This is a genomic window from Azospirillum sp. BE72, from assembly GCF_031455875.1.
GTDB lineage: Bacteria > Pseudomonadota > Alphaproteobacteria > Azospirillales > Azospirillaceae > Azospirillum.
Genome location: NZ_JAVDTO010000003.1, coordinates 560,003 through 605,242 on the forward strand (window position 1 = coordinate 560,003; position 45,240 = coordinate 605,242).

40 protein-coding genes and 1 pseudogene (1 of these 41 running past the window's edge) are annotated in these 45,240 nt (G+C 68.7%); 24 read left to right on the plus strand and 17 right to left on the minus strand.

Features of this window, described 5'->3' with window-relative positions:
• A protein-coding gene (gene cobM, locus J2Y49_RS14175) for a precorrin-4 C(11)-methyltransferase (RefSeq protein WP_310115484.1) crosses the window boundary here: on the plus strand, nt 1-291 show its final stretch. Its footprint begins 471 nt before the window's first position; 291 of the gene's 762 nt are visible here — the last part of the coding sequence; the start codon falls outside the window, past its left edge; the stop codon is at nt 289-291.
• A gap of 149 nt (nt 292-440) precedes the next feature.
• On the opposite strand, the gene J2Y49_RS14180 is transcribed toward cobM, so the two are convergent.
• A complete protein-coding gene (locus tag J2Y49_RS14180) occupies nt 441-1,604 on the minus strand; it encodes a cobalt-precorrin-5B (C(1))-methyltransferase (RefSeq protein WP_310115485.1) in 1,164 nt (387 codons plus the stop codon).
• Here J2Y49_RS14180 and cobA point away from each other — a divergent pair.
• The 3 genes from cobA to bluB are packed head-to-tail and all read left to right on the plus strand — an operon-like array spanning nt 1,603 to nt 4,365.
• Nucleotides 1,603-2,403: a uroporphyrinogen-III C-methyltransferase gene (cobA, locus tag J2Y49_RS14185; RefSeq protein ID WP_310115486.1), complete on the plus strand. Its 801-nt coding sequence runs from the start codon at nt 1,603-1,605 to the stop codon at nt 2,401-2,403. The two genes, J2Y49_RS14180 and cobA, sit on opposite strands and share 2 nt — an antisense overlap.
• On the plus strand, nt 2,396-3,709 hold the full coding sequence (locus J2Y49_RS14190) for a cobyrinate a,c-diamide synthase (RefSeq protein ID WP_310115487.1): 1,314 nt from the start codon (nt 2,396-2,398) through the stop codon (nt 3,707-3,709). The genes cobA and J2Y49_RS14190 overlap by 8 nt, the downstream gene beginning before the upstream one ends.
• Nucleotides 3,710-3,711: 2 nt before the next feature.
• Nucleotides 3,712-4,365 carry a 5,6-dimethylbenzimidazole synthase gene (gene bluB / locus J2Y49_RS14195; RefSeq protein WP_310115488.1) on the plus strand — a complete coding sequence of 218 codons (654 nt, stop codon included), beginning with the start codon at nt 3,712-3,714 and terminating at the stop codon, nt 4,363-4,365.
• Between the two features lie 45 nt (nt 4,366-4,410).
• Here bluB and J2Y49_RS14200 read toward each other — a convergent pair whose 3' ends face one another.
• The gene (locus tag J2Y49_RS14200) at nt 4,411-7,002 is read right to left on the minus strand and encodes a DUF4347 domain-containing protein (RefSeq protein ID WP_310115489.1); all 2,592 of its coding nucleotides are present in this window, start codon (nt 7,000-7,002) and stop codon (nt 4,411-4,413) included.
• 363 nt (nt 7,003-7,365) lie between these two features.
• Between J2Y49_RS14200 and J2Y49_RS14205 the strand changes: the two genes are divergently transcribed.
• Nucleotides 7,366-8,367: an MDR family oxidoreductase gene (locus J2Y49_RS14205; protein ID WP_310115490.1), complete on the plus strand. Its 1,002-nt coding sequence runs from the start codon at nt 7,366-7,368 to the stop codon at nt 8,365-8,367.
• Nucleotides 8,368-8,487: 120 nt separating this feature from the next.
• On the opposite strand, the gene J2Y49_RS14210 is transcribed toward J2Y49_RS14205, so the two are convergent.
• From J2Y49_RS14210 to J2Y49_RS14240, 7 genes are all read right to left on the minus strand, one after another.
• Nucleotides 8,488-9,771 carry a TRAP transporter large permease gene (locus J2Y49_RS14210; RefSeq protein WP_310115491.1) on the minus strand — a complete coding sequence of 428 codons (1,284 nt, stop codon included), beginning with the start codon at nt 9,769-9,771 and terminating at the stop codon, nt 8,488-8,490.
• Nucleotides 9,762-10,301, minus strand: a complete 540-nt coding sequence (locus J2Y49_RS14215) for a TRAP transporter small permease (RefSeq protein WP_310115492.1) — start codon at nt 10,299-10,301, stop codon at nt 9,762-9,764. Before J2Y49_RS14215 ends, J2Y49_RS14210 begins: the two co-directional genes overlap by 10 nt.
• A 64-nt stretch (nt 10,302-10,365) precedes the next feature.
• Nucleotides 10,366-11,370 (minus strand): TRAP transporter substrate-binding protein, encoded by a 1,005-nt coding sequence (locus J2Y49_RS14220; RefSeq protein ID WP_310115493.1) that lies wholly within the window; start codon nt 11,368-11,370, stop codon nt 10,366-10,368.
• A 531-nt stretch (nt 11,371-11,901) separates the two neighbouring features.
• Nucleotides 11,902-12,543, minus strand: coding sequence for a TerC family protein (locus tag J2Y49_RS14225; protein ID WP_310115494.1), 642 nt, complete (start codon nt 12,541-12,543; stop codon nt 11,902-11,904).
• 267 nt (nt 12,544-12,810) lie between these two features.
• Nucleotides 12,811-13,872: a Gfo/Idh/MocA family oxidoreductase gene (locus J2Y49_RS14230; protein ID WP_310115495.1), complete on the minus strand. Its 1,062-nt coding sequence runs from the start codon at nt 13,870-13,872 to the stop codon at nt 12,811-12,813.
• Nucleotides 13,872-14,678 (minus strand): GntR family transcriptional regulator, encoded by an 807-nt coding sequence (locus J2Y49_RS14235; RefSeq protein WP_310115496.1) that lies wholly within the window; start codon nt 14,676-14,678, stop codon nt 13,872-13,874. The genes J2Y49_RS14230 and J2Y49_RS14235 overlap by 1 nt, the downstream gene beginning before the upstream one ends.
• 153 nt (nt 14,679-14,831) lie before the next feature.
• A complete protein-coding gene (locus tag J2Y49_RS14240; protein ID WP_310115497.1) occupies nt 14,832-16,895 on the minus strand; it encodes an NADPH-dependent 2,4-dienoyl-CoA reductase in 2,064 nt (687 codons plus the stop codon).
• 276 nt (nt 16,896-17,171) lie between these two features.
• Between J2Y49_RS14240 and hyi the strand changes: the two genes are divergently transcribed.
• The 5 genes from hyi (at nt 17,172) to J2Y49_RS14265 (ending at nt 22,121) form a co-directional block, all read left to right on the plus strand.
• Nucleotides 17,172-17,966, plus strand: a complete 795-nt coding sequence (hyi, locus tag J2Y49_RS14245) for a hydroxypyruvate isomerase (RefSeq protein WP_310115498.1) — start codon at nt 17,172-17,174, stop codon at nt 17,964-17,966.
• A gap of 36 nt (nt 17,967-18,002) precedes the next feature.
• The gene (gene glxR / locus J2Y49_RS14250; protein WP_310115499.1) at nt 18,003-18,887 is read left to right on the plus strand and encodes a 2-hydroxy-3-oxopropionate reductase; all 885 of its coding nucleotides are present in this window, start codon (nt 18,003-18,005) and stop codon (nt 18,885-18,887) included.
• Nucleotides 18,888-19,130: 243 nt separating this feature from the next.
• The gene (locus tag J2Y49_RS14255; RefSeq protein ID WP_310115500.1) at nt 19,131-20,393 is read left to right on the plus strand and encodes a glycerate kinase; all 1,263 of its coding nucleotides are present in this window, start codon (nt 19,131-19,133) and stop codon (nt 20,391-20,393) included.
• Nucleotides 20,394-20,478: 85 nt separating this feature from the next.
• A complete protein-coding gene (locus tag J2Y49_RS14260; protein WP_310115501.1) occupies nt 20,479-21,489 on the plus strand; it encodes an aldo/keto reductase in 1,011 nt (336 codons plus the stop codon).
• Between the two features lie 11 nt (nt 21,490-21,500).
• Nucleotides 21,501-22,121, plus strand: coding sequence for a TetR family transcriptional regulator (locus J2Y49_RS14265; protein WP_310115502.1), 621 nt, complete (start codon nt 21,501-21,503; stop codon nt 22,119-22,121).
• Between the two features lie 133 nt (nt 22,122-22,254).
• Here J2Y49_RS14265 and J2Y49_RS14270 read toward each other — a convergent pair whose 3' ends face one another.
• Together J2Y49_RS14270 and J2Y49_RS14275 are read right to left on the minus strand one after the other, a co-directional pair.
• Nucleotides 22,255-23,013: a cyclic nucleotide-binding domain-containing protein gene (locus J2Y49_RS14270; RefSeq protein WP_310115503.1), complete on the minus strand. Its 759-nt coding sequence runs from the start codon at nt 23,011-23,013 to the stop codon at nt 22,255-22,257.
• Nucleotides 23,014-23,088: 75 nt separating this feature from the next.
• Nucleotides 23,089-23,709, minus strand: a complete 621-nt coding sequence (locus J2Y49_RS14275; RefSeq protein ID WP_310115504.1) for a TlpA disulfide reductase family protein — start codon at nt 23,707-23,709, stop codon at nt 23,089-23,091.
• Between the two features lie 89 nt (nt 23,710-23,798).
• On the opposite strand from J2Y49_RS14275, the gene argH reads away from it, so the two are divergent.
• The 3 genes from argH to lysA are packed head-to-tail and all read left to right on the plus strand — an operon-like array spanning nt 23,799 to nt 26,748.
• Complete coding sequence (gene argH, locus J2Y49_RS14280) at nt 23,799-25,235, plus strand: argininosuccinate lyase (protein ID WP_310115505.1); 1,437 nt, start codon at nt 23,799-23,801, stop codon at nt 25,233-25,235.
• On the plus strand, nt 25,232-25,438 hold the full coding sequence (locus tag J2Y49_RS14285) for a hypothetical protein (protein WP_310115506.1): 207 nt from the start codon (nt 25,232-25,234) through the stop codon (nt 25,436-25,438). Before argH ends, J2Y49_RS14285 begins: the two co-directional genes overlap by 4 nt.
• Nucleotides 25,439-25,488: 50 nt before the next feature.
• Entirely contained in the window at nt 25,489-26,748 is a 1,260-nt protein-coding gene (gene lysA, locus J2Y49_RS14290) for a diaminopimelate decarboxylase (RefSeq protein WP_310115530.1), read from the plus strand.
• A gap of 242 nt (nt 26,749-26,990) precedes the next feature.
• On the opposite strand, the gene J2Y49_RS14295 is transcribed toward lysA, so the two are convergent.
• Nucleotides 26,991-27,500 (minus strand): hypothetical protein, encoded by a 510-nt coding sequence (locus J2Y49_RS14295; protein ID WP_310115507.1) that lies wholly within the window; start codon nt 27,498-27,500, stop codon nt 26,991-26,993.
• 264 nt (nt 27,501-27,764) lie between these two features.
• On the opposite strand from J2Y49_RS14295, the gene J2Y49_RS14300 reads away from it, so the two are divergent.
• The 3 genes from J2Y49_RS14300 (at nt 27,765) to J2Y49_RS14310 (ending at nt 29,891) form a co-directional block, all read left to right on the plus strand.
• Nucleotides 27,765-28,409 carry a DUF47 domain-containing protein gene (locus J2Y49_RS14300; RefSeq protein ID WP_108548800.1) on the plus strand — a complete coding sequence of 215 codons (645 nt, stop codon included), beginning with the start codon at nt 27,765-27,767 and terminating at the stop codon, nt 28,407-28,409.
• A gap of 10 nt (nt 28,410-28,419) precedes the next feature.
• Nucleotides 28,420-29,433: an inorganic phosphate transporter gene (locus J2Y49_RS14305; RefSeq protein ID WP_310115508.1), complete on the plus strand. Its 1,014-nt coding sequence runs from the start codon at nt 28,420-28,422 to the stop codon at nt 29,431-29,433.
• A 143-nt stretch (nt 29,434-29,576) separates the two neighbouring features.
• The gene (locus tag J2Y49_RS14310; protein WP_310115509.1) at nt 29,577-29,891 is read left to right on the plus strand and encodes a hypothetical protein; all 315 of its coding nucleotides are present in this window, start codon (nt 29,577-29,579) and stop codon (nt 29,889-29,891) included.
• A 17-nt stretch (nt 29,892-29,908) separates the two neighbouring features.
• Here the strand turns inward: J2Y49_RS14310 and J2Y49_RS14315 are convergent, their stop codons facing one another.
• Nucleotides 29,909-32,638 carry a response regulator gene (locus tag J2Y49_RS14315; RefSeq protein ID WP_310115510.1) on the minus strand — a complete coding sequence of 910 codons (2,730 nt, stop codon included), beginning with the start codon at nt 32,636-32,638 and terminating at the stop codon, nt 29,909-29,911.
• Between the two features lie 278 nt (nt 32,639-32,916).
• On the opposite strand from J2Y49_RS14315, the gene J2Y49_RS14320 reads away from it, so the two are divergent.
• The 3 genes from J2Y49_RS14320 to J2Y49_RS14330 all read left to right on the plus strand — a co-directional run bounded on the left by J2Y49_RS14320 (nt 32,917) and on the right by J2Y49_RS14330 (nt 34,323).
• Nucleotides 32,917-33,342: a TerB family tellurite resistance protein gene (locus J2Y49_RS14320; RefSeq protein WP_310115511.1), complete on the plus strand. Its 426-nt coding sequence runs from the start codon at nt 32,917-32,919 to the stop codon at nt 33,340-33,342.
• A gap of 348 nt (nt 33,343-33,690) precedes the next feature.
• Nucleotides 33,691-33,939, plus strand: coding sequence for a hypothetical protein (locus J2Y49_RS14325; RefSeq protein WP_014189456.1), 249 nt, complete (start codon nt 33,691-33,693; stop codon nt 33,937-33,939).
• A 93-nt stretch (nt 33,940-34,032) separates the two neighbouring features.
• The gene (locus J2Y49_RS14330; protein WP_194914648.1) at nt 34,033-34,323 is read left to right on the plus strand and encodes a hypothetical protein; all 291 of its coding nucleotides are present in this window, start codon (nt 34,033-34,035) and stop codon (nt 34,321-34,323) included.
• Between the two features lie 106 nt (nt 34,324-34,429).
• On the opposite strand, the gene J2Y49_RS14335 is transcribed toward J2Y49_RS14330, so the two are convergent.
• Nucleotides 34,430-34,678: a hypothetical protein gene (locus tag J2Y49_RS14335; protein WP_111070105.1), complete on the minus strand. Its 249-nt coding sequence runs from the start codon at nt 34,676-34,678 to the stop codon at nt 34,430-34,432.
• 270 nt (nt 34,679-34,948) lie between these two features.
• On the opposite strand from J2Y49_RS14335, the gene J2Y49_RS14340 reads away from it, so the two are divergent.
• Both J2Y49_RS14340 and J2Y49_RS14345 read left to right on the plus strand, forming a co-directional pair.
• Nucleotides 34,949-38,509, plus strand: coding sequence for a PAS domain-containing hybrid sensor histidine kinase/response regulator (locus tag J2Y49_RS14340; RefSeq protein WP_310115512.1), 3,561 nt, complete (start codon nt 34,949-34,951; stop codon nt 38,507-38,509).
• Between the two features lie 53 nt (nt 38,510-38,562).
• The gene (locus J2Y49_RS14345; protein ID WP_310115513.1) at nt 38,563-39,258 is read left to right on the plus strand and encodes a response regulator transcription factor; all 696 of its coding nucleotides are present in this window, start codon (nt 38,563-38,565) and stop codon (nt 39,256-39,258) included.
• Nucleotides 39,259-39,267: 9 nt separating this feature from the next.
• Here J2Y49_RS14345 and J2Y49_RS14350 read toward each other — a convergent pair whose 3' ends face one another.
• Nucleotides 39,268-40,107, minus strand: coding sequence for a hypothetical protein (locus tag J2Y49_RS14350; RefSeq protein ID WP_310115514.1), 840 nt, complete (start codon nt 40,105-40,107; stop codon nt 39,268-39,270).
• Between the two features lie 236 nt (nt 40,108-40,343).
• On the opposite strand from J2Y49_RS14350, the gene J2Y49_RS14355 reads away from it, so the two are divergent.
• On the plus strand, nt 40,344-41,564 hold the full coding sequence (locus J2Y49_RS14355; protein WP_310115515.1) for a DNA polymerase IV: 1,221 nt from the start codon (nt 40,344-40,346) through the stop codon (nt 41,562-41,564).
• Nucleotides 41,565-41,684: 120 nt separating this feature from the next.
• On the opposite strand, the gene rnk is transcribed toward J2Y49_RS14355, so the two are convergent.
• Together rnk and J2Y49_RS14365 are read right to left on the minus strand one after the other, a co-directional pair.
• Nucleotides 41,685-42,107 (minus strand): nucleoside diphosphate kinase regulator, encoded by a 423-nt coding sequence (gene rnk / locus J2Y49_RS14360; protein WP_310115516.1) that lies wholly within the window; start codon nt 42,105-42,107, stop codon nt 41,685-41,687.
• 410 nt (nt 42,108-42,517) lie between these two features.
• Nucleotides 42,518-42,997 carry an Lrp/AsnC family transcriptional regulator gene (locus J2Y49_RS14365; RefSeq protein ID WP_310115517.1) on the minus strand — a complete coding sequence of 160 codons (480 nt, stop codon included), beginning with the start codon at nt 42,995-42,997 and terminating at the stop codon, nt 42,518-42,520.
• A gap of 220 nt (nt 42,998-43,217) precedes the next feature.
• Here J2Y49_RS14365 and ald point away from each other — a divergent pair, with 220 nt between their 5' ends.
• Both ald and J2Y49_RS14375 read left to right on the plus strand, forming a co-directional pair.
• Entirely contained in the window at nt 43,218-44,339 is a 1,122-nt protein-coding gene (gene ald / locus J2Y49_RS14370) for an alanine dehydrogenase (RefSeq protein WP_310115531.1), read from the plus strand.
• Between the two features lie 791 nt (nt 44,340-45,130).
• Nucleotides 45,131-45,240: pseudogene (locus tag J2Y49_RS14375) on the plus strand (branched-chain amino acid ABC transporter permease LivH); the annotation flags it as partial.

Below are 45,240 nucleotides of genomic sequence, written 5' to 3' on the forward strand. Positions count from 1 at the left end.
GGCGCCACGCTGGCGATCCACCTGTCGATCCACGTCATCGACCGTGTGGTGGAGCGGTTGACCCCGCTCTACGGCGCCGACTGCCCGGCGGCTGTGGTCTATCGGGCGACATGGCCGGACGAGCGGGTGCTGCGCGGCACCCTGGCCGATATCGCGGCGCAGGTCGCGGCGTCACCGATGGAGCGCACGGCGCTGATCCTGGTCGGCCCGGCGCTGGGCCATGAGGAGTTCCGCTGCAGCGCGCTCTATGACGGCAGCCATGTGCGGCGCTATCGGGGGCTGGGGGAGTGAGGTTTTCCTCAGCCAGCACCAATCTCCTTCTCCCCCCCGGGGAGAAGGTCGGGATGAGGGGGTTCGGCGCAGCCGAAGAGATCCTCGAAGCGCATCCCCCTCACCCTAACCCTCTCCCCGGGGGGGAGAGGGAACAATATCTGATCGGATCAGGTGCTGCGGTTGAACGGCGCACTCCCCACGATGCGCCCCTGCCGGTCGGTGACGAGCACCTCGACGGCGACCGGCGCATCCTCCAGCACCTCCTGAGCGGCGCGGCGGGCCAGTTCCGCCACATGGTCGGCCAGGGCCAAGCCGGCGGCATCCGCCATGCCCAGCACCTGCGCCGCCGTGTTGGCGCCGCGCGCTTGCGTGATCAGGTCCGGCCCGGCCCCGAGGTCCGCCAACCGCTCGGCCAGCCAGTCGAAATCGACAGCATGGCGCTTGCTGTGCAGGTCCATCAGTCCGCGCGCCAGCTTGCCGAACTTGGCGAAGCCACCGCACAGGGTCAGGCGCGGAATAGGGTGCCGGCGCAGATATTTCAGCGTGCCGCCGACGAAATCGCCCATATCGAGCAGCGCCTGCTCGGACAGGCCATAGCGGGCCACCACCGCCTTTTCCGACAGGTCGCCGGTGCAGGCCGCGACATGGGTCAGCCCGGCGGCGCGCGCCACGTCGATGCCGCGCTGGATCGAGGCGATCCAGGCCGCGCAGGAATAGGGCACGACGATCCCGGTCGTCCCGAGAATCGACAGCCCGCCCAGAATGCCGAGCCGCCCGTTCATGGTGCGCTTGGCGAGTTGCTCACCATTCTCCACCCCGACCTCGACCACCAGATCGGCCGGCTGGCCGGCCGCGGCGGCTGCCTCCCCCACGGCCTGCGCGATCATGCTGCGCGGCACCGGGTTGATGGCAGGCTCGCCGACCGGCAGCGGCAGGCCGGGCAGGGTCACGGTGCCGACGCCGGGACCGGCACGGAAACTCACGCCGCTGCCGGGCGCGCCGCGCCAGACCCGCGCCCGCACCAGCGCGCCATGGGTCACGTCGGGATCGTCGCCAGCATCCTTGACCACGCCGGCCGCGGTCCAGGGTCCATCCGGCCCCTCCCCCCGCTCCGTCACCGCCAGCGCGAAGGCCGGGGTCTGGCCGCCGGGCAGGGCCACGGTCACCGGATCGGGAAACTCCCGGCCGAACAGCGCTTCTGCCGCCGCCCGCGCCGCCGCGGTGGCGCAGGTTCCCGTCGTCCAGCCGCGGCGCAAGGGTGTAGCATGCTCCGGCACGCCAGCCCCTTCCGCACCGCCTTCCGTCTTCTCCGAGCCCGAGTCCGCGTTCATGTCGTTTGAGTCGTCCATTCCCGAAAGCGTCCTGGTCCCCTTCGCCCCCGGCAGCGTCTGGCTGGCCGGCTCCGGCCCCGGCGACCCCGGCCTGCTGACCCTGCTGGCGCTGCAAGGTCTAAGGCAAGCCGACGTCATCGTCCATGACGCGCTGGTCGGCGAACGGATCATGGCGCTCGCCAGCCCGTCGGCAAGGCTGGAATTCGCCGGAAAGCGCGGCGGCCGCCCCTCCGCCCATCAGGACGACATCACCAACCGCCTGATCGAGCTGGCGAAGGAGGGACACCGCGTCCTGCGCCTGAAGGGCGGCGATCCCTTCGTCTTCGGCCGCGGCGGCGAGGAGGCGCAGGCGCTGGCGGCAGAGGGCATTCCCTTCCGCATCGTTCCGGGCATCACGTCGGGCATCGCCGGCCCGGCCTATGCCGGCATTCCGGCGACACACCGCGACACCAACCAGGCGGTGATCCTGGCGACCGGCCACTCGCTGGGCGGCGGGCCGGACTGGCGGGCGCTGGCCGCCACCAAGGCGCCGCTGATCCTCTATATGGGCTGGAAGGCGCTGCCGACCATCGCGGCGGAGCTGATGGCCGGCGGCCTGTCCGCCGACACCCCCGTCGGCGTGGTGACGGAGGCGACGACCGCCAACCAGAAGACCCTCGTCACCAGCCTCGGCACCTGCGTCGCCGATCTGGCGGCGAGCGAACTGGAACCGCCCGCCATCATCGTGATCGGCGAGGTGGTGCGGCTGCGCCCGGCGCTGGAGTGGCTGCCGGGCCAGATGGCGCTGCAAAATGGCTAATGGCATCATCATCGCCGCCCCGGCCTCGGGCACCGGCAAGACGACGCTGACGCTGGGCCTGCTGGCGGCGTTGCGCGCCCGCGGCGTGGCGGTTGGGGCGGTGAAGTCGGGGCCGGACTATATCGACCCGGCCTTCCACCGCGCCGCCACCGGCCGGCCGAGCGTGAACCTCGACACTTGGGCAATGGGGCCGAACCTGCTGGACGGGCTGGCCGCCCGCGCCGCCGAGGGCGCCGACCTGCTGGTCTGCGAAGCGCTGATGGGCCTGTTCGACGGCGTGGCCGGCGTCGGCGCCACCGGCACCGGATCGACGGCGGAGATCGCGGCGCGCACCGGCTGGCCGGTGCTGCTGGTGGTGAACGCCAAGGGTCAGTCGCAGTCGGCCGCGGCATTGGTGAAGGGCTTCGCCACCTACCGCGACGACGTGACCATCGGCGGCGTCGTGCTGAACAATGTCGGCAGCCCGCGCCACACCGCGCTGGCCGGCAATGCCATCGAGGCGCTGGGCATCCCCCTGCTGGGCGCCCTGCCCCGCGCGCCGGATCTCAGCCTGCCCGAACGCCATCTCGGCCTCGTCCAGGCCGACGAGACGGAAGGGCTGGCCGACCGGCTGGCGGCACTCGGCCGCTTCATCGCCGAGCATGTCGACCTCGACCGCGTCGTCGCGCTGGCGAAACCGTCGAAGGCCGGGCGCGGCAGCGATGCCCCCGCCCTGCCGCCGCTGGGCCAGCGCATCGCCATCGCGCGGGATGCCGCCTTCACCTTCGTCTATCCGCACCTGACCGCCGGCTGGCAGGCGGCGGGCGCGGAGTTGCGTTTCTTCTCCCCCCTGGCGGACGAGGCGCCCTCGGGGGATGCGGACGCCGTCTATCTGCCCGGCGGCTATCCGGAACTGCATGCCGGCCGCCTCGCCGCCAACCACACCTTCCGCGACGGGCTGCGCGCGGCGGCGGAGCGGGTGCCGGTCTATGGCGAGTGCGGCGGCTACATGGTGATGGGGGAGACGCTGGAGGATGCCGATGGCGTCACCCACCCGATGACCGGGCTGCTGGGCGTGCGCACCTCCTTCGCCAAGCGGCGGCTGCATCTCGGCTATCGCCGGGCGGCCCTGCTGGCCGACGGGCCGCTGGGACCGGCCGACACGCCGCTGATGGGGCACGAGTTCCACTATGCCTCGACCCTTGCCCGCGGCGATGACGCGCCGCTGCTGCATGCGACGGCGGCGGACGGCAGCGACCTGGGCGCGCTGGGCAGCCGGCGCGGGCTGGCGCTGGGATCTTTCGTCCACCTGATCGCTCGGGGGTAACAATGGAGGAGGATTTCACGCCGGCTGAGCGCGACGCCCTCTACAAGGCGATCTTCTCCCGCCGCGACGTGCGCGGGCAGTTCCGGCCCGATCCGGTGCCGGACGAGGTGCTGACCCGCATCCTGCTGGCCGCCCACCATGCGCCGTCTGTGGGCTTCATGCAGCCCTGGAACTTCATCGTCGTCACCGACAAGGATGTGAAGTCACGCATCCACGCCGACTTCACCCACGCGACCGAGGAAGCGGCGGCGATGTTCGAGGGGGAGCGCCGCAGCCTCTACAGCCGGCTGAAGCTGGAAGGCATCCGCGAGGCGCCGATCAATCTCTGCATCACCTGCGACCGCGAACGCTCGGGCCCGGTGGTGCTGGGCCGCACCCACATGCCGGCGATGGACCTCTACAGCTGCGTCTGCGCCGTGCAGAATCTGTGGCTGGCGGCGCGGGCGGAAGGGCTGGGGGTCGGCTGGGTCAGCATCCTGCACGAGGACGCACTGCGGGACGCGCTGGGCATCCCGGAGCGGATCGTGCCGATCGCCTATCTGTGCCTCGGCCACGTCACCCATTTCGAGGCAACGCCGGAACTGGAAACCAAGGGCTGGCGCAAGCGCCTGCCGTTGGAGGATCTGGTGTTCCGCGACCGCTGGCAGGGGGAGTGAAGGGACGGGCGCCACCCCCGTGCAGGGACGGCGCCCGCCGCCGGGTCAGCCGATCGGGTTGGCGAACAGGAAGTTCTCCGCCGTCAGCGTGCCACGGTCGACGCTCATCAGCTTGACGGTGCTGGTGCTGCCGATGTCGATCGACAGGTCGGCCCCGCTCTGGACGGAGTGGGTCAGCACGTCGTTCAGGCTGGTGAAGCCGGCGACGCTGCGCAGGTCGATGACGTCGCCGCCGGTGCCGGCCTGGAAGTCGCCGATGCAATCCCAGCCGTCGGCCGCACCCTGCACGAAGGTATCCCGCCCGGCGCCGCCGACCATGTAGTCGTTGCCGCCATTGCCGGTGATGGTGTCATTGCCGCTGCCGCCGGCCAGATACTCCCCTGCCAAGGTCCCGGTGACGGTCTGTCCGGTGCCGCCCCCAGTGGAACCCCCGCCGGTGGAACCGCCACCCGTGCTCCCGCCCGGAGAGGCGTTGAGGAAGGAGAAGTTGGCGGCGGTCAGGCTGCTGCGGGTGACGTTGGCCAGAGTGACGCTGTTGTTGTCGTCGAAGCGGACGATGGTGTTGGCGCCCTCCTGGGTGGTGGCGGCCATCACCGCGGTGTAGTCGGTCAGCCCGGCCCAGCCCGCGACATTCAGTACGTCGCCGCTGCCGCCGGCCTGGAAGTCGGCGACATAGTCCCAGCCGTCGCCGGGCTTGAAGACGAAGCTGTCGCTGCCGGCACCGCCGACCATGTAGTCGTTGCCGCCGTTGCCGGTGATGACGTCGTTGCCGGCGCCGCCGGCCAGATAGTCGCGGGCATCGGTGCCGGTCAGCGTCAGGCCGCCAGAGGAGCCCCCAGTGGAGCCGCCAGTGGAGCCGCCGGGATTGCTTCCTCCGGGAGTGCCGCCCCCCGTATCGCCGCCGCCGGTGTTGCCGCCGGACCCGGCCTGCCCCAGCGTGATGGTGTTGCCGGACAGGCTGATGTTGGACGCGGCGAAGCTGCCGGCGATGCGCAGGGTCACGTCGGCCCCGGCGGCGGCATCCAGCCCGACATGGACAAGGGTGACGCCGTTCACCGTCTCCGCCTGGACCTGACCGGCCTGGAGCGTGCCGCCGCTGCCGGTGCCCACGCTGCCCGACAGCGCCGCCCCGGCGATGGCGAAAGCGTCGCCGGTGACCGCGCCGGTGATGCCGGTGAAGCCGTTGGCCTGGGCCGCCGTCATCGTCACGGTGTGGCGCTGGCTGCCGGTCAGGGCCAGCGTCTCGACGCTGGTCAGCGTCATGCCGCTGATGTCGATCTTCGGCGAGGCGACATCGTTGTGGTATTCCAGATTGTAGCCGTTGAAGCTGGTCAGGTTGTCGGAGCGTACCTCCAGCGTATCGGTGCCGGTGCCGCCGTCGAAGCCGACGGTGCCCGCGTCATACTGGCTGACGACGATGTAGCGGTCGTTGCCGGCCTCGCCGAAGATCGTGTCGGCCTGGGTCTGGGCATAGCTGCCGGCGGTGACGATGCCGGCCAGGATGGTGTCGTCGCCGTCGCCGCCATGGATGGTGTCGCGTTCCCAGTCGCCCTTCAGCAGGTCGTTGCCGGCATCGCCATGGATCAGGTCGGCACCGCCGCCGCCAGCCACCGTGTCGTCGCCGAGTTCACCATGCAGTTCGTCATTGTCGGCGCGGCCATACATCAGGTCGGTGCCGCCGCCGCCGAAGATGGTGTCGTTGCCGTCGCCGGCCTCCAGCGTGTCGTTCCCGGCCCCGCCACGTTCGACGTCGTTGCCGCCATGGCCCCAGAACCACACCGCCGTGTCGCCCGCCGTCAGGCTGTCGGCATATTCCGAGCCGATCCAGCGCTGGATGTTGACGAAGGTATCGCCGGCGGCCTCGCCGGTGTTGTTGGCGCCGTTGGTCAGGTCCAGCGTGAGGCCGGCGGTGGCGTCCTCGTAGGTGACGATGTTGAAGCCGCTGCCGCCGACATAATGGTCGGCGCCCAGCCCGCCATTCATGGTGTCGCCGGCCGCGACGCCAGTGTTGCCGCCGCCGACCAGCGTGTCGTTGCCGATCCCGCCGACCAAGCTGTCGTTGCCGGTGCCCCCGGTGATGCTGTCGTTGCCGGCGAGCCCGTTGATCGTGTTGCCGCCATTGTCGCCAACCAGCGTGTCGTTGCCCGCTGTCGGCGTGCCGCTGTAGGCCAGCCGGTGCGGCCAGGCATCGGCGCCCGCGAAGGGACGCGCCGCCAGGATCGGGCCGGTCACCACGTCGAGGTCCCAGGAACCGCCCTGGTCCGCATGGCCGACCGGATGGCTGGCGGCGGCGACGCGCGCGCCGGTGACGGCGGCCAGACGCTCCACGAAGCGGCGGCCATTGCCGCCGGCGCCGACGTCGCAGGCATGGATCAGGATCTCGGTGCCGGTCGCATCGGGCCAGCGGCGGTCGAACAGGGCGCTGGTGTCGAGCGGCATCGCCCCCAGCTTCACCACGCCCGGCGCGCCGTGGGCGATCAGGTGGACCGCGGCCGGACCCGTCTCCAGGGCGTCGGCGAGCAGGCCGAGGGCGTCCTCGTCGGCGGCTACCCGGATCACCGTCACATCCGGCGCGTGCCGGCCGATCAACGCGTCGATATCGGCCAGCCCGGCGTCGGCAAGAATGATCCCGTGCATGAAAACCCCTTTCTGGGGAGTTGTTGGAAATTGTTTTGCGCGTTCCGTGATGTACGGGATCCTGCCCAGGCCACAATGCCCAATAAGCCGATCATTCCTTGGGAAGCATCGCGCCCGGCCGGGCGAGCTGATTTCTCCGGAACGGCGAAAGAGTACGGTCACAATCGATTTCGACGCCCTCCGGCTACTCCGCTCCAGGGCGCCGTCTTTCCGCTCTTTTGTCAAAGCGGGGTAGATGCGGTCTCATCTACCCCCAATTCGGAGGCATTCGGCGCGCCGACTGGCTGAGGCCAATTTGTTTGACCTATATCGGAATGCGGCGCATCGTTCCGGTCAGACCTGCAGCGCAACGGAGTGCGCCCGATGTCCCTTCCCGATTCCTTCACCGCCTTCGTCATCGCCGACGACCACGGCAAGCCCAAAGGCTCCTTCACCACGCTTTCGCCGTCCGATCTGCCGGACCACGAGGTGCTGGTCGAGGTCTCCCATTCCACGGTCAACTACAAGGACGGCCTCGCCGTCACCGGTAAGGCGAAGATCGCCCGCAAGCTGCCGATGGTGGCGGGGATCGATCTCGCCGGCACGGTGGTCGAGTCGCGCTCGCCCGATTGGAAGGCTGGCGACCGGGTGGTGGTCAACGGCTGGGGCCTGTCGGAGACGCAATGGGGCGGCTACAGCCGCTATCAGCGGGTGAAGCCGGACTGGCTGACCCGGCTGCCCGACGCCTTCACGCCGGAACAGGCGATGGGGATCGGCACCGCCGGCTATACCGCGGCGCTGTGCGTCGACGCGCTGGAACGGTGGGGCACGATCCAGCCCGGCGGCCGGGAGGTGCTGGTCACCGGTGCGGCCGGCGGCGTCGGGTCGGTGGCGGTCGCCCTGCTGGCCAAGCGCGGCTATGCCGTCACCGCCTCCACCGGGCGGCCGGAGACGCACGAGTATCTGCGCGGCCTTGGCGCCGGCGGCTTCATCGACCGCGCCACCCTGCTGGAGAAGGGAGCACCCCTGCAGAAGGAGCGCTGGGCCGGCGGCGTCGATTCGGTGGGCGGCGTGACGCTGGTCAACGCCCTGGCGCAGACGGTGTGGGGCGGGGCCGTCGCCGCCTGCGGGCTGGCCGGCTCGTCCGACCTGCCCGGCACGGTGCTTCCGCACATTCTGCGCAGCGTGACGCTGATCGGCATCGATTCGGTGATGGCCCCGGCCGACCGCCGTGCGTCGGCCTGGGCAAGGCTGGCCCGCGACCTCGACTCCGGCCACCTGTCCTCGATGTACGAGGTCCATCCCTTCGCCGACCTGCCGGCGCTGGGCGAACGCATCCTGGCCGGCCAGATCCGCGGCCGGGTGGTTCTGGACCTGACGGCCTGATACCGGCGGCCTGAATCCGGCGCATAAAAAATGGGCCATCGGCGAGAAGTCGATGGCCCAGTCCAGGAGAGAAATCGTTCAGGGGAGAATTCGTTCACGAGAACCGGGGCCCGCCCCGGATCAGTTCATCAGCAGGCGCGGCAGCCACAGCGAGAAGGCCGGAACGTAGGTGACCAGCAGCAGCGCCAGGAACAGCGCCCCGTAGAAGGGCGTGATGGAGCGCATCACCTCGCCCACCGACACGCCGCCGATGGCGCAGCCGATGAACTGGGTGGTGCCGACCGGCGGGGTGTTCAGGCCGAGCGCGCAGTTGATCAGCATCACGATGCCGAACTGCACCGGGTCCATGCCGTAGGTCATGGCGATCGGCAGGAAGATCGGCGTGCAGATCAGGATCGTGCTGGCCATGTCCATGAAGGTGCCCAGCAGGAACAGGATGATGTTGATCAGCAGGAAGATGACGATCGGGTTGGACGAAATGCCGGCCAGCAGCTCGCCGGTCATGTCCGCCACCTCGTAGAGCCCCATGAGGTACTGGAACATCGTCGACACGCCGATCAGCAGCAGCACCACGCCGGTGGTCTTCACCGTCTTGGCGGCGGCGGCCAGGAACTTCTCCAGCGTCAGCGTGCGGTAGACCAGCGTGGTCAGCAGCAGCGCATAGATCACGGCCACGGAGGCCGATTCGGTCGCGGTGAACACGCCGCTGGTGATGCCGGCCAGGATGATGACGACGATCAGCATGCCAGGCAGGGCGGCGGCGAAGCTGTGCAGCAGGATGTCCCAGCCGGGGAAGGACCCCTTCGGGTAGCCGCGGCGGACCGCGACGTAATAGGCGGCGCCCAGGTTGCAGACCATCAGCAGCAGCGCCGGCATCAGGCCCGCGGCGATCAGCGCGCCGATGGACGCCTTACCGCCGGCGGCCAGCGCGTAGATGATCATGTTGTGGCTGGTCGGCATCAGCGCGCCGACCAGCGCGGCGTGGGTGGTGACGTTGACCGCGTAGTCGGCGTGGTAGCCCTCCCGCTTCATCATCGGGATCATCACGGCGCCCATGGCCGACACGTCGGCGACCGGGGAGCCGGCGACGCCGCCGAACAGGGTGCAGGCCACCACGTTGGACATGCCCAGCCCGCCGCGGATGTGGCCGACCATGCTCTTCGCCGCGGCGACGATCTTGTCGGCGACGCCGCCGTGCAGCATCAGCTCGCCCGAGAAGACGAAGAAGGGAATGGCCAGGAACGAGAAGACGTTCATCCCCGACATCATCTGCTGGAAGACCACCGCGACGGGCAGGCCTTCATAGAGGATGGTGCAGAGCGCCGACAGGCCGATGGCGAAGGCGACCGGAATGCCGAGGATGAGAAAGCCGAAGAAGGTGATGCTGAGGATCATCAGTTCCATGACGGCTTTACCTCCTCGCCGCGCAGGATGGCGACGATATGCTCGATGGAGAACAGGACGATCAGCACACCCGACAGGACCAGCGGCACGTAGCGTACGGCTTCGGAGATGTGGAGGTTCGGGATCGTGTAGGACATGACGGAACTGCCGAGAACCCAGCCGTTGTAGGCCATGCAGCCGCCGAAGATTCCGACCAGCGCGTAGATGAAGATGTCCATCTTGCGCCGCGCACTGTCAGACAGCATCACCAGCAGGGATTCGAGCCCGATGTGGCCGGCGTCGCGGACGCCGACGGCGGCACCGATCAGGGTGACGTACAGCACCAGCACGATGGCCAGGCTTTCCGCCCATGTCGGCGAGTTGTTCAGCACGTAGCGGCCGAACACCTGATAAAAGACGACCCCGACGATCGCCATCAGACCGATGATGGCGACATACATGCCGGCCTTGGCCAGCGCCGCGTTCATCCGCGTCAGCCAGCCGGCGGAATGCGGCGGGCTGACATCCATTGCTTGCAGCTCGATATCCATGCTGCGGCTCCCCTTGGGTGGCGGCACCGTCCCGCCGGGGACGGCGCCGCGCCTCACCCCTTGCTTACTTGGTTTCCTGGACGCGCTGCACGAGGCTCTGGAGCTTCGGCGTGTTGGCGAACTTGTCGTAGACGGGCTTCATCGCATCGATGAATTCCTGCTTGTTGGTGACCTCGACGATCTGGGCGCCGGCCTTGGTCACGACGTCCTTCGACTTCTGCTCGCGCTCTTCCCACAGCTTGCGCATGTAGGGCACCGACTCCTTGGCGGCCTGGCGGACCAGGGCCTGGTCGTCCTTGGACAGGCGGTCCCAGGCGACCTTGGAGAAGACCAGCACTTCCGGCGCCATCGCGTGTTCGGTCAGCGTGAAGTACTTGGCGGCCTCGAAGTGGCGCGAGGACTCATACGACGGGTAGTTGTTCTCGGCCGCATCGACGATGCCGGTCTTGAGCGCGGTGTAGACCTCGCCGAAGGGCATCGGCGTGGCGTTGGCGCCCAGCGCCTGGATCATGGCGACGAACAGGTCGGACTGCTGGACGCGGATCTTGGCGCCCTTCATGTCGGCCAGCGTCTTGTAGGGCTTGGCGGCCGAATACATGCTGCGCGAGCCGCTGTCGTAGAAGGCGAGGCCGACCATGCCCTGGCTTTCCATCGCCGCCAGGATTTCGTCGCCGATCGCACCGTCCAGGACACGGCGCATGTGGCCGGTGTCGCGGAAGATGAAGGGCAGCGCGGTGACCATCGTCTCCGGCACCACGTTGTTCAGCGGCGCCACGTTGATGCGCATCATCTCGAGCGCGCCGATCTTCAGCTGCTCGATGGTGTCCTTTTCGTTGCCGAGAGCGCCGTTCGGGAACACCTTGATGCCGAGACGGCCGTTGGTGCGTTCCGCCAGCAGCTTGCCGACATAGCGCGCCGCCTCGACGGTCGGGTAGTCGGTCGGGTGGATGTCGGCCGACCGGAAGTCGCGCGCGGCGGCCGGAGCCGACAGCATCGGCGCGGCCATCATGCTGCAGACGGCACAGGCGGCCAGCAGCGCGGTGCGGACCGAAGTCAGAGCAAACTTCATAGGTTCTCCTCCTGTGTGCGGGGCCGGAGCCTGAACGGGCCGGCCTCTCTTGTTCTGGTGTTTCCGAATTGCCTGGTGGCCGGTGGGCCGCCCGTGTGTGACTGGATGAACCGTGGACCGGTGGCAGACGAAGCGTGGATGAGGCCCCTTTGCCGAGACCGGCTTTCGCAGCGCTGCGACCGCGCCACGCGCGGCCGGAAATTGCGCATGGCCGACACAGGCCCTGCCCTTGCCCCCATCCTCATTCCGCTCCGCTTGGCAACGGTGCCGCCCCCCGGCGGCGCCCTGTTCACGTCACTTAGGATATTAGTATATCACTCTGCGTGCAAGTCTGAAAGTTCAAGCCGGAAACTACCGTTTGGACTTTAAACTGAATCAGATTGGCGGGGAGAGAGACAAAGTGGCTGCGGATGCGGGTTTCAGCCAGTACACGGATCGCCGCAGGGGGTTGGGTGCGACATTCGGCCCCAGCTCTCGCCGCAGCCCTTCCCCCATTCGCTCAAACGCGGCGGCCGGTCATCTTACGGCCGGTCAGCCGTGACCGTTCACCAGGGGCCACACCTCCATGGCGCCGCGGTAGATCATGTCCAGGGCGACGTAGAAGATGATGGCGAGGCCGACATAGGCCAGCCAGCGGTGCTTCTGCAGGACGCGGGCGATGACGCTGGCGGCAAGGCCCATCAGGGCGATCGACAGGGTCAGGCCGATGACCAGCACCCCCAGATGCTCGCGCGCGGCGCCGGCCACGGCCAGAACGTTGTCCAGCGACATCGACACGTCGGCGACGACGATCTGCCAGACCGCCTGGCTCAGGGTCTTGCGCGGACCTGCCGTATCGGCTCCGCCGTCGTCCTCCAGCACCTCGACCGCCTCGTCCTCCTCATGGGACTGGCGCAGTTCGCGCCACATCTTCCACGAGACCCACAGCAGCAGCACACCGCCGGCCAGCAGAAGCCCGATGATCTGGAGAAGCTGGGTGGTGACCGCCGCGAAGGCGATGCGCAGCACAGTGGCGGCCAGGATGCCGATCAGGATGGCCTTGCCGCGCTGTTCCCGCGGCAGTCCGGCGGCGGCGAGACCAATGACGATGGCGTTGTCGCCGGCCAGCACCAGGTCGATCATGATGACCTGAAGCAGCGCGAAAAGCGCCTCAGTTGTGAATAGCTCCGTCATTTGAGCGGATGTCCTCGCATCACGAAAAATGTGGGCGGAGAGACCGCGCGAGGGCTGTTCGGACCGGCCGGGTCATGCCGAAGCATCGACGGAAGGCGTCGGTCGGGGGCACGGGGCGCGGGCCGCTCCTTGGTGTTCCCAGTCCGACATCGCAACCGGTGAGGTTGCCAGAGGGGCCCGGCCTGGTGCTGGCGCTTTACGCCAAAGTGGTGGTTTCCGCAAGGCCGCACACCGCGCGGCCCGGCGGAGGGAGTTCGGGTTGCGGGGTCAGGGTTCGGCCACCTCCACGGTTGTGCCGCCGGCGGCGGCGTCCAGGATCGCGTCGATCAGGCGGTGCACCTTCAGCGCCTCCCGCCCGTCCACCCGCGGCCGGCGCCCCTCGTCGAGCGCATCCAGGAAGTCGGACAGCACGGCCCGGTGATGCTGGTGCGAGAAAGCCATCGGGTCGGCGCCGCCGCCCAGCGTGGCGCCGTCCTGGCCGGCGGAGATGCGCTCGCCGCCGACCAGCCGCACCTCCAGCCGGTCGCCGGACAGCACGGCCGACCCGCCGGTTCCGGCGATCTCGATCCGCTCCGGATAGCCGGGGTAAGCGGCGGTGGTGGCGTCGATGGTGGCCAGCATCCCATTGCCGTAGCTGAGGGCGGCGGCGACCACGTCTTCCGTATCCATCCGGCGAAGCACGCTGGTGGCAGCGAAGCCGGCGACCCGCTCAGGCAGGCCGAGCAGGCCGACGAAGGCGTCCAGCGTATGGATCGCCTGGGTCAGCAGCACCCCGCCGCCGTCGCGCGCCTTCATGCCGCGGCCGGGCTGGGCGTAATAGGCGGCGTCGCGCCACCAGCGCACCGACACAGCCGCCGACAGCGGCCGGCCCAGCGTGCCGTCGCGCATCAGCCCGGCCAGCCGCTCCACCGAGGCGCGGAACCGGTGCTGCAGGACGACGCCCAGCGTCAGCCCGGCCGCCTCCATCGCCGAAACCACGGCGCGCGCGCCCTCCGGCGTGGCGTCCAGCGGCTTTTCCAGCAGCACATGCTTGCCGGCGGCGGCACAGCGGGCGACCAGTTCGGCATGGCTGTCGGGCGGGGTCAGCAGCAGGACGGCCGACAGCGTCGGATCCTCAAGCAAGGCCTCCATCCGGTCGACCGTTGGCAGGCCGTGACGGGCGGCGAAGGCGGCGCGGCGCTCGGCCGACGGGCTGAAGCAGCCCGCCACCTCCACCCGGTCCCGAAGGTCGATCAGGCTCTGCGCATGGGGCGCCGAGGCCATGCCGAGGCCGATCACGCCGATGCGGCGGCGGCCGGGTGCAACCGAAGGGGTGATCGGGGCGGCCATCAGTGCGCTCCTTCCATGACTGCGTCGGTCAGGTTGCCGGAGAAATAGAGCGGTGCGGCATTGCGCACGTCGTCCACCGTGATCTGCAGGTTGTCCAGATGCAGGATCAGGCTCCGTTCGGCCCGGTCCGGGTCGTGGGCGGCAATGGCCTCGACGATGGCCTCATGTTCGGCGATCACCGTGCGCATCCGGCCGGGAACCGGCAGGGTCAGCCGCCGGCAGCGGTCGAGCTGGACCTTGGCCTGCTGGATGATCGTCCAGAATCCGGGATAGCCCGCCATTTCGGTGATCAGGGCGTGGAAGGTTTCGTCGGCCTGATGGAAGCCGTTGGCGTCGCCGGCCGCGTCGACCTCGCGCTGCTGTTCCAGGCAGGCGCGCAGGGCCGCGATCTGGCTGCGGCTGGCACGCTCCGCGGCGAAACGCACGGTGGCGCGCTCCAGCACCTTGCGGATCACGCCGGCTTCCGGCAGCGCCTCCAGCGGGATGCGGGCGACGAAAGTGCCGGATTGCGGGAAGATCTCGATCAGCCCCTCGTCCGCCAACCTCAGCACTGCCTCGCGCACCGGCGTGCGGCTGACGCCATAGGCTTCGGCGATCTGCTTCTCGGCGATCGGGTCGCCCGGCTTGCGCCTCAGCGACACGATCTCCGCCCGCAAATCGCGATGGATGGCGTCGGCAGCCGTCGGGCCGCGCCGCACGTCGCGCCGGGCCGGCGGGCGGATCTGCAGGGGGGCGGCCTTGCCCGGCTTGGCCGAACGGGTGGCAGCGGTGGAACCGGTTTTGGCCGGCGGGTTGCCCGATGGCATGGCGTCCAGCCTCCTCAGGAACGACTGCCACCAGAATACTAATATATCAGCTAGGGCGGCAAGCAATTTCGCTCATCCCCCGTCGCGCACGGGTGTGACAAAGGCGCCCGCACTCCCGTCATGGCTGTGGAGGAAAGGGCGAGGACCGGCCCCCTATAGTTCAGCCGCCAGCTTGGTTCCCTGGGCGATGGCGCGCTTGGCGTCCAGTTCCGCCGCGACGTCGGCGCCGCCGATCAGGTGGACGGCAAGGCCGGCGGCCGCCAACGGCGCCTGCAACTCGCGCAGCGGCTCCTGGCCCGTGCACAGCACGATGCTGTCGACGGCCAGTGTCTGCACCCGCTCGCGCTTCTCACCGAAGCTGATGGTCAGCCCCTCGTCGTCGATACGTTCGTAATTCACCCCGGACAACGCCTGGATGTTCTTCATCTTCAACTGGGCGCGGTGGATCCAGCCGGTGGTCTTGCCGAGACCGGCGCCGGGCTTGCTCGCCTTGCGCTGGAGCAGGACGATCTCCCGCGCCGGGGGCGTCAGGTGCGGGCGGATGCCGGCGACGCCGCCGCGCGCCTCGGCCGGATCGGCAACGCCCCATTCGACACGCCACAGCGCCGGCTCCAGACTGGGCGACGGCCCCTCATGCGCCAGGAATTCGCTGACGTCGAAGCCGATGCCGCCCGCTCCGACCACGGCGACCCGCCGGCCCACCGGCTTCGCGCCGCGCAGCACGTCGACATAGGTCAGCACCTTCGGATGGTCCTGGCCGGGGATCTTCGGGTCGCGCGGCACCACCCCGGTCGCCAGAACCACCGCGTCGAAGCCGGCGCCCGTCAGGTCGTCGGCGCTCACCCGCCGGCCCAGATGCAGCGCCACCCCGGTCTCCGCCAGCCGGTTGCGGAAATAGCGCACCGTCTCGTGGAATTCCTCCTTGCCGGGGATCAGCTTGGCCAAGTTGAACTGGCCGCCGATCTCGTCCGCTCCGTCGAACAGATGGACCTCGTGCCCGCGCTCCGCCGCCGTCGTGGCGCAGGCCAGCCCGGCCGGGCCGGCGCCGACCACGGCGACGCGCTTGCGCTGCTTGGCAGGGGCGATCACCAGTTCCGTCTCGTGGCAGGCGCGCGGGTTGACCAGACAGCTGGCCGTCTTGCCGGAGAAGATGTGGTCCAGGCAGGCCTGGTTGCAGGCGATGCAGGTGTTGATCGCCTCCGGCCTGCCCGCCGCCGCCTTGGCGACGAAGTTCGGATCGGCCAGGAACGGCCGCGCCATCGACACCATGTCGGCCAGCCGCTCGCCGATCACCGCGTCGCCGACCTCGGGCGTGTTGATGCGGTTGGTGGTGCAGAGCGGGATCGACACCGCCTGCTTCAGCATTCCCGTCACCCAGGCGAAATTGGCGCGCGGTACGCTGGTGGCGATGGTCGGCACCCGCGCCTCGTGCCAGCCGATGCCGGTGTTGATGATGGTGGCACCGGCCTGCTCGATGGCCTGGGCAAGCTGCACCACCTCCTCCCAGGTGCTGCCGTCGGGGATCAGGTCGAGCATCGACAGGCGGTAGATGATGATGAAGTCGCGCCCGACCGCCTCGCGCATGCGCGACACGATCTCCACCGGGAAACGCATGCGGTTCTCGTAGGAACCGCCCCATTTGTCGGTGCGCTGGTTGGTGTGGGTCACCAGGAACTGGTTGATGAGGTAGCCTTCCGACCCCATCACCTCCACCCCGTCATAGCCGGCCTCGCGCGCCAGCTCGGCGCAACGGACATAGGCGCGGATCTGGCGCTCCACCCCCCGCGCGGTCAGGGCGCGCGGGGTGAAGGGCGTGATCGGCGACTTGATGCGCGACGGCGCCACCGACAGCGGGCTGTAGGCATAGCGGCCGGCATGCAGGATCTGCAGCGCGATCTTGCCGCCTTCGGCATGGACCGCGTCGGTGATGACCCGGTGCGACCGCGCCGCCCCATGCCGCGCCAGTGTGGAGCCGAAGGGCGACAGCCACCCCTCCACATTCGGCGAGAAGCCGCCGGTCACCATCAGCCCAACCCCGCCGCGCGCCCGCTCGGCGAAATAGGCGGCCAGCCGCGGGAAATGGCGGCGCCGGTCCTCCAGCCCGGTGTGCATCGACCCCATCAGCACCCGGTTCTTCAGCACCGTGAAGCCGAGGTCGAGCGGGGCCAGCAGATGGGGGTAGGGCTGGGAGCCGGGCATGGTCACGGGCTGGCTCACTGGGTGGTTCCTCCGGCTTTTGAAGACGGCGCTTCTGGTGGCGCTGGGGATACGGATGATCCGTGCTGCGGAGCCTAGTTCAGGGTGACGTATGCGTCAACATGGTTCCGCAACGACCCATGCGCGCTCTTCCGCATTGTTCGCCCACCCCGCTTTCCGCTGGATGAAAAAGCCGTCCGACGAACTGGCTCAAGGCGCTGCGCGGCGGTCAAGCTCCCGACCCATGGGCCGCCCCTCCATCCGCGGCGGCCAATTCGCGCAACCGGGAGTTCGGCCATGGTGCAGTTCGCCGCCAACCTGACGATGCTCTACAACGAGCATCCCTTCCTCGACCGATTCGCCGCGGCGGCCGATGCCGGCTTCCGTGGCGTGGAGTATCTGTTCCCCTACGATTTCCCCGCCGACGCGCTGGCCGAGAAGCTGCGCCAACATGGCCTGACCCAGGTCCTGCACAATCTGCCCGCCGGCAATTGGGGCGGCGGCGAGCGCGGCATCGCCATCATGCCCGACCGCGTGCAGGAGTTCCGCGACGGCGTCGCCCGCGCCATCGACTATGCCGGCACGCTGGGCTGCAAACAGGTCAACTGCCTCGTCGGCATCCTGCCGCAGGACGGCGACGCCGCCGCGGCGGAAAGCACGCTGACCGGCAACCTCGCCTATGCCGCCGACGCGCTGGCCGGCACGGGCATCAAGCTGCTGATCGAGCCGATCAACACCCGCGACATCCCCGGCTTCTACCTGAACCGCACCAAACAGGCGCTGGACCTGATCGCCAAGGTCGGCTCCGGCAATCTTTACGTGCAGTACGACATCTACCACATGCAGATCATGGAAGGCGATCTGGCCCGCACCATCGAGGCCAACCTCGCCCGCATCGCCCATGTCCAGCTGGCCGACAACCCCGGCCGCTTCGAACCGGGCACCGGCGAGATCAATTATCCCTTCCTGTTCAAGCATCTGGACGCCATCGGCTACAGCGGCTGGGTCGGCTGCGAATACAAGCCGAAGACGACGACGGACGAGGGGCTCGGCTGGTTCGCGCCCTACAAGACGGAACCGGCGCACGCCTGAGGCGTCCCCACCATCACGCGAGAAAGGACCAGTACAATGAAGGTCGGATTCATCGGTCTCGGCATCATGGGCACCCCGATGGCGGGGCATCTGCTGGACGCCGGTCACACGCTCTACGTCCATGACATCAAGCCGGTGCCGGCCGACCTGACGTCCAAGGGCGCCATTCCCTGCCCCAGCGGGCGGGAGGTGGCGGCGGCGGCCGAGGTCATCATCACCATGGTGCCCGACACGCCCCATGTCGGCGCCGCCCTGTTCGGCGAGAACGGCGTCGCCGCCGGCCTGTCGTCGGGCAAGATCGTGGTGGACATGTCCTCGATCTCTCCCATCGAGACCAAGGAATACGCCAAGCGCATCAACGATCTCGGCTGCTCCTACCTCGACGCACCGGTGTCCGGCGGCGAGGTCGGGGCCAAGGCCGCCTCGCTGACCATCATGGTCGGCGGCCCGCAGGAGGCCTTCGACACGGTCAAGCCGCTGTTCGACAAGATGGGCAAGAACGTCACGCTGGTCGGCGGCAACGGCGACGGCCAGACCACCAAGGTCGCCAACCAGATCATCGTCGCGCTCACCATCGAGGCGGTGGCCGAGGCCCTGCTGTTCGCCTCCAAGGCCGGCGCCGATCCGGCCAAGGTCCGTCAGGCGCTGATGGGCGGCTTCGCCTCCTCCCGCATCCTGGAGGTCCATGGCGAGCGGATGATCAACCGCAACTTCACCCCCGGCTTCCGCATCGAGCTGCACCAGAAGGACCTGAACCTGGCGCTGAGCGGCGCGAAGGCGCTGAACCTGTCGCTGCCGCACACTGCCAGCTGTCAGCAGCTGTTCAACGCCTGCGCCGCGCAGGGTGGGGCCGCCTGGGATCACTCCGGCATGCTGCGCGCGCTGGAGCTTCTGGCCGGGCATGAGGTTGGGTCGAAGTGAGGTGAGCTTCGTATAGGTGTCGGCTTCGATTGCCCCCACCTAACCTCCCCCGCTGGGCGGGGGAGGGACTGCCGCTGAACGCCGACAAGCGTCCAATCCCCTCCCCCGCCCAGCGGGGGAGGGTCAGGGTGGGGGCATCGTCAGCCGATACCTAACCACCCCCACCCCACCCGCCCCATTTCCCCATCCCGCATTCCCGTGCATTCTACCCGCCCCGCTCCCGACGCGACCATGAGCACCGCCATGACCACAGACGCCCTGCTCCACGACCTGTTCCAGGCGGCCCTCACCGCGGTGACCGCCGAGACCCGGCTGCCGGCGGCCCTGCCGCAGCCGCCGAAGGGCCGCACGGTTGTCATCGGTGCCGGCAAGGCGGCGGCGGCCATGGCGAAGACGGTGGAAGACCACTGGCCGGGGCCGCTGACCGGCCTCGTCGTCACCCGCTACGGCCATGACCTGCCGACCGAGCGGATCGAGGTGGTGCAGGCCAGCCACCCGGTGCCGGACGCCGCCGGGCAGCAGGCGGCGCGCCGCATCGTCGAGATGGTGCGGGGGCTGACCGCCGACGACCTCGTGCTCTGCCTGATCTCCGGCGGCGGCTCCGCCCTGCTGGCCCTGCCGGCGCCCGGCATCACGCTGGACGACAAGCGCGCCGTCGCCAAGGCGCTGCTGAAGAGCGGCGCCGACATCGGCGAGATGAACTGCGTGCGCAAGCATCTGTCGGCGGTGAAGGGCGGCCGTCTGGCGGCTATGGCCCATCCCGCGCGCGTCGTCTCGCTGCTGGTCTCCGACGTGCCGGGCGACGACCCTTCGGTGATCGCCAGCGGCCCGACCGTGCCCGATCCCACCAGCTTCGCCGACGCCCGCGCCATCCTGGCGAAATACGGCATCACCCCGCCGCCCGCCGTGGCCGCCTTCCTGGAGGCCGCCGAGGACGAAACGCCCAAGCCCGGCGACCCGCGGCTGTCGGGCGCCGAGACCACCATCATCGCAACCCCGCAGGACGCGCTGAAGGCCGCGGCGGATCTTGCCCGCGACCGCGGCTATACCCCCGTCATCCTGGGCGACGCCATCGAGGGTGAGGCGCGCGAGGTCGCCAAGGTCCATGCCGGCATCGCCCGTCAGGCCGCCCGCCACGGCCAGCCGGCGCCGGTCCCGGCGGTGATCCTGTCCGGCGGCGAGACCACGGTGACGGTGCGCGGCCAGGGCCGCGGCGGCCGCAACGTCGAATTCCTGCTGGCGCTGGCGGTGGCGCTGGACGGCCATCCCGGCATTTGGGCCGCCGCCTTCGACACCGACGGCATCGACGGGACGGAGGACAATGCCGGCGCCATCCTGCGCCCCGACACGCTGAAACGGGCGGAAGCCATGGGCCTGGACGCCAAGGCATTCCTCGCCGACAACGACGGCTACAGCTTCTTCAAGGCGCTGGGCGATCTGGTCGTCACCGGCCCGACGCGGACCAACGTCAACGACTTCCGGGTGATCGTCATCGACCGCAGATGATCTCTGTCAAAGTTCGACTGACAGATATTGACATCTGTCAGTCGATAGCCGATAACCCCTCCATCACGCATCGATGGAGGGACACATGGACACGCGCACACTCGGCACATCCGGCCCCACCGTTTCCGCCCTCGGCCTCGGCTGCATGGGCATGTCCGACATGTACGGCCCCGCCGACCGGGCGGAAGGGATCGCCACCATCCATGCGGCGCTCGACGCCGGGGTGACGCTGCTCGACACCGGCGACTTCTACGGCATGGGCCACAACGAGATGCTGATCGGCGAGGCGCTGCGCGGCATCCCCCGCGACCGCTTCCAGGTCAGCGTGAAGTTCGGCGCCCTGCGCGCGCCGGACGGCAGCTGGCTCGGCTACGATGCGCGGCCGGCGGCGGTGAAGAACTTCCTGGCCCACACGCTGCGCCGGCTTGGGCTGGATCACATCGACATCTACCGCCCGTCGCGCCTCGACCCGAACGTGCCGATCGAGGACACCATCGGCGCCGTCGCCGACATGGTGAAGGCCGGCTATGTCCGCCACATTGGCCTGTCGGAGATGGGGGCCGACACCATCCGCCGCGCCGCCGCCGTCCACCCGATCTGCGACCTGCAGATCGAATATGCGCTGATCTCCCGCGGGATCGAGGACGCCATCCTGCCGGCCTGCCGCGAGCTCGGCATCGGCATCACCGCCTATGGGGTGCTGTCGCGCGGCCTGATCAGCGGCCATTGGAGCAAGGACAGAGCCGGGGACAGCGCCAACACCGGCAGCGACTTCCGCGCCCACAGCCCGCGCTTCCAGGGGGAGAACCTGGACCACAATCTGGCTCTGGTCGAGGAACTGCGCCGGGTCGCCGCGGCAAAGGGTGTCAGCGTTGCGCAGATCGCGATTGCTTGGGTGCTGTCGCGCGGTTCGGATATTGTGCCGCTGGTCGGCGCGCGGCGGCGCGACCGGCTGACCGAAGCGCTGGGAGCCCTGGAATTTGACCTCACCCCCGATGACCTCGCCGCGATCGAACGGGCGGTGCCGCCCGGTGCGGCGGCCGGCGACCGCTACGCCCCGCAACAGATGGCGATGCTCGACAGCGAGCGGCGCTGAGGCACAGTCCAATGGCTGAGGCGGCGCTGACCCCGGACCGCATCCTGGAGGCGGCGGAGGAGGTCTTGCGCCGCTACGGTCCCGCCAAGGCCACGGTGGTGGACGTCGCCCGCGCGCTGGGCGTCAGCCACGGCAGCGTCTACCGCCATTTCCCCAGCAAGGCGGCGCTCCGCGACACGGTGACGGAGCGCTGGCTCGCCCGCGTCTCCGACCCGCTGGCGGTCATCGCCGGGGAGAGCGGACCGGCGCCCGCCCGCCTGCGCCGCTGGTTCGACGCGCTGATCCGGGCCAAGCACCGCAAGGCCGGCGACGATCCTGAACTGTTCGCCACCTACATGACGCTTGCCGCCGAAGCCCGCGAGGTGGTGGCGGAGCATGTGGCGCATCTCTGCGGCCAGATCGCCCGCATCGTCGCCGACGGCATGGCCGACGGCAGCTTCGCCCCCGGCGACGCCGCCACGGTCGCCCGCGCCCTGCTCGACGCGACCGCCCGCTTCCACAACCCCGCCCACGCCGCCGAATGGGCCTCCCCCGACACCGCCGCGGCGTTCGAGGCGGTTTGGACACTGGTCATGCGCGGGCTGGAGGTGCGGGAGATTCCCTCTCCCCCCCCGGGGAGAGGGTTAGGGTGAGGGGGATGCGCGGGGTGGATTTTATGAGAAATCGGGAGTGCGCGATGCTTGATGATCCTCGCTGCGCGTCCCCCTCACCCAGCCCTCTCCCCGGGGGGGAGAGGGTTACCGCTCCGGGGACATGCGATCAAACTTATCCCGCCTTCGCCTTGGTCAGCTGCGCGATGTAGATCCGCGTCAGCGACTTCAAAATCGGCGGCATCGCCGTCACCGCATCCTCGAAGCTGCGCTTGTCGATCACCTCGCAGATGCCGCCGGCGACCGCCACCGCGGTGACGTCGGGCTGACGGGCGGTCAGCAGATAGATCTCGCCGAACAGGCTGCCCGGCCCGAAGGTCGTGATGTCCTCGCCCAGCGTGCCGCGACCGGGGCGGAGCGCCACGCGGCCGGACTGGATCAGGTAGGCGGCGTTCACCGGCTCGTTGGGGCCGAAGAAGACATGCCCCTCGCGGATCATCCGGCGGTCGACCACCTTCTGGAACGAATTGGTGGAGCGGAAATCCACCGCGTTGCCGAACCGCTCGGTCGGCGGCAGGCCATAGTCGCGGCGGATGGCGGCGATCAGGCTCTGCAGCAGGTACGACGCCAGCGGCGGGCTGCGCTTCAGCAGGCCGCGGAAGGCGTCCCGCGTCACTTCGACGCAAACGACCTCGGTCAGCGAGCGCACGGTGGCGCTGCGCTCGCCGTCGTCGATCAGCGCCATCTCGCCGACCACGGCGCCCTTGCCGACCACCCCCAGCCGCCGGGTGCCGCCGTCCGGTGTGGTCAGCAGCACTTCCAGCTCGCCTGATTCGATCAGCCACGCCCGGTCGGCGCGTTCGCCCTGCCGCATCATCACGATGCCGGCACCGATGGTGAAGCGCTTGGGGCCAGAAGCGGCGGATTGCGTCATGGGGGAGGCTCGGGAGAGGCGAAAGGTTATCGCGGCACTCTACCCCATGGCGCCAAGGCCGTCAGCCGCCAGCTGTCAGCCGCCGGTCTTCATGACCCCGCTGCGGTCGCGCGCCGGCCCGCCGCCGCGGCCCAGGAATTGGCGCAGGAAGGTGACGACTTCCGGGGCATCCCATTCCACCGCCCCCTCGACGCGGCCAAGCTCGCGGCCTTCCGGATCGACCAGGATGGTGGTGGGCAGGCCGCGCAGGGACAGCGCCTTCATCGAATCCGACGCCGGGTCAAGGAACACCGTCAGGTTCTGCACCCCCGTCTTCTTGTAGAAGGGCTCCACCGCCGCCCGCCCGCCGCGGTCGAGCGACAGCGCCACCACTTGGAAGGCGTCGCCGCCCAGCTGGGCCTGCAGCCGGTCGAGCGATGGCATCTCCTTCACGCAAGGCCCGCACCAGGTCGCCCACAGGTTCAGCAGGATCACCCGGTCCTTGAAGTCGGCGAGATCGACCCGCCTCCCCTCCGCGTCGATGAAGGACAGCGGCGGCATCGGCTTGGGCTCGGCCCCCTTGAACTTCTCCAACTTGTCGACCCCGGTGGAGGCAACCGGAGTGGCGCCTGACGGGGCGTCCGCCGCGCCCAGCCGCAGCACCTCCGGTGGAGTGGGCGCAGCACCGGCGCTCCACCACAGGCCGGCCCCGGCCATGCACACACAAACCGTTGCGACAACCGCCAAAGTCCGCATACTCACGCTTCCTCGCTCCCCTTCACCCGAATGCCCCGGTATCCGTCCCCATGAGCGCCGATCAGACCCCGCCGAACTCCGCCGCCCCCACGGGCTCTGCCGCACCCGCCGCCAGCCAGATGTGGGGCGGGCGATTCGCGCGCGGTCCCGCCGCCATCATGGAGAAGATCAACGCCTCCATCGGCTTCGACAAGCGGCTCGCCGACCAGGACATCGCCGGGTCGAAGGCCCATGCCGCGATGCTGGCCAAGCAGGGCATCATATCCCAGGCCGACGCCGACGCCATCATCGACGGCCTCGACCGCGTAAAGGCAGAGATTGACGCCGGCAGCTTCACCTTCAAGGTGGAGCTGGAGGACATCCACATGAATGTGGAGGCCCGGCTGGCCGAGCTGATCGGCGAACCGGCCAAGCGCCTTCACACCGGCCGCTCGCGCAACGATCAGGTGGCGACCGACTTCAAGCTGTGGGTGCGCGACGCCATCGACCGGACCATCGCCGGCCTGACCGCTCTGCAGGCCGCCCTGATCGACCTGGCGGAGCAGCACACCGGCACGGTGATGCCCGGCTTCACCCACCTGCAGGCGGCGCAGCCCATCAGCTTCGCCCACCATCTGCTGGCCTATGTCGAGATGTTCGGGCGCGACCGCAGCCGCTTCCGCGACGCCCGCTGCCGGCTGAACGAATGCCCACTGGGCTCGGCGGCGCTGGCCGGCACCCCCTATCCCATCGACCGCTTCATGACGGCGGAGGCGCTGGGCTTCAACCGGCCGACCGCCAATTCGCTGGACGCGGTGTCCGATCGCGACTTCGCCCTGGAATACCTGTCGGCGGCGTCGATCTGCGCCATGCACCTGTCGCGCTTCGCCGAAGAGATCGTGATCTGGTGCTCGGCCCAGTTCCGCTTCATCAAGCTGTCGGACGCCTTCACCACCGGCTCGTCCATCATGCCGCAGAAGAAGAACCCCGACGCGGCGGAGCTGGTGCGCGCCAAGGCCGGCCGGGTGATCGGCAGCCTGAACAGCCTGCTGATCGCCATGAAGGGCCTGCCGCTGGCCTATTCCAAGGACATGCAGGAAGACAAGGAACCGGTGTTCGAGGCCGACGACACGCTGGCGCTCTGCATCGCCGCCATGGAAGGCATGGTGCGCGACATGCAGCCCAACGTCCCGGCGATGCGCGAGGCGGCCGACCGCGGCTTCCTGAACGCCACCGACCTCGCCGACTGGCTGGTGCGGGAACTGGACATGCCCTTCCGCGAGGCGCACCACGTCACCGGCCGCGCCGTGAAGGCGGCGGAGGACCGCCGCGTCGGCCTGACCGACCTGACGCTTGAAGAGCTTCAAGCCATCGAGCCGCGCATCACCGAGGCGGTCTATCCGGCGCTGAGCATCGAGGCGTCGCTGAACAGCCGCACCAGCTTCGGCGGCCCGGCCCCGGTCCGCGTGCAGGAGGCGGTGAAGGCCGCCCGGGAGCGTTTCCTGTGAACCGCCATCTTCCCCGGCCCGTCACCCTGACCGTCCTCGCCCTGGCCGGCGTGCTGGCTCTGTCCGGCTGCGGCAAGAAGCCCAGCATCGTCGACAGCCCGCGTCCGGAAGGTCAGGTCGATCCCTTCCCGCGCACCTATCCCAACCCCTCGCTGGACCCGAAGCCCGGTAAGCCGGCCGGTTCCGGAGTCCAGTTCCCATGAACGCCGCCCGCCCCGGTTCGCCCGCCTACAGTTCCCCCAACGGTTCTCCCATGAGTGTCTTCGCCTACCGCAACGGCGTGCTGCACGCCGAGTCCGTGTCGCTGGAGGATGTGGCGCGGGAGGTGTGGACGCCCTTCTACCTCTATTCCACCGCGGCGCTGGAATCGCACTACAACGCCTATGCCGGCGCCTTCGCCGGCCAGGATGCCGGCGTCTGCTATGCGCTGAAGGCCAACTCCAACCTCGCCGTCATCCGCACCCTGTCCCGGCTCGGAGCCGGCGGCGACGTGGTGTCGGTGGGCGAGATGAAGCGGGCGCTGGCCGGCGGCATTCCGGCCGAGCGCATCGTCTTCTCCGGCGTCGGCAAGACCCGCGACGACCTGCGCGCCGCGCTGGAGGCCGGCATCCACCAGATCAACGTCGAATCGGTGCCGGAGCTGGAGGCGCTGAGCGAGGTTGCCTCATCCATGGGCGTGGAGGCCCCCATCGCCTTCCGCGTCAACCCGGACGTCGACGCCAAGACCCACGCCAAGATCGCCACCGGCAAGAAAGAGAACAAGTTCGGCATCGACTACGACCACGCGCGCGAGATTTATCAGCGCGCGGCGACCCTGCCGGGCATCAAGCCGGTCGCCATCGCGGTCCATATCGGCTCGCAGCTGACCGACCTCGCCCCATTCCGGGCGGCCTACGAGCGGGTGGCGGCCCTGCTGCACCAGCTGCGCGAGGACGGCCACGACATCCAGCGCCTCGACCTCGGCGGCGGGCTGGGCATCACCTACAGGAACGAGGCGCCGCCCGATCTGGCCGACTATGCCGCGATGGTGCGCTCCATCACCGGCAATCTCGGCTGCCGCATCACGCTGGAGCCGGGCCGCTCGCTGGTCGGCAACGCCGGCATCCTGGTCAGCCGCGTCATCTATGTGAAGCAGGGTCTGCACCGCCGCTTCGCCATCGTCGACGCGGCGATGAACGACCTGATCCGCCCGTCGCTGTACGACGCCTATCACGGCATCGTCCCGGTCGCCGAGCCGGCCGACGGCGTCGCGGCGGAGCCCTACGACGTGGTCGGCCCGGTGTGCGAGAGCGGCGACACCTTCGCCGTGCAACGCCCGCTGCCGCCGCTGGCCGACGACGACCTCGTCGCCTTCCTGTCGGCCGGCGCCTATGGCGCGGTGATGGCATCGACCTACAACACCCGGCCGCTGGTGCCGGAGGTTCTGGTCAACGGCGACCGCTTCTCCGTCATCCGCCCCCGCCCGACGGTGGAGGAGATGCTGGCGGCCGAGCGGGTGCCCGACTGGCTGTAAGGGCTGACGTATCTTGAAAGCCCCTCTCCCCTTGCGGGGCGGGATCGGCCAAACGCCAACGGCGTTTTGCCGACCCGCGGGTTGGGGTGAGGGGTCGCAAATCCAGACTTCCACCGGCCTTGCGGCCGCCGCACCCCTCATCCCAACCCTTCTCCCGCAAGGGGAGAAGGGCTTTACACGACGAACAAAGCCCAAATACGATTTCTCTGCGGAAAGAGGGACTCCAGCCTCTTCCCATCCCCTCAGGTGCGGATCAGCCCGTCCGTTTTTGACGGCTCCGCCGGCGGATTGACCGGGCCCGGCGACAGCTGCCAGCCGTCGAGCGCGCGTCTCAGCGCGTCCAGCCCGGCACCGGCGGAGGATTTGGCCTCGTCGGCGGCGCGGGTGATGGCGGCGCAGAGTTCGGCGCGCCGCTTGGGATCGTCGCGGCTTTCCTCCAGCGCGCGGCCGACATCGTCAGTCGTCCCGCCGTTCCTGGCGTCGGGCGGCGCCGTCTTCGGGTCGATGCCCAGGAGCGGCAGCAGATACTCCCGCCCCTTCTCGCGCGCCAGCGCCACCGCCTTGTCCCCGAACCGCTCCGCCGTCGCCAGACCGGCATCCCAGGTGCTGAGCGCGGCCGAGACGGTCGGGCTGCAGCGGCCGGCGGGGTCCTCCGGCGACGCCGTCTGCGCCTGCAGCGGGGCGGCCGAAAGCAGCAGGACCGCCAGGGCCGGCACGGCAAGGCGGCGGATGGAACTGGATGGGCACGTCATGCGGGCAAACCTGCGGTCTTGAAGGGGCGTGACGGTCATTTGGGGAGGCGGCATGCGCCTTTCCATAGCCCCGCCCGATCCGGCACGGCCGACCCGGATCATTCCGTCCAGCGCCTGGAAAGTACGCAGAGGCCGCAACCTGTGGCGATTTTGCTACCAAATGACTGTTTCATGACTGTTACATGACATGCCGCCGCTGCACTGGGCGGCGAAGCGTGCTAAGAGCAGCGCAAAATCACTCCAGTTACCGCGAGTCACCGTCCCATGCTGCTGCGCGCTTTCCGTTCGCTGATGCCGAAGGAGGAACGCTTCGTCGACCAGTTCGTCGAGCAGGCCCGCCACATCGTGGCCGCAGCCGCCGCGCTGGAAGCGGTGATGGACGCGGGTCCGGAGGAGCGGGCACAGAAGATCGCGGCGCTGAAGCGGGTGGAAAAGGACGCCGACCGCATCGCCAAGGATGCCGGGCGCGACCTGCACCGCGCCTTCATCACCCCCTTCGACCGCTCGGACATCCTGTCGCTGATCAACGCGCTGGACGACGCCATCGACCTGATGGACGAGGTTCCGCGCCATGCCGGCCTCTACGGCATCGAGACGTTCGACGAGCCGATGCGCCGCTTCGTCGTCCTGATCCGCCAGCAGGCCGACGTGATGGTGGAGCTGATGCCGCTGCTGGGCGCCATCGCCCGCAACGCGGAACGCATCGACCATCTCTGCGGCCGCATGTCCGACCTGGAGGACGAGGCCGACGACGTGCTGCGCAGCGCCCTGCAGTCGCTGATCGCGGAGAAGCCGGACATGATCGCCTTCCTCGGCCGGCGCGAGCTGTACGAGATGCTGGAGGCGGTGACCGACCGGTGCGACGACGTCGGCGACCTGGTCGCGGGCATCACGCTCGATCAGGTCTGAGGCGGCGGCAATGGAGGCCCTCCAGCTCGCACTGCCGGCGATCATCTTCATCGTCTTCGTGGCGCTCGCCTTCGACTTCATCAACGGCCTGCACGACGCGGCGAACTCCATCGCCACCGTGGTGTCGACCCGCGTGCTGTCGCCCAAGCTGGCCGTGCTGTGGGCGGCTTTCTTCAACTTCATCGCCTTCCTGTTCTTCGGCCTGCATGTCGCCACCACCATCGGCACCGGTCTGGTCGATCCGCTGGTGATGGACCCGGCGGTGATCCTGGCGGCGCTGATCGGCGCTATCGGCTGGAACCTGATCACCTGGTATCTCGGGCTGCCGTCCTCGTCGTCCCATGCGCTGGTCGGCGGCATCGCCGGGGCCGGCATCGCCAAGGCCGGGTTCAGCGCCATCATCGCCAGCGGCTTCACCAAGACGGCGGTCGCCATCGTGCTGTCGCCGGGCATCGGCCTGCTGCTGGCGCTGCTGCTGATGCTGGTGGTGTCCTGGGTGCTGCGCCGCTCCGCCCCCTTCACGGTCGACCGGCAGTTCCGCCACCTCCAGCTCGTCTCCGCCGCCCTCTACAGCCTGGGCCACGGCGGCAACGACGCGCAGAAGACGATGGGCATCATCGCCGTCCTGCTGTTCAGCCAGGGCATGCTGGGCGATACCTTCTACGTCCCCTTCTGGGTCATCATCACCTGCCAGGCGGCGATGGGGCTGGGCACGATGATGGGCGGCTGGCGCATCGTCCGCACCATGGGCTCGCGCATCACCGACCTGAAGCCCTATCAGGGCTTCTGCGCCGAGACCGCGGGCGCCATCACGCTGTTCGGCGCGACGTGGCTGGGCATTCCGGTTTCGACCACCCACACCATCACCGGCGCCATCGTCGGCGTCGGCTCCGCCCGCCGCACCTCGGCGGTGCGCTGGGGCTTGGCGGGCCGAATCGTCTGGGCCTGGGTGCTGACGATTCCCGCCTCCGGCATCGTCGCCGCCCTGTCCTACCTGCTGGTGGCCGGCCTGCTGACCCCGTAAGCGGGCCGCCGGCCCGTTCGACCGGGCGGAGAATCGGGGGCAGGAACACGACGCGAACGGATAAACCCTTCGTTCAGCAGCGCGGCCTTGACCCGGAAGGGCGGGAACGGCAGGATCGGTGCGGTGGAGACAGGATACCGGTCATGCCGCATATCGAACGCACCGACCAAGGCGAGCAGTATGTGCTTCCCGGCACCGAACGCCGGACGGCTCCCGGCTTGCCCTATGCGGCGGAAGCCGACGGCCAGCTGACCCTTCATTTCTACGCCCCGCCCGAGAAGTCCGAACGCCGGTCCCGCCCGACCTCCGCGCGCGCCCTGCCCGCCACCCCGGCGATGCCCGCGGTGATGCCTGCCGCGATGACCCAGGTCCAGACCTCCACGTCGGGAGAGGCCACGCCGCAAAGCCTGTTCGGCCGCCGCCTCGCCCATTTCCCGCGGGTGTTCGAGCAGCCCTGAGGGCTGTCCACGACCGTTTACGCGACGCCCGTGCGGCTGCGGCCGGATGCAAGGGTGCGGGCGACCTGACGCAGCAGGATCTCGCGGTCATAGGGCTTGCCGATGTGCCCGTTCATGCCGGCCTCGCGGCACTGGCGCCGTTCCTCTTCTGATGAGCCGGCGGTCAGCGCCAGGATCGGCACATCGCCGCGGGACGGCGGCATCGCGCGGATGGCCCGGCTGGCCGCCAGCCCGTCCATGCCCGGCATCTGCACGTCCATCAGCACCAGATCATAGTCGCCGGCCCGCACCGCCTCCACCGCCTCGGCACCGTCGGCAACCAGATCGATGCCATAGCCGCTGTCGCGGAACAGGGCCGCCAGCAGTTCGCGGTTGATCGACAGATCCTCGGCGATCAGCAGGCGCGGCGGCCCGGCCGGCCGGGGTGCGGCAGGAGCCGGCACGGAAACCAGGGGAGACGCCGGGACGGAGGAAGGCGCAGGCACCGCCGCCCCGCGCGCTCCGGTGATGCGGGCCAGCTGCTGGCGCAGTTCGTCGATGGAGAAGGGCTTGGCGATCATCGCCACTTCCGGTCCGAAGGCGGCGGGGTTGCCGACGGCATGCGCGGCGAAACCGGAGGCCAGCAGCACCGGCAGGCCGGGGCGCATGCGGGCGGCCTGCCGCGCCAGCTCCGTACCGTCCATGCCCGGCGGCATGACCACGTCGCTCAGCATCAGGTCCAGCGGCTCCGACCCGTCCAGGATCACCAGCGCCTCGTTGGCATTGGCCGCCGCGATCACGCGGTGCCCCCAGCCGCGCAGCAGCCCGGCCACCATGTCGCGCACGGTCGGGTCGTCGTCCACCAGCAGGACCGACAGCGGCTGCACGGCCGGGGCCGGGGCCGGGGCCGGCTCCAGAGCAGGAGCCGTGGCGGCAGGAATCGTGGCAGGAGCAGGCGCCGCCCGGGGTGCCTGCCGGAGTTCCTGCCGGGGTTCCGGCGGCAACATCCGGGCAGCGGGCAGGCGCACCGTCACCGTGGTTCCGACGCCAAGCGTGCTGCGCAGCGCCAGGGTGCCGCCATGCAGTTCCACCAGCCGCTTGGTCAGCGGCAGTCCCAGCCCGGCGCCCTCGATGCCGCGGTTGGCGGCGCTGTCCACGCGGGCGAAAGGCTCCAGCACGCGGTCGACATCCTCGGCGGGGATGCCGAGGCCGGTGTCGGTGACGCGGATCACCGGAACGCCGTCATCCACTGCAGCCGACAGGGTCACGGAGCCGCCCGACGGCGTGTATTTCACCCCGTTGGCGATCAGGTTCAGCAGGATCTGGCGGATGCGCCGGTCGTCGCCGCGCAGGTGCCGCACCGCAGGCGCCACCGCCGCCGACAGCAGCACGCCGGCACGCTCCGCCCGCGGGGTCAGCATGCGGACGGCGAAGTCGGCCGCCGCCTCCAGGTCGCAACGCCCCTCCTCGATCGGAAGTGCGCCGGCTTCCGCCCGCGCATGGTCGAGGATCTCGTTGATCAGCTCCAGCACATGCTGGCCGGAATCGCGAACATTTGCGGCATATTGCCGGTAGACCGGGGTGCCGACCGGCCCTTCCGCCTCGCGCGCGATCAGGTCGGCGAAGCCGATCACCGCGTTCAGCGGGGTGCGCAGTTCGTGGCTCAGCCCGGCCAGGAATTCGCCCTTGGCGCGGTTGGCGGCCTCGGCGGCCTGCCGCGCGGTCTCCGCCATGTCGCGGGCATGGTCGAGTGCTGCGGCCAGCCGGGCGCTCTCGTCGCGCTCGGCGCTGGTCCGCTCCACCGCGTTGCGCGCCTCGGCCAGCGCCACCTGCGCCTTGCGCTCGCGGTCCAGGTAACGCAGGCCCCAGGCCAGCGCCGCCAGGATCGCCAGCAGCCCGACGATGGTCTCCACCACCGTGTACAGGGTGCGGGTGCGCCATTCGGCCATCGCCTCGGTCCGGTCGATGCCGGTCAGCACCACCAGCCCGTAATCGCGCATCGTGCGGTAGGCGGCGATGCGCAGCACGCCGTCCAGCACCGACGCCAACAGAGTTTGTCCTTCCGGCGCCTCGCGCAGCTTGGTCTGGAACAGCAGCCCGCCGGCGACCGACCGGCCCACCGAGGCTTCGGTCGCCGGGCGGCGGGCGACGACCTCCCCGTTCGGACGGTAGACGCCGATCAGCGGGTCGAACTCGAAACCCAGCATGTTGTAGAAATCGGTGAGGGTATCGACCCTGATCGAGGCGGACGCCACGCCGACGAACCGCCCCTCGTCGTCATGCAGGGGGCGGGATACCGGAAAGACCAGCGGCTGGCTGCCGGTGCGGCCCGGCTGCCCGGCGCCGATATGCAGGCGCATGCCGCTCCGCAGGGCCTCCAGCCCGGCCGGATCGGCGAAGCTGGCGATGCGGTTGGGAAAGCTGGCCGATTCCAGGACGGCGCGCCCGTCGGCGTCATAGATCCAGATCGCGTCCGCGCCCTCGATATGGGCTGCGTATTCGCGCAGGCGGGTCCAGTGCTTCAGGTCGCGCACCTTCTGCGGCCCGCCGGCCTCCGCCACCATCGCGGCGGTCTGGTCGAGCGCGATGTCGGCCGTGCGCACCGTCCGGTGGACATGGTCGTCCACCAGCCGGGCCATGTCGCGGACCATGGCGAAGCGGCGCTGCTGAGTGTCCTGGTAGTCGTAATAGATCCTGTGCGCCGCGTTGCCGGCCAATGCGGCCAGAACGACCATCACAACCAGAGCGCCCCGGACGAAGCGTCCCACAGATCCTCCCGGAATTCCCCGACCCGCCGCGCGATGCAGCCGAACCGACGCGGCCAAACCGATGCTTAAGGTTCAAACTATCACGAAATCCGCCGGGCCGGCGCGCTATTCGACGGCGGCGCGCCTCAGGGTTTGCCCCGATGGCGGGCGGCGGTGGCGGGCGGCGGTGGCGGAATGGGCCGATCTCGCACGGAAAAATCGCCGCCGCCCCCATCTTGCACGGGGTACCCCACGGGCCCAAATGCGCGGGCATCTCGACCATTGGGGAGGTTAGGAACATGGGTCTGTTCGATATGTTCAAGGGCAACGCTCCGCTGGAGCTGAACCCGCGCCGGGCGCTGGTCGTCTCGCTGATCTACTGCATGGGGTCGGACGGCGAGATCGATCCGGAGGAGGTGGGCCATCTGATCTCCGTCCTCGGCCGCAACGCCACGCGGGAGGAACTGGACCGCTGCTTCAAATTCGCGCGCAGCACCCCGCCCGACACGTTCCTGGGCGAGGTCGCGCCGAAGCTGAACGAACAGCAGCGCCTGTGCATCCTGCTGAACATGATCGACAGCGCCATGGCCGACGGCGAGGCGGAACAGGGCGAACGCGACCTGATCATCCGCTTCCAGCAGGCCTTCGGCTTCGACGACGCCAAGCTGCAGCCCTATTTCCAGGCGCTGGTGGTGAAGAACAGCCGGACCGTGCTGGACGCCTGACGGCCGGGTGAAGGCGGCTCCCGGTCCCGGCCCGCCGGGATCGGGAGCCGCCGGCAACGCCTTGCCCGGATGGGGAAAACCGCGGCCGGCGCAAGAGGGGATTGCGGCAGGAGTTGGCAGGAATTTGCCGCGTCTGACCCGCGAAACGGTCACAGGCGGAATAAAGCGCCCCGACCTATGTTGATGCAGGTTAGAGGCCGGCCACCGTCAGCTTTGCCGATGCGCCCACTGTGACACGAACGTTCATTTGTCACAGCCGAACGTCATAGGCACCGTTGTGGGAACTGGTCCGAAGGTTTAATCTGTTTGTACCCCCAACCAATTCCCAAACATGGGAAGGTGCCATCCATGAATCTGCACAGTCTGGCCAGCGACATGGTGCAAACCGTTCTGGCCTGTGAAAAGGCGCTCCCCGGTCGGGCGAACGCCGACGATCAGGATCTCGCCCGGCACATCCTGGTCGAACCCGACCATGCCTGGCACGTTTGCGAGACCTACGCCCGCGCCGTCCGCATGCCGGTCGAACAGCTCCCGGTCAGCCAGCTCCGCGGCCTCATCAGCGACATCGTCCTGTCGAAGCTTCCCCGTTACGACTGAGTTTCTCGATCCCAAGGGCCGGCGCCGTATCCGGCCGATGGCCGGAACGATCCGGGTACTTCAATCCCGCAATTCCTGTTCCGTGGTGCCACCATGGCGATCGAGCTTCATTCCTTTACCGTAACGCTGGCCGTCGCGGATTCCTCCGGCTGTTCCAGCGCCGCCGAACACCGTGCCCGCATCTGGAAGGCCGTGTCCGAGCTGTCGGCCGCCGTCCGCAATGCCGGCATGGCGACCGAGGCCCGCTTCCGCGGCCAGGACCGCCAGGGCCATGTCCTGTTCGAGGCGACCGACACCGGCGCCGCCTTCCTGCGCGGCCTGCCCGCCATCGCCCGCGTCGACGATGCGCGCATGGGCGGGGGGCGCGTCCAGCTGCGCCACTGACGCCGCCCCGGCTCCCCGGCCGGCGCAGTCATCGCCTGAAAACGAAGGCCCGCCGCTCCGATCCGGGGCGGCGGGCCTTGCCGTTCTCAGCGCATGATATGTCCGCTCAACGCGCGCGGTGGCGCAGGGGGCGGACGTTGCTTTCGGTCTCGACCTCTTCGGTCGGGCGCACCTTCTTCAGCTGGACGATGAAGCGCTCGGCGCCATTCTCCATGACGGCGATGCCGGTCAGGCCATGCGCCCAGTCGCACGGGACGACGTGGATCTCCTTGATGGTGGCGGTACCTGCGGCAAGCTCCGCGCGATCCAGGACCACGTCCCCGACCCGGAACCCCAAATAGGCGTCTATCAGCATTCTGTTGGGTGTCCGTCTTCCGTTTCAGGCCACGCACCGGGTCCGGCACCAGGGGCCGGGCTCCTTCACGATAAGCCATCTTGCCACAGATTGGGCTTTTCGCGACGCTTTCCCAGCGACGGCGTCGCAGTAAACCGACGGAGACCCCCGATCGTTCCAGTCGCGGACCGCCGGCCATTGTTGCCGGCGGGGCGATTGGGATAGGGTCGGCCGGCTTTCTCATTCCCCGTTCCGTCCCCCTTCCCATCCCTCCCGAGAGGTCCGTCGGTCGTGCAGAGTTGGCTGGTCCTGGCCGTATCGGCGGCCTATCTGGGCGTGCTGTTCGCCATCGCCTGGTGGGGAGACCGGCGCACCGCGGGCGGAACGCTGGTGCTGTCCTCCCCGCGCGCGGCCGGCATTCTCTATGCGCTGACGCTCTGCATCTACAACACGAGCTGGAGCTTCTACGGGTCGGTCGGCCGGGCATCGGCGAGCGGGTTCGATTTCCTGCCGATCTATCTGGCGCCGATGATCCTGCTGCTGGCCGCAAGGCCGGTGCTGACCAAGATCATCGCCATCACCAAGGCGCAGAACGTCACCTCAATCGCCGACTTCATCGGTGCGCGCTATGGCAAGAGCCAGGCGGTGGCGGCGCTGGTGACGCTGACGGCGCTGGTGGGGGTGCTGCCCTACATCGCGCTCCAGCTGAAGGCGGTGGCGGCCAGCTTCGACGTGCTGACCGCGCCCTCGCTGGCCTCGCCGGCGGCCCTGCCGCCGCCGATCTGGGGCGACACCGCCTTCGCGGTGGCGCTGTCGATGGCGGTCTTCACCATCCTGTTCGGCGTCCGCCACATCAACGCCAGCGAGCATCACCGCGGCCTGATGCTGGCCATCGCCTTCGAAAGCCTGGTGAAGCTGACCGTCTTCCTGGCGGTGGCGGCCTTCATCGTCTGGGGCATGTTCGACGGCTACACCGACCTGATCGCCCGGCCGCAGGCGGAACCGCTGCTGTCGCCCAGCTTTTCGGACCCGACATGGTGGTCGAACACGGCGATCTCGATCATCGCCTTCCTCTGCCTGCCGCAGATGTACCATGTGATGACTGTGGAGAACGACAATCCCCGCCACCTGCGCGCCGCCGCCTGGATGTATCCGACCTATCTGGTGGCCTTGAGCGCGCTGATGATCCCCATCGCAGTGGCCGGCCTGATCACCTTCGGGCCCAATTCAAATGGCGGTGACGGCATCAACCCCGACACCTTCATGATCACCCTGCCGATCGCGGCGGGAGCCAGCGGCTTCAGCCTGCTGTCCTTCATCGGCGGCCTGTCGGCGGCGACCGGCATGGTCATCGTCGCCGCGGTGTCGCTCAGCACCATGCTGTGCAACGACGTGGTGATGCCGCTGCTGCTCAGCCGCCCGCGCTTCGCCGCCCGCGTCGGCCGGCGCGACATGGTCGGCACGCTGCTGCTGGTGCGCCGGCTGTCGGTGCTGGGTATCCTGCTGCTGGCCTATGTGATGCACCGGCTGGTCGACCGCGACTATCCGCTGACCGTCATCGGCCTGCTGTCCTTCGTCGCGGTGGCGCAGTTCGGGCCGGCCTTCTTCGGCGGGCTCTACTGGCCGCGGGCCAACCGGGTGGGGGCGCTGGCAGGGCTGGGCGCCGGCTTCCTGCTGTGGGTCTACACCCTGCTGGTGCCGTCGATGGCCCGCATCGTCCCGGTGCCCGACGCGCTGTTCGACGTCGGCCCCTGGGGCATCGGCTGGCTGCGCCCGCAGGCGCTGTTCGGGATCGAGGGGCTGGACCCCATCTCCCACGCCAGCCTGTGGAGCCTGCTCGCCAACCTGATCGCCTTCGTCGCCGGATCGCTGCTCGCCCGCCCCAGCGCGGTGGAACGCACCCAGGCCGTCTTCTACACCACCGCCACCGCCGACCAGGACGACGACGACACCCCCCAGGCGCTCGCCAAGCTGGCCGACCTGCGCGCTCTTGCCATCCGCTTCGTCGGGGCGGAGCGCGGCAACGCCGCCTTCGACGCTTATGCCGCCGGCCGCAAGGGCGAGGCGGGACCGGCCGACCTCGACGCCGTCCGCTTCACAGAGACGCTGATCGCCGGCGCCATCGGCGCGGCGTCGGCGCGGGTGGTGATGGCGGCCTCGCTCCAGGGGCGGTCATTGTCGCGCGGCGACGCCATGGCGATGCTGGACGAGGCGTCTGAGGCGCTTCGCTTCAACCGCAAGCTGCTGCAGGCGACGCTGGAGAACATCGGCCAGGGCATCTGCGTGATCGACGCCGACCACCGCATCGCCGCCTGGAACCACCGTTACCTGGAACTGCTCGACCTGCCGGCCGACATGGTGCGGGTGGGCGTGCCCTTCGCCGACCTGATCCGCTTCAACGAGCGGCGCGGCGAATACAGCGCCCACGACATGAAGGCGCTGCTGACCAACCGCGACACCGCCAGCCTGCAATGGCCCTACCGCTACGAGCGGCGCCGGCCCGACGGCACGGTGCTGGAGATCGTCGCCAACCCGCTGCCGGAGGGCGGCTACGTCTCCACCTACACCGACGTGACCGAGCGCTACCGGGCGGCGGAGGCCCTGCGCGAGGCCAACGAAAGCCTGGAGCACCGGGTGCAGGAGCGCACCGACGCCCTGCAGCAGGCCAAGGCGGAGGCCGAGGCGGCCAACGCCAGCAAGACCCGCTTCCTCGCCGCCGCCAGCCACGACCTGCTGCAGCCGCTGAACGCCGCCCGCCTGTTCGTCTCGGCGCTGGAGGAGAGCATCCGCGTTCCCTTGCCGACGGTGGAGCAGCGGGTGTCCGAATGCGGCATGATCGACAATGCCGCCGCCGCCCTGCGCTCCACCGAGATGCTGCTGGGCGGGCTGCTCGACATCTCCTCGCTGGATGCCGGCAATGTCCGGGTGCAGATGCGCAGCTTCGCCATCGACGAACTGCTGGGCGGGCTGGGGGTGGAGTTCTCCGCCCTGGCGCAGGAACGCGGGCTGACGCTGAAGGTGGTCGGCTGCGGGGCGGCGGTGCGGTCGGATCCGCAGCTGCTGCGCCGGGTGCTGCAGAATTTCCTGTCCAACGCCATCCGCTACACGCCCAAGGGCCGGGTCCTGCTGGGCTGCCGGCGCCGCCGCGATCCAGTTCTGGGCGACCGCCTGCGCATCGAGGTGTGGGACACCGGCCCCGGCATTCCCGAGTCCAGGCACCACGAGGTGTTCGAGGAGTTCCGCCGGCTGGGCGGCGAGGACGGCAACGGCGACCCGACCGACAAGGGGTTGGGGCTGGGCCTCGCCATCGTCGACCGCATCGCCCGGCTGCTCGGCCATCCGGTCACGATGCACTCCACGGTCGGGCGCGGCACCGGCTTCACCGTGGAGGTGCCGATGGAGCAGGCGCGCGCCGCGCCGGTCGTCCGCCCGGTCTCCGTCCCCACCGCCCTGTCGGCCGGGCTTCTGGTGCTGTGCATCGACAATGAGGAGCCGATCCTGGCGGGCTTGCGCGCCCTGCTCGGCCAATGGGGCTGCCGGGTGGCGACGGCGTCGGACGTGTCCGGCGCGCTGGCGGCGCTCGCCCCCTTCGACGGCACACTTCCAGATGTGGTCTGCGTGGATTATCACGTAGGCGGAGGGCAGACGGGACTTGCGGTTCTGCAGCGGTTGCGGGAATTGTGGGGCCGTCCGGTCAAGGGGCTGCTGCTGACCGCCGACCGGTCCGAAGCGGTGCGGGCCGAGGCGGAGCGTTGCGGCTGCGGCGTGCTCTACAAACCGGTGAAGCCGGCGTCGCTGCGCCGCTTCCTGAACGGGGCGGCCCTGCAGACGTCTGCCGTGGCCGAACGGTAAGGCCGGAACCGGAAAAAAAGCCGGACGGCCGCGAATGGGGGGATACGAAGGCCATGGGCGAGGACAGCGCCGCGAGTGCAGCGACCGACGCAACGGCCGGCGACGGAACGACCATCGTCATCGGCGACGACCACCCGCTGGTGCAGGCGGCACTGCGCGACGCGCTGGGCAAGGCGATGCCGGAGGTGCGGGTGATCGAATGTCCGGACCTCGACTCGGTGATGACCGCGGTGGGGCGGCGGCCGGCCGACATCGACCTCGTGCTGCTCGACCTCAACATGCCGGGCACCCACGGCTTCGCCGGCCTGTTCATGATGCTGGCCCACCATCCGACCGTGCCGGTCGCCATCCTGTCGGCGCTTCAGGACTCCGACACCATCCGCCGGGCGCTGGCCTATGGCGCCTCGGGCTACATCCCCAAATCGCTGTCGATGCCGGCGATGGCCGACGCCATCCGCGCCATCCTGTCGGGCGAGACCTGGGCGCCGCCGCTGTCCGCCGCCTCATCCGAAGCCGACGAGGCCGACGCCGCCCGCCGCTTCGCCTCCCTCTCGCCGCAGCAGCTGCGCATCCTGACGATGATCGTCGACGGCAAGCTGAACAAGCAGATCGCCGGAGATCTCAACGTGTCGGAGCAGACGGTGAAGGTCCATGTCTCCAGCATCCTGCGCAAGCTGAACGTGGTCAGCCGCACCCAGGCCGCCGTGGTCGCCGGCCGGCTGGCGGTGGGCGGGGATGTGCTGCGGTAGAAGACGGTGTCAGCTGATGGTCCTTTGCCCGCCACCCAGGGTTTTCGACCTCAGAATGACCCATGGCGTCTCCGACCCACGGAATTCGCAGATCGACAGGAGCTGGTTGAAATCCCCGATTCCTCTGATGATCCGCGGAGCCGCGACGACACGCCGGCTGAGATCGACGATTTCGACGTCATGGGTTGCATGGAACCGGCTCATGAATCCGTCCAGGCTGCGGTCGCCGCTCGGATGCACCTCGACGACCATGTCCAGATCGGCAAGTTGCGGGAAGCTGTCGAGGTTCAGCAGGGTGAACTCGCCGCCCTCGATGTCGCAAAACAGCAGGACCTTCTTTTCCACCGGGACCTCCGACTGTCCCGGAACGAATTCCGCTCCCAGGCGGATCCGGGATGCCAATCCGTTGTCCGCAGCGATGACGGCACATGCCTCACGCAGATGCGCTTGAATTTCATAGGCATGCACAACCGCATCGGGAAACATGCGCCCTAGTCCTGCCGCGTAGTAGCCTTCGGCGCAGCCAATATTGAGAACAACCCCATAGCCGCGATCGCCCAGCCCAACGATATGCGGTTGCAGATTCGCTTCGTATGTCCCCAGCAGGCGGGGGAACAAGCTGCCTTCGAATATAGGAGGATCGTACAAAAGCCCTTCGAAGATTCCACTCTTCACGGTCATGGGGCTATTGTCAAAAAGCTGCGCGAAGAGCGCAAAGTGCTTGTATTGGACCAGCAGATCCAGAAGCTCAGAAATTTTCTTCGGATCTGTCTCGCTCTCTTTTCTAACGACCAAAACTCTATTATAGATTTTCCCCAACAAAGCTGTGACCTGAGATTTTGCGCGCACTACATATCTCCCAAAGGGTAACCGGAAAATTATAGTCGATGCCGAGTGCATGTCATAGGAGATGGGCGGATGGCCGCTTCTCTTTCCGGCTTGGTGGTGTGATCGCACTCGGCCCTCCAGCTCGCCGATAGAGACCGCGGAGCACGTTCTCCTTATGTGCTCGTCCTATGGCCGCCGCCGCCGCGAGTTGCTACTGTGGCTTCTCCGAAAGCCGGAATGAAAGCCACGGGCCCGCAATGATCGCCCCAACCGAACCGACCGGCGGCGAACCGCACAATGCCTGGCACTGCGTCTGCCGCGACTGCGCCGCCGCCCCATCAAGCGCAGGCCAGGGTGACGTAACGCGCTGCCCGAAATGCGACAGCCGGCGTCTGTTCCGCCATGCGGAGCTGCACAGCCTGTCCATCGGCCACATCGACTGCGACAGCTTCTACGCCACGGTGGAAAAGCGCGACCGGCCGGAGCTGGCCAGCCGTCCGGTGATCGTCGGCGGCGACGACCATCGCGGGGTAGTGGCCGCCTGCTGCTATGTCGCCCGCATGTCCGGCGTGCGCTCCGCCATGACGATCCGCGAGGCGCTGGACCGCTGCCCCGACGCCACCATCATCCGCCCGAACATCGCCAAATACAAAGAGGTCGGCCATCGGGCCCGCGCGATCATGGAGGCCTTCACCCCCCTGGTGGAGCCGATCAGCATCGACGAGGCCTATCTCGACCTCACCGGCGTCGAGGACCGCCTCAGCATCAGCCCGGCCCAGGCGCTGGTGGAGATCGTCCGCCGCTTCGAGCAGGAGCTGCGCATCACCGCCTCCATCGGCCTCAGCCACAACAAGCTTCTGGCGAAGATCGCATCCGACCTCGACAAGCCGCGCGGTTTTTCCGCGCTCGGCCGGGCGGAGGCGGCGGGCTTCCTGGCGCCCAAGCGGGTCACCATCCTGTGGGGCGTCGGCCCGGCGCTGGAGCGCAAGCTGTTCGCCGACGGCATCACCCGCGTCGGCGACCTGCAGGACAAGGACGAGCATTGGCTGGTCAAGCGCTACGGCGCCATGGGCCGGGTGCTGTTCAACTATGCCCGCGGCGAGGATTCCCGCCGGGTCCAACCCGAATCGCCGAGCAAGAGCATCTCGTCGGAGGAAACCTTCGACTGGGACGTCACCACCCTGCCCGCCCTGGCGCAGGAGCTGCGCCCGCTGGCCGACAAGGTCGCCCGCCGGCTGGAACGCGAAGGGCTGCTGGGCCGCAGCGTGGTGCTGAAGCTGAAGACCAAGGATTTCCAGCAGCTGACCCGCTCCCGCCGGGTGGAGCCGACCCGCTCGGCCGAAGCGATCCTTGCCGCCGGCATCGCCCTGCTGGAGCGCGAGGTGGACGGCCGCGCCTTCCGCCTGATCGGCATCGGCTGCACCGACCTGACCCACCCGGAAACCGCGCCCGATCCCGAACTCGACCTGTTCGGGTGAGAGGGGGCATGAAAGATCAGCGGCCTTGGCACAGGGCTGTATTTCCCATCAGACGGCACGAACTTGGAGCAACGTCGCGGGGCTGAAGGATGGGCGCGCAGCCGCTCTTCCGACCGCGGATCATGCGGCGACGGCGCCCCCGTCCGCAATTGGCGGCTCGACGGCCAAAACGGTAAGGGTCTTCGCCTCGCCCTCGCGCGTGTACCATGTGATCGACTGTCCTTCCGCGACGCCAATGAGGGCCGCGCCAATGGGGGTCAGCACCGACACCCGACCGGCCGCGAGGTCGGCATCACCTGGATAAACCAGGGCGACGGTCCGCTCCTGTCCGGTTACCTCGTCCCGGAACGCCACGCGCGCGCCCATCGTGACCACCGTCGTCACGAGTTCTCTGGCATCGATCACCGCAGCGCGCTCCAGTTCGCCCGTGAGGTACTCGTATACATCGGGCAACCTCTCGGAAACGGCCTCGACCAGAGCCGAGAGGCGGTCATGGTCGGTGGCGGTCAGCACGATGGGCGGAAACTGGTCTGCGGGACGCATTAAAGTCTTCCTTCGCTTTTCTCGGCATGCACAACCGACCGCCAGGCGGCGCCCCCCGGTGGACGCCTCATCGGTCATGCAGCGGTTGCACGTGATAAACCCGCGACCGCATGGATGCGGTTCGAGCGGCTCTCTTGGATTCGGAGACTATGTTGGCCCCGGACGGTCCGGGAGCCTTGCCTCAGGCGACCAGATCCGGGGCGAGTGAGCCTGCGTGAACGCGGCCTGCACGCAGGAGGTTACGGATATGGCGGGGCGGCAGTGTCATGGTGCCCCGAACTTGGACAGGTTCGCTCCGGAATTCAAGGATTACCCGATCACGACGGGGCACGCGGCCCCCCACTCCCTGAAGCAAGCCCTTCAGGAGCGGATGTGCCCCCTTGGGCAAGAGGAAGGCATTCCCGCAACGGTCAGTCCGCCTGCTCCTCCAGCGCCGGCAGGCTGCCGGGGCGCACGACGCTGCGGATGGCGAAGCTGGACTGGATGCGCTGGACGCCGGGCAGGCGCGACAACGAGTCCTTGTAGATGCGGTCGTAATCGCTGGGGTCCTGCGCCACCACCCGCAGCAGATAATCCGAACTGCCCGACAGCAGGTAACATTCCCGCACCTCCGGACAGCGGCGGACGGCGGCGTCGAAGCGGCGCAGATACTCGTCGGTCTGGCGTTCCAGCGTGATCTGGACGATGACGGTGACCGACCGCTCCTCGTCCGCCGTCTCGATGATGGCGGTATAACCGCGGATCACGCCGGAATGCTCCAGCATGTGCAGGCGGCGCAGGCAGGCCGATGGCGACAGCCCGACCTCCGCCGCCAGCTTGGCGTTGCTCATCCGGCCGTCCTTGCGGAGAAGGCGCAGGATCTTGTGGTCCAGGGCGTCCAGGGCGTGCATGCAACTTTGTTCGAAGATGTGGCGGATTCTGCGAAAGCTCCACCACACTATGGGGGATTCATGCAAGGCTTTGCAGAGATTCACCCCGTTCGACGGCCTTATAGTGGCTTTTGTGAGACAATCAGCCCAACCGATGGTTTCACTGGAGACCGGATCGATTTCGGCCGGATGGTTTGGGCGAAGGATCGGATCGAGGAGATCTCGTATGGTCGGTTCCCGCATGGTCACGCGCATCGGCGTTCCCAAGGAGATCAAGAACCACGAATACCGGGTTGGCCTGACGCCCGCCTCGGTCCGCGAACTGGCGGCGGATGGCCATGCCCTGCTGGTGCAGAGCGGCGCCGGCACCGAGATCGGCTTTTCCGACGAGGCCTACCGCGCGGCGGGAGCCGAGATCGCCGGCACCGCCGAAGAGGTGTTCGCGAAGGCCGACCTTATCGTGAAGGTGAAGGAGCCGCAGCCGGCGGAATGTCGCAGGCTGCGGCCGGATCAGGTGCTGTTCACCTACCTGCACCTCGCCCCCGATCCCGAACAGGCCCGGCTGCTGATGGAAAGCGGCTGCACCGCCATCGCCTACGAGACGGTCACCGACCGCGCCGGCCGCCTGCCGCTGCTGGCGCCGATGTCGGAAATCGCCGGCCGCATGGCGATCCAGGTCGGCGCCGTGGCATTGCAGAAAAGCAACGGCGGCTCCGGCATCCTGCTGGGCGGCGTGCCCGGCGTGCTGCCCGGCAAGGTGCTGGTCATCGGTGGCGGGGTCGTCGGCGCCAACGCCGCCCGCATGGCGATGGGGCTGGGCGCCGACGTGACCATCGCCGACCGTTCCATGCCCCGGCTGGCCCAGCTCGACGACCTGTTCGGGCCGCGGCTGAAGACCGTCTATGCCTCGGCCGACACGCTCGACCGGCTGGTCGCCGACAGCGATCTGGTGATCGGCGCCGTGCTTGTGCCGGGGGCGGCGGCGCCGAAGCTGGTCCGCCGCGACCAGTTGGCCGGCATGCGCCGCGGCTCGGTGCTGGTGGACGTCGCCATCGACCAGGGCGGATGCTTCGAGACCAGCCACGCCACCACCCATTCCGACCCGACCTATGTGGTGGACGGGGTCGTCCATTACTGCGTCGCCAACATGCCGGGTGCCGTCGCCCGCACCAGCACCGAGGCGCTGAACCACGCCACCCTGCCCTTCGTCCATGCGCTCGCCGGCAAGGGGTGGAAGCGGGCGCTGGCCGAGGATCCGCACCTGCTGGCGGGGCTGAACGTCCATGCCGGACATTTGACCTACGAGGCGGTCGCCGACGCCCTGGGGCAGCCCTTCACCGACCCCCGCGGGGTCGTCAGCTGAACATGTGAACAGCTGTTGACAAAGAACTGAACGGAATTTTGCTGAAATCCTGTTTTTGGAAATTTCGTTCTGAAATCGACGGCAAGGGCGCGAGGAATGTTGTTTTTTTCCGCCGCAGGAAAGAGAGTGTTGCGCCTACGGATCAAGTTGCTTTACCTGTCTGTGACAAGAAAAAGGGCAGCATCCGCCACCGGCACCAAAGTGCCGGGGTGAGAGGCCAAGAACAGAATAGAACAGGGTAAGGCTCGGCGCCTTTCGCCGACTGGGCTGGGCCGGACGGCCGTTCCGTCCGATCCGGCCGATTCACAACAGGTTTGCCCGGCAGCCATGCCGGTGGGGACGCCACGGCCGCAAGCCGTGCCGCGCAAGTGGGAGCTGTTGACCATGGCCGAACGACGGAATGCCGCCCGGGTGCGGGACCGCGCCCCCGCGACATCGTCGCGCGTTCAAGTGACAGTGTCGCGCGTCCGGATGACGTCGCCGCTTGTCCTGATGGCCGTTGGTCCGATTTCGGACCGCCGGACCATTCCGGCCCTCCACATGCAGACCCGCACGGGTCCCCCATACCGCCTTTGACCGAAGCCCCGCCGGATTACGCATCCGGCGGGGCTTCGGCAAGAACCGGGTGCGGCGGCGGGGTTCCAAGCGTCCCCTGCCTTGGTCCTGGATGTTCTCCCCCGTTCATCCGGATCGGAACTCCGCCGCCGCACACGGCTCAATCCAGGTTTCAAGTTCCAAGTTTCGAGTGCCTGCCTATTCGGTGATCTGGGAGAGTGGGAGAAGAGCGCCTGATGGATTATTTCATACAGCAATTGATCAACGGCTTGTCGCTTGGGGCGATTTACGGCCTGATCGCGATCGGCTACACGATGGTGTACGGCATCATCGGTATGATCAACTT

Coding starts and splice junctions, on each gene's coding strand:
- cobA (WP_310115486.1), top strand. CDS start 1,603: ATGTCGTTTGAGTCGTCCATTCCCGAAAGCGTCCTGGTCCCCTTCGCC.
- J2Y49_RS14230 (WP_310115495.1), bottom strand. CDS start 13,872: ATGGCCGCCCCGATCACCCCTTCGGTTGCACCCGGCCGCCGCCGCATC.
- J2Y49_RS14255 (WP_310115500.1), top strand. CDS start 19,131: ATGACCACAGACGCCCTGCTCCACGACCTGTTCCAGGCGGCCCTCACC.
- J2Y49_RS14220 (WP_310115493.1), bottom strand. CDS start 11,370: ATGAAGTTTGCTCTGACTTCGGTCCGCACCGCGCTGCTGGCCGCCTGT.
- J2Y49_RS14295 (WP_310115507.1), bottom strand. CDS start 27,500: ATGACGTGCCCATCCAGTTCCATCCGCCGCCTTGCCGTGCCGGCCCTG.
- J2Y49_RS14365 (WP_310115517.1), bottom strand. CDS start 42,997: ATGCACGCCCTGGACGCCCTGGACCACAAGATCCTGCGCCTTCTCCGC.
- J2Y49_RS14265 (WP_310115502.1), top strand. CDS start 21,501: ATGGCTGAGGCGGCGCTGACCCCGGACCGCATCCTGGAGGCGGCGGAG.
- J2Y49_RS14235 (WP_310115496.1), bottom strand. CDS start 14,678: ATGCCATCGGGCAACCCGCCGGCCAAAACCGGTTCCACCGCTGCCACC.
- J2Y49_RS14200 (WP_310115489.1), bottom strand. CDS start 7,002: ATGCACGGGATCATTCTTGCCGACGCCGGGCTGGCCGATATCGACGCG.
- glxR (WP_310115499.1), top strand. CDS start 18,003: ATGAAGGTCGGATTCATCGGTCTCGGCATCATGGGCACCCCGATGGCG.
- J2Y49_RS14215 (WP_310115492.1), bottom strand. CDS start 10,301: ATGGATATCGAGCTGCAAGCAATGGATGTCAGCCCGCCGCATTCCGCC.
- J2Y49_RS14190 (WP_310115487.1), top strand. CDS start 2,396: ATGGCTAATGGCATCATCATCGCCGCCCCGGCCTCGGGCACCGGCAAG.
- J2Y49_RS14300 (WP_108548800.1), top strand. CDS start 27,765: ATGCTGCTGCGCGCTTTCCGTTCGCTGATGCCGAAGGAGGAACGCTTC.
- J2Y49_RS14205 (WP_310115490.1), top strand. CDS start 7,366: ATGTCCCTTCCCGATTCCTTCACCGCCTTCGTCATCGCCGACGACCAC.
- J2Y49_RS14180 (WP_310115485.1), bottom strand. CDS start 1,604: ATGAACGCGGACTCGGGCTCGGAGAAGACGGAAGGCGGTGCGGAAGGG.
- J2Y49_RS14270 (WP_310115503.1), bottom strand. CDS start 23,013: ATGACGCAATCCGCCGCTTCTGGCCCCAAGCGCTTCACCATCGGTGCC.
- J2Y49_RS14320 (WP_310115511.1), top strand. CDS start 32,917: ATGGGTCTGTTCGATATGTTCAAGGGCAACGCTCCGCTGGAGCTGAAC.
- J2Y49_RS14335 (WP_111070105.1), bottom strand. CDS start 34,678: ATGCTGATAGACGCCTATTTGGGGTTCCGGGTCGGGGACGTGGTCCTG.
- J2Y49_RS14210 (WP_310115491.1), bottom strand. CDS start 9,771: ATGGAACTGATGATCCTCAGCATCACCTTCTTCGGCTTTCTCATCCTC.
- J2Y49_RS14275 (WP_310115504.1), bottom strand. CDS start 23,709: ATGGCCGGGGCCGGCCTGTGGTGGAGCGCCGGTGCTGCGCCCACTCCA.
- J2Y49_RS14310 (WP_310115509.1), top strand. CDS start 29,577: ATGCCGCATATCGAACGCACCGACCAAGGCGAGCAGTATGTGCTTCCC.
- argH (WP_310115505.1), top strand. CDS start 23,799: ATGAGCGCCGATCAGACCCCGCCGAACTCCGCCGCCCCCACGGGCTCT.
- lysA (WP_310115530.1), top strand. CDS start 25,489: ATGAGTGTCTTCGCCTACCGCAACGGCGTGCTGCACGCCGAGTCCGTG.
- J2Y49_RS14345 (WP_310115513.1), top strand. CDS start 38,563: ATGGGCGAGGACAGCGCCGCGAGTGCAGCGACCGACGCAACGGCCGGC.
- bluB (WP_310115488.1), top strand. CDS start 3,712: ATGGAGGAGGATTTCACGCCGGCTGAGCGCGACGCCCTCTACAAGGCG.
- hyi (WP_310115498.1), top strand. CDS start 17,172: ATGGTGCAGTTCGCCGCCAACCTGACGATGCTCTACAACGAGCATCCC.
- rnk (WP_310115516.1), bottom strand. CDS start 42,107: ATGCGTCCCGCAGACCAGTTTCCGCCCATCGTGCTGACCGCCACCGAC.
- J2Y49_RS14330 (WP_194914648.1), top strand. CDS start 34,033: ATGGCGATCGAGCTTCATTCCTTTACCGTAACGCTGGCCGTCGCGGAT.
- J2Y49_RS14260 (WP_310115501.1), top strand. CDS start 20,479: ATGGACACGCGCACACTCGGCACATCCGGCCCCACCGTTTCCGCCCTC.
- J2Y49_RS14325 (WP_014189456.1), top strand. CDS start 33,691: ATGAATCTGCACAGTCTGGCCAGCGACATGGTGCAAACCGTTCTGGCC.
- ald (WP_310115531.1), top strand. CDS start 43,218: ATGGTCACGCGCATCGGCGTTCCCAAGGAGATCAAGAACCACGAATAC.
- J2Y49_RS14305 (WP_310115508.1), top strand. CDS start 28,420: ATGGAGGCCCTCCAGCTCGCACTGCCGGCGATCATCTTCATCGTCTTC.
- J2Y49_RS14225 (WP_310115494.1), bottom strand. CDS start 12,543: ATGACGGAGCTATTCACAACTGAGGCGCTTTTCGCGCTGCTTCAGGTC.
- J2Y49_RS14355 (WP_310115515.1), top strand. CDS start 40,344: ATGATCGCCCCAACCGAACCGACCGGCGGCGAACCGCACAATGCCTGG.